The sequence below is a fragment of the Paenibacillus sp. FSL K6-1330 genome, assembly GCF_037976825.1.
Lineage (GTDB): Bacteria > Bacillota > Bacilli > Paenibacillales > Paenibacillaceae > Paenibacillus_AQ.
The window spans coordinates 1,674,216-1,731,886 of the sequence record NZ_CP150269.1; the positions used below are offsets into that span (position 1 = coordinate 1,674,216).

Below are 57,671 nucleotides of genomic sequence, written 5' to 3' on the forward strand. Positions count from 1 at the left end.
GGAGGAATTGAATTTTATGGTGATGAGAAAATGGACTTCACTTATATTGGCAGCTGTACTGGCAGCCGGATTGCTGGCAGGCTGCGGTAGTAAAAGCGGCGAAGGTGCAGCGGATAAGGGGGAGACGCCGCAAACCAATGTTAACGAGACCGGCATGCCGATTGTGAACGAGCCCCTTAACTTGACGTTCTTCACGGGCAAGTCGCCATCAAACGGGAGCAAATTCGAGGAAACGCTTGTATGGAAAACCTATCAAGAGATGTCGAATGTAAATGTGACCTGGAACCTCATTCCATTTGATACCCTTACAGAGAAGCGGAACCTAGCGCTGGCAGGTGGAGATTATCCGGATGTATTCTACTCCGCAAGGGTCAGCTCCGCAGAATTAACCCGTTATGGGGAGCAGGGAGTATTTATACCGCTGAATGATCTGATCGATCAATATGCACCGAATTTCAAAAAGCTGATGGAACAGTACCCTGATATTCGAAAAGGGCTGACGATGCCGGACGGCAATATTTATTCCCTGCCTTCTTTCTACGATCCTGCGCTGCTCTCCATGTTGATTGGTACACCGATATGGATTAATCAGGAGTGGCTGGATCAGCTCGGGATGAAGGAGCCGCAGACGACCGAAGAATTCTATGCGTATTTGAAGGCGGTCCAGAAAACCGATCTGAACGGTAACGGTAAGCATGATGAGATTCCATTCGCTTCAACAGGCATTACCGGAATCATCGATCACTTGAAAGGCTCTTGGGGACTTGGTACAAGTGGACTTGGCCATAAATTGGTAGACATAGATCCGGATACAGGGAAACTGCGCTTCACCAAAGCCTTGCCGGAGTATAAGGAAATGCTGCAGTTCGTAAACAAGCTGCACCAAGAGGGACTGCTCGATAAAGAGATCTTCACGATTGAGGGCGGCGCATTGAATGCGAAAGGGCAGGAGGGCCTGCTCGGTGCCACGATTGTGCCGAATCCGGAGATGGTGATGGGACGAAAAGAATACATCGGGCTCGGGGCGCTTAAGGGACCGCATGGAGATCAACTCTATTCTCATGTCAAAGTTCCGATGGTTCACGTAGGTGCATTTGCGATTACTGATAAGAACCCGAATCCGGAAGCAACGATCCGCTGGATGGATTATTTCTACGGGGATGAGGGAGCCCAGTTCTATTTCATGGGTAAAGAAGGCGAGACTTACACGAAGAACGCTGAGGGTCAACTGGAGTATGTGAAGGAGATTACGGAAAATCCAAATGGATTAACGCAGGATCAGGCGTTGGCCAAGTATTTCACTTGGCTCGGGGGCAGCTATCCGGGATTTGTGCGGGAGAGATGGTTCAAAGCCTCGGAGACACGACCTAACGCAATGGCCGCTGCTGAAAAAGCAGAGCCGTATGCCGTGAAGGAGATCCTGTACAATTTTAACTTTACATTGGAGGAAATGGACGTCATGACCTCGATCGGTAAAGATATCGAGGATTACGTGAAGGAAATGGAAGCGAAATTCGTGAATGGTTCGGCCTCGTTCAGCCAATGGGAAGAGTATGTAAATACACTCAACAAGATGGGGATGGACCGATATATGGAGGTTTACCAGGCTGCATTTGAACGCTACCAGGCGGAGTAATCGGAAGATATGACAATCGAAAGACGCGGTGCGGGGGGTTCCGTATCGCGTCTTTTGCTAATCCAAATAATTGGTGAAACAGGTTACATGATGAAGCGGCCCGTTCAAGGAAACATCCTTGCTTACGGACCGCTTCTGTTATGGTTTAATCGGATGAGGAACAGAGTTCTTCTACATGGATGGTACAGAACAGCAAGGCGGTTCTGCCGGGCTCCAGCACCTGCATGCCGGTGATTTCCGGATCCAGTTCCAGGTTGAAGGCATTGGTAGCACATGTGTAAGGCTCGGGGCATAGATAACCGCTCGCTCCATCGCCATTGTGCAGCACCCATTGCTTGAATGCGTCATCCGCACGGTATGTAACCCGGAGGCCTGCCGCCGAATCGGTTAATACGGTTTCATTCCGGTCTTCCGGCATGGCAAGGAACAGATCATCGAGCGGAAACTGACTGACGGAGATGCCATCCCGTAAGCCTCTGCTGCGGAAATCATGGGCGAGCTCGCCGGTCGGCAGCACGCGGTCATTAAGGACCCATCGTTTCCCGACAGGGGCCTGCAGCGTGCAGCGTTCCTGACCGTATTCATTTCCGAAGGGAAAGCGGAAGGTGGTATGATATCCCAGTCCCCATGGAAAAGAGCTTGTGCTTTTATTGCGAATTTCCGCGGTCTGCCTGAACGAGGCCCCATCAATGCTCATACGCAGAAGGATGGTGAACTCGTGGGGAAATTGCGACAGGATCGTTGGACGGCCTCTTGAAGAGAACACGGTTTCGATCACGGCCCGATTCCCTTTTGTCCAGCAGCGTCCGACTTCCCATGCCTGGTCATGAACAAGCCCGTGCGCATGATTATGATGCTGCGGCTCGTTGATCCGGAATTGATAGGGCCGGCCTTCAAAAGTAAACCTCCCGTTTTCGATCCGGTTGGGCGGAAATAAAACAGGAATGCCATATAACAAGGGTGTCCGCTCATATTCCGTCATGGAAGGCGGCATACGCAGCAATTCCGTGTCGGATGGTTTCCACCGCAGCGAGATGACGCTGCTCCCCCAGCCCGGAACCACCGTCATGGATAAGCGATCATTCTCGGCCCTAACTGCAGGCATGTCAAGAAATGTACATCGTTCAACTGCTGGGCATGTCTCCATGTCACACCTGCTCTACTTGTCCGCTTAAGACGGAGCGATGGATGGCATGCACCAGCTTGGTATTCAACAAACCGGCAGCTGCGCCGGATTCCGGCATCGTATCCAGGCGGATATGATCGACGAAGGAATGGAGCATATAATTGGGTGCTGCAGTATATTGGCCGTTGATCGGTGTACCGAGCGTATGGACATGACTGTACACGCTGCCGCCTTTACGGACCATTTGATCGGATAAATCGACATACAATGCCCCGTCTTCGCCGATGATCTCGACCTTGAAGTCGTAGATAAGCGGCATCGATTCGGGCAGCACCCAGCTGGTCGTAAATGTAGCGTGCGTGCCATCATCGAAGGACACGATCGTTTGCATGGAATCGTAGGTGTCGATCCCCATCGCGACTAATTTCTTCTTCGTGCCTACCGCGTAAACGCTCACCGGCAGAACCCCGCTTTTCAGCCATAAGGCAATATCCGTGGCATGAGGGAAAAGGAACCAGCCGGGTGTTGATTCCCCGGCCCATTTCAGCATTTTGGTGGGCACGTAGATGGTGTCATTTAAGCGGGTATTGATGGTCAGAATGTTGCCTATCTCACCATTTTGGACCGCTTCCTTAACTGCAACGAATGGAGAATTCCAGCGATTCTCGAATGCGACGAGGCACTTAATGCCCGCCTTCTCGACCTCGGCGTACATGTCCTCGGCTTCCTCGACGGAGGTGGAGAAGGGTTTTTCAACCATGATATGAATGCCTTGCCGTGCTGCAAGCATAACGGGCTCTTTATGCAGGAAATCCGGCGTGGCAATAACGATGGCGTCCAAAGCCTCGCTTGCCAGCATATCTTCAACCTGCAGATAACCGGGAACCCCGTATTTATCCATGCTGGCGTTTCGTGTTGTTTCATAAGCATCGCTGACCGCGGCCAACTCCGCATAGGGATTTTGGCTAAGGGTATCGGCGAACATATTCCCGCGAATCCCCATGCCTACGATTCCGATTTTTATCATTGTGAACCCTCCTCGAATGGTTAAATTATTTAACTGCTCCGGCTGTCATTCCACTGACCAGATGTTTCTGCAGCAGCCAGAACGCAATCACGATCGGAAGTGTGGTTATGACGGAGCCCGCCATGAGGTAATCCCAGTTGACGACATACTGTCCTTGAAAGCTGGCGATGCCGACCGACAGCGTCCATTTGTCGTAATCGCTGATGAACGTCTGTGCAAACATAAACTCGTTCCAGCTGGTTAAGAAGGAGAAGACGCCGGTTACCACGAGCCCGGGAAGCGTGAGCGGAAGCAGGATCCGGATAAAGGTTGTCCACCGGTTGGCCCCGTCTACGCTCGCAGCTTCGTCGATGGACTGGGATACGCTGTCAAAGTAGCCTTTTAGCATCCATGTACAGAACGGTACTGCAAACGTGGTATATGCGATGACGAGACCCAGATGGGAATTCAGCAGATTGTAATCCTTCATGATAAGGTACAGCGGAATAATGAGCAGTGAGCCGGGGAGCATCTGCGTCAACAAGATGATATATCCGAGCGACATCCGTCCCCGGAAGCCGAACCGGGACATCGCATAGCCGCCAAAAGCGGAGATGACAAGGGAGAACACCGTTGTTAGCAGCGAGACTAGCGCTGTATTACCGAACCATTTCATAAAGTTGGCGCTGTCATCCGCATTGAGATTCAGCATTCCCTTGTAACCATTCCAATTAAGTTCATGTGGCAGGTACGTCAGCGGCGTGCTGTAGATTTCGGCCTGAGGCTTCAACGAAGTCAAGATCATCCATAGAAAAGGAGACACGGCAAACAACGAAATAAAAACAGCGCATACATATACTAGAATCTTGTTTGGGCCTTTGCTCATGACATTTCACCAGCCTTCGTCGCTTTCATGTACATGACGGTGAACACAATGGAGATCGCCAGCAGGATCATCCCTGCAGCGGAGGCCAGACCGAAGTCAAACGATTTGAAGCCTGCCCTATAGATGAAGATGGTCAGTATTTCGGTTACCCGGCTCGGTCCGCCCCCGGTGAGGACGTATACGATGCCGAAATCCTTAATGGTCCAGATGATAAGCAGCAGGAACACGATGACGGATACGGGCTTCAACATCGGGAAGGTGATGCTGAGAAACTGGCGCCATTTCGAGGCACCGTCGATTTCCGCTGCTTCGTACAAGCTTTTGGATATGCTTTGCAAACCGGCCAGCAGCATGATGGCCGCGAACGGGAAGCCCTTCCATACATTGACGAACATGGCTGCCCAGAGCGCGGTGTCGGCTTCGCCGAGGAAAGCGACCGGATTGGCTAACAGGTTGAGCTTCAGCAGCAGATCATTGATCACGCCGAATTGGTAATCATACATCAGAATAAATACGAGACATGCAACGACTTCAGGTACGGCCCATGGGATGATCACCAGTGCTCTTACAAGCCCTCGGCCCTTGAAGGGAATATTCAGTAGGACGGCCGTACCGATTCCGAGCAGGAAACGCAGAGCCACCGTCACGATAATATATAGAAAGGTAATGCCTAACGATTTCAGGAAGTTCCCCGACTGGATCGCGGCTGTATAGTTGTCCAATCCTACAAAGGGATTACCTTCGGCAATCGGTTTGGCAACCTTCCAGTACTGCACGCTCATCAGCGCTGATTTCAGAATCGGATAGAGGAGCACGAGAGCAACGGTAATGACCAGCGGTGCAATAAATAAATATGCGGCTATATTTTTTTTGAAATGTCGTTTTTCCTCTAGCCATAAACGCTTTGCCCTCGATGGTCTTTTCAATGGCAAGGGAGTTTGCCTGCTTGTCACATCCGTTCGCGTTGGATTCATTCCCCTACCTCCTTATGATGTAAGTGCCGCCCGGCCATGAAGCCAGGCGGCTTCAAACGTTTGATCATCCGAATGTTTTTTAATGCATCGTGTCCTTCATTTGCTCAGCTGCACTGTCCAGCGCTGTCTTGGCGTCTTTCATGCCAACAAACATTTCCTGCGCGGCATTGATCAGGATTTGGGAGAGGGAGCCGAGTTCGGGAATTGGCGGGTCCATAACGGCCGGCGCATATACATTCTCCTGGAAATCGAAGAATTGGGCAGCCAGCGGATTCTCCGATTTGTATTCTTCGGATTCGGCATATTCCTTGCTGCTCGGAATCATGCCAGAGCCGGCGATAATCTGCTGCGCCTCTTGGGATGTCATCCATTCAAGGAACTCCCAAGCTTCATCAGGATGCTTGCTGTCTTTGGAAATCATCGATACGATCGGGTAATTGTGCGGGTTCGGTTTATAGGTTTGGCCTTCGTATACGACGGAAGGCTGCGGAATGAGCCCAAGGTCGTCCATTAAAGCTTCATCGCGTTCTTTGGTCATGCCGATAAACCAAGGGCCATCCATCATCATGCCGGCTTGCCCATTCCAGAACATCTCGCGGCTGACCTTCTTGTCGCGGGTTCCTGGAGGCGTTGCCTGCGGGTTCTTGATTAGATCCTGCCACCACTCCGCTGCCCAAACGTTCGGTGCCGAGTTGACATTAATCCGGTCGGCTTCGTAAGGGCCTGCCTCGCCGTCTGGGAAGTAAATTCCTCCTGATACCGGACGAGCGAGCAGCCTGTACCATTCCGAGGCGATAAAGGGATGCGTGCCGATGACGCTGGAGAACCCGTATTGCCCGTCTTTAACACCGCCAAGTTGAATGGCGGCTTCTTTGAAGTCGTCCATCGTTTGAATGGAGGCAGGATCAATTCCGGCCGCTTCGAACATCGATTTGCTGTAGAAAATGCCGGTTGATCCCCATGCGTAATTGGACAGCGCATAATAGGAGCCGTCGACCTTGCTCAGTTCCTGTCCGACAAGTTTGTCCTCAAGTCCGCTCGCTTGAATCTTTTTGTCGAGATTCACGAAAGTGCCGCCGCTCTGCAGCGCATTATAGGTGGCAATATTCTCAGGGTATACCTGAACGATGTCCCCCTGTGTACCTGCCAGAATCTCCGTGGTCAGTTTATCCCAGTAATTCTCGTAGTCTGTGCCGTGAACTTTGATGGTGACATTAGGGTGGGATTCATTGTATTTGGCAATGAGCGCATCGATTGCCTTCTTATGAGGTTCTTCCGCATACACCGACGTCTCGAACGAGATCGTAATTTGATCACCTTCGGACGGGTCGTTGCTTGCCGATGCCGGGTCTTTACCACCCGAGCATGCGCTTAATACGGTTGATAACGTAAGGGCTGCAGCGATAAGAGCCGTCCATCCCTTTTTCTTTCTGTTCTTGTCTACCATGCTAGTTCATCCCCTTCTGGCTTTTTAGTATTGTGGAAAGCGCGGTGAGGCGCCGTTCCTATGCCCTTAATAAAAACACCTGCTGCCAAGTCAGGACAACAAACACTTTTCGTAAAACAAACCGAAAGGTGAATACAGTGTTAGTGTAAACGTTACCGCGATGGCAATTTAAATAACACTGGAAATTGTATGTAATATTAATCACAAAAAACTTTTCTCTACGAGAAACTATTTTCTACTTTGCGGTGAAGGGCATCACTGCGCGGGTAGGAGCAACCGAGGCATAGACGGGAGAAGGCCGAGGGAGACTTTTATGTCCTCCTCGGCCTTCGTTTGATATCGGGGTCTGCGCCGTTTTATTTGCCTTTACGATAATCCATTGGGGGTATGCCGGTAATTTTTTTGAAAGTCCTGGCGAATGATATCGGGCTGCTGTAACCGACCCGTTCCGTAATTTCTTGTACAGACAATGCGCTTTCCGTAAGGAGTCGTTTCGCTTCCTGAATTCGCAAATCGATCAAAAAGTCCACAAATTTCAAGCCATACTCTTCCTTGAATAATCTGCTCAGATATTTGCCGCTGATCCCGAATTTGTCTTGCAAGTAGTCAAGGGATAGTTCCGCTTTCGTATAATGCTTTTCAATATAAGCCTTAACCTCTTGTACGAGGTTTCCCTGGCTTCGCAGATTCCGCTGCTTATCCAGCCGTTGGGCAAATTGCTCCAGAAGTTGGAGCACCATCTGCGTCCAATCTTCCGGCAGGTCGATTTCTTTCTGAACCCGGTCGAGTGCCGGCATCGTTTCCGTTTTCCAGAGCAGGTAATATTCGTCATTCATACTGGAAGCCGTCTTGTTCAAATGGTACGTCAGGTAATGCAGTACGCTGCTTGCGCCCCGTCGGGATATGCCTTCTTCCAGCATATTCTGAAAGAGCGCCTGCATCTGTGTCTTCCACTTGACTTCTTGCAGTTGGAAGGCGTCAACGATCCGGTCGACCTGTTGAAAATAATGAAAGCTGTGATCCTTCGACAAGGCATCGGACGAATAAGGAATGATCATGGCACTTCGGTTTACGGGCTTCGTTTGCAGCGCATCCAATGCCTCGTGATAGGAATCATGCAGATTATCCGGATGCTCAACCGGCTCCCCGATGCCGATGGATACGGTGAACGATAAGGCATCGGCAAATCGGCGCTGGCATTCTTCGGTGAAGGAGAGTGCCTCGAATCCCTGTTTCTCCGCTTGTGGCGATATGACCAAAATGCAAGCAAGCTGGTGCAAGGACACCCACAGAAGCTTTACCTCGCAGGCGTGATCCGACGCCGCTTCCAGGATGATCGTTTCAATGGCTTTTTGCTGGGAGCCATGCTGCTTCTGACCGTAGTTGGCGCTCCACTCTGAACGATGATCAATTTCCAAGACAAAAACCAATGGCTTGCCAAACAGCACAGGCAGGCCGTGCTTGGCTGCTTCCTTCTCCCATTCCTTCAGATCGAAAGAGCGCGTCCCTTCCAGCAGCTCGTACATGAAAAAATTTTGTTTAGCCTTCAAGTCCTCCTCGAACTGAAACTGGAACCTTTTATTCTGATCAATCATATTTTGCAATTTGGAATTGATGAACGTAAATTCGTTTTTATGGATTTCCTCCGGGACGTCATCCTTGGAGGATAGCTGCTGCAGCTGGTTGACCAGGCGCTGAATGGGTCTGTAATTTTGCAGCGTCACGTAGACGATCCAGGCAACCGAAACGGCACATAGAAGCAAACCGGCAATAAACCATATATTTGATAAGCTAATGATGAAATTGAAGGTATCCGCCCTTTGAACGCTGCTAACGATGCGCCAGCCCGTATACTCGGAATTCGCTTCTGACTGAAGGGCGCCGTTGTTGGTTACAGGCTTGCTTACAGAAGTCTTCGATTTTGCCATATCAAATAAGCTGTTCCCTTGGGAATCATACAGGCTTAGTATGCGGGATGACGGATCGTGCATTTGAAGAAGCATTCCCTGCAAGGCGTCAGCGCTTACATTAACGACGATTAGCCCATGATGCTTCGAGAAGATGGAAACGCTGCGCGTCAGTGAAACGACCGGCACTCCTTTGTCGGAGGGCAGCTCCTTGTATGATCTGATATCCGACCAATGGCTGTTGGGTGTTTCCAGCTTGGAGCGAATGAAGGCGTTATCGGCATATTGATCCAAGGGATAGCTCGTGCTTTCATTGAGGACTTGATTATGATCCGCTTGAACCATATAGATGGAATGAATCAGGGGGTTGGTCATTTTTAAATCGCGCAAAAGATTCATCACGTCCACCTGAAGGGGCAGATCCTTTTCCGTGCTTCTGGAGAAAAAGGATATGACCTTTCGATTACGCAGCATCTCGAGCGAAATTTTCTGATCCAGCGAAGACAACGACGTATCAATCATCAGCATCGCTTGTTGGGTTACGAAAGCATTGGAGCGCTCGGCATCCTTTCGGTTGCTCTCGCTCAATGATTGGGAAAAGACAAAAAATAAAAAGGCGGGGACGATCAGAAAGACAGGGATATACAGCATGAGCATCCGCGTAAACCAGTTACGATTCATGTTGGTTCCTCTTTCCTAGGCAAACATAAACGATTCACACGTTATGGCCTCGAATAGTCATGAATTGATCTTCGGCTGTTATTCTTGTGAAGTGTTTGTTACAAATAGCAATTCTTTATGTTAGTTTATCAGACATCATGTCGATTTGACTACAATATTGTCGGAAATGTGACAAAGAGGAAGACGCAGCAGATGGAGCCGAAGACGACATTCAGAGATATTCCCAAGGTCTTCGCGGTATGGCTTTTTAAGCAAGAGGCGGAGATATACTTCGAACAAGAAGATTGAATGGATGGTTGAGCGGTTGATTCAGGGCTTTCTGCTCATGTGGGCCATCTTGTTCCTACGTTGGTGTATATTGATAACCATAGCCACGATGAGGCATTTTGGAATCATTGATTAAAGGCGATGAGAAAGCGGGTAATTCTTCTGATAAGTGGAGTATCACAAAGCATATATGAAGGTAATTTCAAGGCGGCAGGTAGCTCGGACACAGCTGCCGCTTACAGAAGCCCGGCATGGCTGTCGCGGCTTTTTTTGCTGTGTAGCGTCCATTTTACACAAACCGTGACCTTTATTGAGGATGCGTTAACACTTCTTCCTTACACTTGAAATTAAATAAGGATAGAAGAGGGGATATGGAGTTGAAGCATAAAAGCATGAAAGTAGTCTCGCTGTTAATGGCGGCGGAAATCACGATGGCCTCTCTATTTTCGGCGGGCACCGTGATGGCTGAAGAGGGACAGGAGATACTCCGGACGGCAAGCATGGAGACAGCATCACAAGATGCAGCTGTCGCTGCCGTTCATTTCGGCATTACCGATAAAATTTTTCCGGATGCACATGCAGAAGAAGCATATACGGTAACCGTTGATGTGTATGGCGGACAAGCACCGTATACGTTCTCAGCGACGGGTCTACCGGTAGGTTTGGACATTAAGTCCGATACAGGATTCATTACAGGTACGCCTGCTGCTGGACAAGAGGGCGAATATACGGTTGAGGTAATGGTACAAGATAGTGCAGCCGTACCTGCAAAGGCTCAATCGACTGTGAAATTGCAAGTATTGGGGAAACGGCCTGATCCGGTGGCTGACAAGCTAGCCATGAAGATGATCGGGCATTATTCTGTAGGGACCTCCAATAAGGATGGCGGCGTTGCGGAAATTGTAAAATACAACAAGGATAACGGGAAGCTCTATCTGGTCAATGGTTCAACTCAGCCGGCTAGTCTCGAAATCGTGTCGCTTGGCGCTGATGGCAGCTTGCAAAAGGACAAGCAGATCAATGTGGAAGACTTGGCAAGCACGGGCGGTTTTCTGTATGGGGACCTGACCAGCGTGGATATCAACACCAAGACGAAGCAGGTGGTGGTCGTTGTTCAGGAGCAGGATCATGCAAAAGCCGGCAAGGTTCTGGTACTCGACTATGACGGCGGTTTGATCGGATCTTATGAAACCGGCATCCAGCCGGACATGGTTAAGTATACTTCCGATGGCCGTTATATCCTGACAGCGGATGAAGGCGAGCCTCGTACAGAGATTGCTTCTGATCCGGAAGGAAGCATTACGATTATCGATACCCTATCGGGCGAAGTAAGTTATCTGAAGTTTGATGACCCGTCCATCATTGACGATCAGGTACATATTCGCGGACCTGTGGAAGCGGACGGGCAAATTCGCAGCACCGGAAACAAGGACGATGCTGTTCATGATCTTGAGCCCGAGTACATCTCGTTGTCCGAAGATGAGGAGACGGCATACGTCGCCTTGCAGGAGAATAATGCGATCGCCGTGGTCGATATCGCCGCGAAGCGTGTTCAAGCGGTTAAGGGACTCGGGTATAAGGACTTCAATCAACCAGAGAATCAGCTTGACCTTCTGAAGGATGGACAAATCAAGTTTGAGAACGTTCCTTTTTACGGAATGTATATGCCTGACGGAATCGCGACCTACAGCGTGAATGGACAGCAGTACATTCTGTCCGCGAATGAAGGGGACGCAACAGGCTGGGATGAGCGAAGCAATGAAAGTAACATTGGCAAAATGAAACCTAATTTGGATCCGTTGTCTCCGGCAGCACAATTTCTGGCAGACAAAGGAACCACCTACGATAAGGTTGAAGTTGCCAGCGATATGGGCAATGAGGGACTGTACCTGTACGGAGGTCGTTCATTCTCCATATGGAATGCAGCCGATATGTCCCAGGTGTATGACAGCGGCAGTGATTTTGAGAAGATTACAGCCGAGCGTTTACCGAATCATTTCAATGCCAGCAATGACAAAACCGATCTGGACAGCCGCAGCTCCAAGAAAGGACCAGAGCCCGAATATGTAACGGTGGGTAAGGTAGGACAGAAGACGTTGGCTTTTGTCGGCTTGGAGCGCATTGGCGGGGTAATGACGTATGATGTGACGAACCCATCCGATCCGGCGTTTCTGAACTACATCAATACACGGGATTTTAACGGAGGGATTGCATCGGATTCCGGCCCGGAGGGACTGGACTTTATTCCGGCCGCAGACAGCAAGACAGGACGCCCGCTGCTGCTAGTTGCGAATGAGGTCAGCGGAACGGTGGCACTGCTGGAGCTTCAGGTGACCAAAATTACGTTGGATCACTCTTCGCTCACGCTGAATCCGGGCGGTTCCCCGGTACAATTGCAAGCGAGCGTTGATCCCGCTCAGGGCGGATCCAGCGAGCTGGCCTGGAGTTCCTCTGATGAAACGGTAGTTACCGTAGATCCGAACGGTCTGGTTGCACCGGTATCCGTAGGTGAAGCCGTGATCACCGTTCTGAGCAAGGACGGCTATGGATCAGCGGATGTACCGGTTAAGGTAACGGATGGTTCGCCGGAAGGAGAGCCATGGAAATTAACGGTTATGCATACGAACGATACGCATGCGCATCTGTCCGAAGTGGCCAGAAGGGCTGCACTGGTTAAGCAGGTCCGCAGCGAGGGCGGAAACAGCCTGCTGCTGGATGCAGGGGATGTATTCTCCGGCGATCTGTATTTTACCAAATGGTTTGGATTGGCCGATCTGGCCTTCATGAACTATATGGGTTATGACGCGATGACGTTCGGTAACCATGAATTCGATCAAGGCACCAAGACGCTAGCAGATTTCGTAAGCAAGGCACAATTCCCGCTCGTCAGCGCGAATGTGGATCTTAGTCAGGATGCTAACATTTCGCACCTGATCCGTAAGCCGGCGGTGATCGATACCGATCAGCCTAAGACGACGGCAAATAGCGGGGTATATCCATATGTGACATTGCTAGTTGACGGCCAGAAGGTCGGGGTATTCGGCTTAACCACTGAAGATACAGCCGAGACGTCCAGCCCGGGCAAAGATGTGGTATTCAACGAGGCGGTAACCTCAGCTCGTGCAACGGTGGAGGCGATGGAGCAGGAAGGACTCAACATCATCATCGGTCTGTCGCATCTGGGCTACGCCAAAGATCAGGCGCTTGCCGAAGCGGTTGAAGGCATCGACCTCATTGTTGGAGGCCATACCCACACGACGCTCAATGCACCGGAAGTGGTGACGGACAATGAACACGGTACACCAACCGTCATCGTGCAAGCGAATGAATGGGGGAAATACCTCGGCCGGGTCGACTTGCAATTTGACAAGGAAGGCAAGGTCCTCGTCGGAGAAGGCGAGCTCGGCGGCAAACTGATTCCGGTGGATAGCAATGTGGCAGAAGACAAGCAGGCCAAGGATATGCTGGCCCCTTATAATGCCGAATTAGAAGAGCTCATGAAGCAGGTAGTCGGTATAGCCGATGTTCTGCTGGACGGTAAGCGCGAGAATGTCCGCTCCAAGGAAACGAATCTCGGTAATCTAATTGCGGATGGCATGCTGGCAAAAGCCAAGGAGCTTAAGAACGCCGATATTGCCCTCACCAATGGAGGAGGTATTCGCGCCGCTATTGATGAAGGTGAAATCACGATGGGCGAGCTGCGCACGGTGATGCCTTTCGGAAACACGCTGTTTGTCATGGACGTCACAGGACAGCAGCTGAAGGACGGATTGGAAAACGGAATTAGCGGTGCGAAATTGGCCGATCTGCCGGGGAAATTCCCGCAAATCGCCGGGATGAAATTCAAATGGGATCCTAGCGCTCCGGCAGGAAATAAAGTGTACGATGTACAGATTATGAAGGGCGGAAGCTATAAACCCCTGGTATTGACCGAAACGTACCGGATGGCAACGAACAGTTTTGTGGCCAAAGGCGGGGACGGATATAAATCCTTTGCCGAAGCGATTGCCGAAGGGAAATATAACGAGGATCTGGGTTATCCGGATTATGAAATCTTCATGGAATACGTGACCAAGCTTGGCGGAAAGGTCTCGCCGAAGGTCGAGGGACGAATTACCGAGCAGAAGAAACCGGTGAATCCAGGTGACGGCTCCTCTCCGGGATCAGGTTCGGGATCAGGCGGTTCGGGAGGCGGTTCTGTAACACCGCCGACAACGCAGCCTAACCCTCCTTCCACGGGTGGAAATACATCATTGCCCAGCGTAATGACAGGTAAGGATCTGAATATAAGCGCTGCAGGTGGAGCAGTGGACCACATTACGGTGAAGGAAGAGGCGTGGAAGAAGGCAGTTGCCGGATTATCTGCGAACGGGCACCAGGAACTCATTATTCGGGCCCCTGAGTTGAACCGTGCCGCTGATCTATCTCTTTCGGCAGCTGGTCTGAAGCAGGCCATGGAACGGAATTCGAATACGACCCTGGTGCTGGAGACCGCACTTGGTGCGTTCCGTCTTCCGGTAACGGCTCTGCATTTGGATGAAGCTTTGAAGTCTGTACAAGGCTCCGGCAGCATCCAAGTGAAAATATCCATGACCCCGGTTGGTAGCAGCGTGGTGGATGCTATGACAAGCAAGGCAACTTCCATGGGCGCCGTGATGGCTGCGAATGGAGCACTTCAGTTTGGCGTAGCGGTTGGCGTGCCGGGCGCAGAGAAAGAAGTAAAGGATTTCGGGAAGCGTGTGGTCAGTCGCATCCTGCCGCTGCCGGCAGGAACAGCTCCGAATTCGGTCACTGCTGTAATCTATGACGCCGATGCAGGAACCTTCCGATTTGTACCGGCTGCAGCGACGACATGGAACGGTAAACCGGCCATCGAAGTGAAGCATGCCGGAAACGGCATTTATGCACTGCTGCAGTACAAGAAAACCTTTGCGGATCTAAACGGACACTGGGCGAAAGAGGAAATCGAATCTATGGCTTCCAAGCTTCTCGTGAACGGAGTTAACGCTAACTCGTACGCACCGGGCAAGGTAATCACGCGAGCAGAGTTTACGGCTATGCTGGTCCGTGCGATGGGACTTAGTCCAGTTATCGAGAGCGGAGCATTCAAGGATGTCCAGGATGCCTCCGCGTATGCTGGCGAGATCGGCGCAGCGTTGCGTTACGGCTTGATCGAAGGCGGCACAGATGGTGTTTTCTCACCAAATGCCGGCATGACCCGGGCAGAAATGGCTGTGATGATTACCCGGGCTATGGAAGCGGTAAGTCCGACAAGCCTGCCGAACCAGGGCGCGAATGCTGGTAATGAATTCAAAGATCAGGCATCCATCCCTGTCTGGGCGGCTGCCCATGTAGCCAGTATTACTGAGCAAGGCATCGTGCAGGGTGATAATCAGGGTAATTTCGGAGCGCTCGATTTGGTTACCCGTGCACAAGCAGCACTTGTTCTGAAGCGGACTTTGGCAGCATTGAAGTTCATGAACTAAGCGAAGCGGGAATACATTAGAAATTATAAGACCGTCCTTAAGGTTGATCAGAAACCTTTCGGGCGGTTTTTTATATCTAAGTCATTTGTGAGCGATTAAAGAGAAGTGTCCAGGCATCCGATAATTGAAGTAAGCGTTAAAATAACAATTGGATAAGGATGTGAGTTCATGCGCGTTGAGTCAGCATATACATACTGGAGTCCTGTGAAATCGAAGAAAGCCGAACCAGCCCAAGAAGGGTTTGAACAGCTGCTCCAGAAGAACAAGAAGGAAGAAGAGGCCAAGGGAAAGATGGTAACCGTTAGAGAAGGCGGCTATTTGCGTCAGTATATGGTTCGGCCGGATGGGAGCAAAATGCTATTAAGCGAGACGAAGCAGTTCGAGAGTGAAACCGCCGCCAGTTCAACAGATCTATCGATGTCGTTGCCTCGAGCAGGCGGAATGAGCCTCAATGCCAAGGAAGCTCTTGATCTGTTATGCCTTCAGGCTGGGGCAGTCGGTACCCGGTCCATCTTCAAGGTATTCGATATAACATAAAAGGGAAATGGCAAAAAATCATACTGGTAACAAATCGATACTTGCTGTATAATTCTCAGTAAGTCTTGGTTGAATGTGAGATTTTTCATTGTATTTAAGCCTAATTTCATTTATTTTGAAAATAGATGTATTTACATGAAAGGATTCATGTTATAATTCAATTCATCAACTAAGCTTATAGGGATTATCGGTTAATTAGTATGGATGCATGACAAAAATAAAACATGAATATGGATCTTCGGGGTAAGGTGAAATTCCTAACCGGCGGTGATGGTTCGTTCCGGCGTGAACGAAACTTTAGCCCGCGACTCGCTGCGTTCTGGCACGAACATGAATGCAGCGACTGACTTGGTGCAATTCCAAGGCCGACGGTAAAGTCCGGATGGGAGAAGATCAAAGATGAGTTTGCCGTAGATGGGAAATTTTCCATTCGACGCAGGCTTATTTGATCAGCCCCCGTATGCGTCGACACATGTCGATGGCGGGGGTTTTCTGCTAGTAAGACCTCCGTATTCAAGACAGGAGAGGGCAAGATGAGTAATATTAATACCGGGGTTAAAATGAAACCCTATGGTTCCGACGCACAGGCAAGTCGACGTTTTAAGGGAGGGTTCTGGCTTGTCGTTTTGGGAGCCGCTCTGTGGGGCGTAGACCCGTTATTCCGGGTCATTCTGCTCAAGAATCTGACTTCGGCTCAGATCGTTTTGCTTGAACACATCATTATATCCTTGATTGCAATCCCTGTATTGTGGAAGAACCGCGAGGAACTAAAAGGCCTTGGCTGGAATCATGTCGGCGCGCTGCTGTTTATATCCTGGGGCGGCTCGGCATTGGCTACCGTATTGTTTACGATGGGGCTGTCGAGCGGCAATCTGAATGCCGTCCTGCTGCTTCAGAAGCTTCAGCCGCTGTTTGCCATCATTTTGGCCAGCTTACTTCTGAAAGAGAAGCTTCCGCGCCATTTCGGGATACTGCTCATTATCGCTTTGGCGGGCACGTATTTACTGACCTTTGGCCTAACCCTTCCGATTGGCCATTGGAACGAGTTTATTCAAGTTGGCAGCCTCTTGTCCTTAGGTGCGGCAGCCCTGTGGGGCGGTTCAACGGTCATGGGGCGCCTGATGGTAGGCAAACTGAAATACGAGACGGTAACCTCGCTGCGTTTCGTGCTGGCACTGCCGCTCCTGACCGTCATTACATGGAGTGAGGGGGCAGCATGGAATATGCCGGCCTGGAATACCGGGGCCTTTGCCTTGGTATCGCTGAACCTGATCGGTCAGGCATTGCTGCCGGGTCTCCTGAGTTTGCTGGTTTATTATAAAGGGTTAACCACGACCAAAGCCTCCGTGGCAACACTTGCGGAATTGAGTTTTCCTATGGTGGGCGTGCTCATCAACTGGATCGTATTCCAGCAGATCGTGACAGGTCCTCAGCTTCTGGGATTCCTGCTGATCTGGATCGTACTGTTTATCATTTCCAGACAGCAATCCGAAGCTTCTCCACAATTACAATAATTTCATAAAAGTTTGCAAAAAAGCCGGTCCGAAATGGATCGGCTTTTTTGTCGTTACAAAGCTGTCCAATGGACCTGTCGCCCTTGCAAAGGGATCATTTTTTCGAAAGATGTGTAGGGTTTTTGGAATTATAGGTGTCTTATATAGTAACACCGGATCTATGGCTTGGTTCAACAAAACAGAAGGTTATAAAAGGGGGAGGGTCCATGGAGGATCGGACATTGCTGGATGGGCTTGCGAGGAAAGATCCGTTATGTTTTGAAACTTTGGTTGACCGCTATTCACGCTACATAGCCGCGGTGGTCGCTAAGGTGGCTGGTGGACGGTTTAATTCCTACGATGTGGAGGAAATCACCGGTGACGTGCTGGTCAAGCTGTGGACAGACGGGTCCACAATCATGCTGCGCGGAGATAGTCTCAAGCCTTATCTGGCCATCACCGCGCGTAATCATACCTTGAATGTTTTACGAAAAAGACAGCGGGTCATTGAATCCGAGTTGGAAGATGATGCCGTTTCTTGCCCCTCAGCGGAGGCATTGGCTATTCTCCGGCAGGAGAAGGAAACGATAAGCGGCATGGTACAGGGGATGGGCGAACCGGATCGCGAAATATTCATCCGCAGGTACTTTTATTTAGAGAAAGTCCGCGATATTGCAAGCCGGCTGAATATGCAGGAGAAAGCCGTCACCGCCCGGATCCGCCGGGCAAGGGACAAACTGCGCATACATTATGAAACCGAGAATCCGTAGGATTTCTATAAAGACCGTGTCTATAGGAGTGAAGCTTCAAATCGATTGCGAAAGGGGATGGATGCAAGTGAAGCGGCGAATTGTAGATATCATGGCCAATATCGACAATCAGGAGCTGGACAACCTCCTCCTTACGGAGGAAGAGGAACGCGAGTTGACGCAGCAGATCAGTATGGAACGGATTAAGAACCGGGCGATGAACCGTATTCAAGAGGAGGAAACGATGGTGTTTAAAAGCAGGAAAGTGAAAAAATATAAAGCCAGTATCGTTATCGCTGCCGCGATGATTATGATACTTAGCACGACCGCTTTTGCGAGCCAATACATGGATAGCTTGAAGCAGTTCTTCGGTCAATCCGCGTCGATTGCGGAAGACGAACTGTCACCTATACAAGGGACGGATACAGCATCCGGGGTAACCATGAATGTTGAAGAAGGGGTTTATGTCGGCAACAGCGGTTATTTGGTGGTCAGTTTCATGAAAGAGGACGGCATGCCATTCCCCGAGGGTGTTTCGATCCCCCTACTTGAACTGAAAACGGAGCAGAGTGTGAATTATATGGTGGGGCAGCAGCTTCTTGATGATAACAAAAAGCTTGTCGGCGTATTTGAGATGGATGCGATTAGTGACCTCGACGGGTTAAAGGCACGGATTACAGCCGATCGAATCACGGCAGCGGACGACACCCATACCGTCGAAGGGCCATGGGATGTTAAATTCACCATTTCTCCCGGCAAGCAAAGAGAGCAGAGCCTGAATCTGGCGATTGATGAGGGTAAGGAAGCACTGTCTCTCCAAACCATTAGTGTTTCATCCATCGGTGTAGCCATCGAAGGCAAGCGTACCGACGGTGAGCTGGATAAACTGCCGGACTATACGCCGGAGGTTAAGGTCATCGCCGCGGACGGATCGGAATTGAAGCTTCACGCCAGCTCGACAAGCACCACAAAGAGCGGATTTCAGTGGCTGTATAATCTGGACAGCAAGAATAACCTCGTATTTCTGGGGGATATGGACATCAAAAGCGTCAGCATTGACGGCAACGTGACGGAGCTGAAATAAATATAAAGTCGGCATGGGGAAACCTCAAGGGGCAGAAGCGAAGGCTTCTGCCCTTTATGCATGATGAATACCTAAGCAGGTATCGAGTTCGAAAACCGTGACGCAGCAGGCCGTAGCCTGAATGCTCACGTTTTTTTTTGCAGCTTGGGATCCGAATTTTACACATGAGAAAAAAATGTATTGAAATTGTAGAAAACGTCCATTAAAATGAAACTGACTACCATACTAGTTATACTAGTATGGTAAAAGTAACTCTCTACATAGGTGGGAGAAGCAGCAGGTTCACTTTGTCAGTCAAACGTTCAAGATACGGGAGTCTATTTTTTGAACATAATTGTAAGCGTTTAACATTGGAGGGGGGATCAATAGAGGTCGGATATTACCCATTATTCTGCCGTAACAGTAGCAGCTTGTTTATAACCGCAATAAATGAAAGCGATTTCATCACGAGTGTTGAATGGAGATGGATCATGAAATACGGCCGTATTCCATGAATGAAGAGGTATGAGAAGAGGCCATACGGAATGGAGTGAATAACGTCGATGGAGCCAAAAGTTGTAAATCATTCTTTGCCAGCAGTGAAAACAGCAAAGAAAACACCCAAACTTAAAACCGTCGCTGCCCTGGTCCGGAAGGATTGGCAGCTGTATTCCCTGTTGATTTTGCCGGTTATGTACCTGCTCATTTTTAAATACGGACCGATGATTGGCAACGTGATCGCTTTCAGGCGATTTATGCCCGGAGGCAGCATCTACGGGGAGAAATGGGTAGGACTCCACTATTTCAACATGTTTGTCCATGACCCTGCGTTCTGGAACGTGTTCAAGAACACCCTGCTTCTTGGTGCGTTGTCCCTGCTCTTTACGTTCCCGGTTCCCATCATCTTTGCACTGCTGCTGAATGAGGTGAAGAGCAAGCGATTCAAGAAATTCGTCCAGACGGCTTCTTATCTCCCGCACTTTTTGTCCATCGTCATCGTTGCCGGGATGATCCTGCAATTGACGTCGGTTAATGGCTCTGTTAACTCGCTTGTTGAGTTCTTTAATGGAGAACGAATCAATTTCATGCAGCGCGCCGAGTGGTTCCGGACGATCTATATCTCTTCGGAAATATGGCAGGGCATGGGCTGGGGCGCGATTCTGTATCTGGCCGCATTAACGACGATTGATGAATCCCTGTACGAGGCGGCGAGGATCGACGGGGCTAACCGCTGGAAGCAAACGCTGTTTGTCACGATTCCGGGTATCCTCCCGACAATTGTGACGCTGCTGATCCTGAATATGGGAGCGTTCCTCGCGGTAGGGTTCGAGAAAATATTGCTGCTGTACAATCCGGTCATCTATGAGACGGCCGACGTCATCTCGACTTACTTGTACCGGGTCGGTCTCGTATCAAACAACTTCAGTTATGCTACAGCCATCGGATTGTTCGAGTCCGTGATCGGACTTATATTGGTCTTCTCCGTGAATGCGATCTCGCGAAGACTGACGGATCGAAGCTTATGGTAAGGAGGGAGCGCCTATATGAAGGAATCAAGATCCTATAAGGCATTCAAAGTGTGCAATGCCATTATTCTGCTGTTCGTTGTCTTCATCACGCTCTACCCCTTCCTGAACGTGGTTGCTCAATCCTTCAGCAGCGAGTCGTACATCAACTCAGGGAAGGTGAACTTAATTCCCAGGGGCTTCAATATCGATACCTACAAAACCGTGACCAAAGACGCCATGTTCTGGACGAATTACAAAAACACCGTCGTTTACAGCGTGGTTGGCACTGCGATATCCATGTTCTTAACAACGATCTTTGCTTACGCCTTATCCAAGAAAAGGTTAGTAGGCCGCAAGTTTCTGACGATGTTTGCCGTGTTCACGATGTTCTTCAACGGAGGGCTGATCCCGAACTATGTGCTCATTAACAGCCTCGGCTTCAGCAACTCGATCTGGGCCATTGTAATCCCGGGAGCCATCAGCATCTACAACATGCTCATCATGAAATCCTTTTTTGAAAATATGCCGGAAGAGCTGGAGGAAGCCGCGGCCATTGACGGCCTGAACACCTATGGCATGCTGCTTCGGATCGTGCTGCCCTTAAGCAAAGCGGTGATCGCGACCATGGTCCTCTTCTATGCAGTCGGGCACTGGAACTCCTGGTTTCCGGCCTTTCTGTACCTGGATCAGAAGGAACTCTTCCCGGTCACGATTTATTTGCGGAACATGATAGCGGGCGCGACAGGCGTGACTTCCGCAGGCGCCACTTCTGCCGATAACTTGACGCAGATATCTGCCAATATCAAATCGGTGACCATGGTGCTGACCATTTTGCCGATATTGACGATTTACCCGTTCGTGCAGCGATATTTCGTAACCGGCATCATGCTTGGGTCCGTAAAGCAATAGGATTATCCATCCGATTGGCCATTATTGATATTTTGGGGGGAATAGGAAAATGAAAAAAAGTCCTCGTTCGTTTGCTGGCAAAGCTTTATTAATATCGTTGATTGTTGCGGTATTGGCGGCGTGTACCGATAAAACAGGCGGCAAAGAGGCCGAGAATCAAGATAAGGGCGCCATGGAAACTTACTCGGTAGGCGATACGTTTAAGGCGACGGAGCCCTTCGATTTGTCCATCCTTTACAGCGACCAGCCAGCTTATCCTTACAAGCAGGACTGGATGCTTTTTGCTAAACTAAAAGAAATGACAAACGTGACCTTGAAGCCGACGATCGTGCCGATGAGTGATTACAGTCAAAAGCGCAGTCTGCTGATCAGCTCCGGTGACGCTCCGTTGGTCATTCCGAAGACTTACCCCGGGGAGGAATCCGCGTTTGTGGCTTCCGGTGCAATTCTGCCGATTAGCGATTACATTGATCTGATGCCGAATTTCAAGGACAAGATCGAGAAATGGGATATGGAGAGCGAACTGGAGGGACTTCGCCAAGAGGACAAGAAATATTATGTGCTTCCGGGCTTGCATGAGGCGGTGTGGCCGGACTATACGCTGATCGTGCGTACGGATATTTTCGAAAAGCATAACATCGCGATTCCGACCACCTGGGATGAGCTGTATACGGCCATGAAGCAGCTGAAGCAGGATTACCCGGACGTTACGCCGTTCTCCGACCGCTTCAAATTCAACAGTACGCTGAACATCGCGGCTACGGGCTTTGGCACCAAAGGCGGATGGGGTTACGGCAGCGGACTTACGTATGAGGAAGACACGGATGAATTTGTGTATACGGCAGTAACGGATGAATATAAGGATATGCTGGCCTACTTCCACAAGCTGGTGGATGAAGGATTGCTGGACAAAGAGAGCTTTACCCAGGATGACGATCAGGCTGTGCAAAAGTTCGTGACCGGCAAATCCTTCATCATTAACGGCAACTCCCAGACCGTGGTCCAGCACCGTAATGATATGGACAAAACGCTGGGCGAAGGCAAGTATGCAATCAGCAAAATCACGGTTCCCGGCGGCCCGGCAGGCCAGCTGATGTCCGGCAGCCGACTCGAGAACGGAGTGATGATCTCTTCCAAGGTGAAAGAGAGTGAGCACTTTAAAGCCATCCTGCAGTTTATCGACTGGCTCTATTACAGCGATGAGGGACAGGAATTTACGAAGTGGGGCGTAGAAGGCGTGACGTATACCAAGGAAGGCGGCGTACGCAAGCTGATGGACGACATTAACTACAACGGACTGAATCCGAAGGGAACGAAGGATCTGCGGATCGAGCATGGCTTCTCGGGCGGGGTGTTTGCATACGGCGGTACAACCGAGCTGCTTCAATCCATGTTCAGCGAGGAAGAGCAGCAGTTCCAGAAGAGCATGAGCGAAACGAAAACCGTCGTGAAGCCGGAGCCGCCGATTCCGTACTCGGTCGAAGAACGCGAGCGAGTGACGCTTTTGAGCACGCCGCTGAAGGACTACACGGATCAGAACACACTGAAGTTCATTCTGGGGGACCGCGATCTCGCCGAGTACGACAAGTTCGTGAAGGAGCTGGATAGCCAGGGCGTGGGACAATACCTGGAGATTGCGAATAAGACTTATAAAAATTATAAAGAGCAACAATAACTAACGGATCAACAGGCTGTCGTTTCTTTTTGGAAAGGCAGCCTGTTTTCAACTTCGGACGGTTACGATGCTCCTGCAATGTTGACGACAAGGAGGTTGTTCTAATTTGAGTGTGACCGTTCAAGACGTAATCGACCGGTTAACAGAACCGGCGGGACAGGGACACTTTGAATCCACGGTGGACAGGGTTGTAGCTGGAAGCGCGGATGCCATCGTTCATGGCATTGCCGTCACGTTCGCCGCCTCGCATTCGGTTTTACAGAGAGCCATACAAGCGGGAGCAAACCTTGTGATTACCCATGAGGGGGTCTTTTACAGCCACCATGAGGATGGAGTGGAAGGGATGCAGGCAAGTGCTGTCCACCAGGATAAAATAGACCTGATCCAATCCGGCAATCTAACGATTTACCGGTTTCATGATGCGCCTCACAGGTACGTTCCCGACATGATTACGCAGGGATTGGTTCAGGCGCTGGACTGGGAACCATATATCGATAAGTACCTTCCGACAGCGGCCGTAGTCACACTGCCCGGAGAAATGACAGTTCAAGATGTTGTGGAAGATATAAAAAGAAAGCTGAATTTTCCGTATCTTCGTTATATCGGGAACCAAAGAGGAACATGCTCCAGAATCGGCATAACCGTTGGCTACCGGGGCGGCGGAACGCACGCCATTCCCCTTTGTGTGAATGAGCGGCTGGATCTTCTTATCGCCGGCGAAGGCCCGGAATGGGAGACGCCCGAATACATCGGCGATGCAGCGGCCCAAGGCCGAAACCCGTCCATGCTCCTGCTTGGCCATGCCGCCAGCGAGGAGCCCGGTATGGTCTGCGTGGCGGAGCGGCTGCGAGAGTTTTTTCCGAAGATTCCCGTACATGATATACCGTCCGTGCCCTTGATTCAGGTAATATAGAGGGAGGATAACGTAAGCAAAGAGAACATAGAGCATAGGAGAAAGAGGTAACGTATATATGTCAACAGAGCAAAAGATTAAAGGCTCTACCAGGGAATATTCATATCAGCTACTGAAGGACCGGATATTCCATCTGGAGCTGGAGCCGGGTACGAAAATCTCGGAAAAAGAAATTGCGGATGAATTGAACGTCAGCCGAACGCCGGTCCGGGAAGCGTTCATGAAACTTGCCGAGGAGGAACTGCTCGACATCATTCCGCAAAGCGGGACAATCGTATCCCGTATTAATCTCAGGCATGTTGAGGAAGGCCGGTTTATCCGGGAGAAGATCGAGAAGGAAATCGTGGCGCTCGCCTGTGAGTTTTTCCCCGAAGAGTTCCGTTTCCGTCTGGAAACCAATATTGCGCTTCAGGACGTATGCGCGGGCAACCATAATTTCTATAAGCTGTTTGAGCTGGACGAGGAGTTCCATCAAATTCTGTTTGAGGGTACGGGCAAAGAACGGACCTGGAAGATGCTGCAGCAATTGAATATTCATTTCAACCGTCTGCGGCTGCTTCGCCTGTCCAAGGATTCAAACTGGGAGCATATCATCTCGCAGCATAAGGAAATATATCAGCTGATCGTCAATAAACAAGCGGAGCAGGCCATGAAAGTGATGGAGCGTCATCTGCGTCTTGTCGTTGTGGAGCAGGATATTTTACGCGAGAAGTACCCGCATTATTTTATTTAACAAGCGATATCATTCATTAAAAAACAATGACCCGCAGGAGTGTCACTTGGGAGCAAGTGAGCTGCCTTGCGGGCCATTTTTCATTAGATCGATCTGCGGATGACACGGTCAAGCATTTGGGCCACGTGGGATGGACCTTGATCCAGATCCTGTTGATCCAGGGTTACCCAGGAATGCTGTTCATCCATATCGAGTGATCGCTGGAGCCAGCCAGAAACGCCTCTGCCTCTCCGGTCGACTTCGACCAGAACGGAAATGCCGTCCTGCTCCGGATAGAGGATCAATTCAAGCTCTGTGATATGGCCGGCATAGGAGGAGCCAGGATAAAATTCAATTTCTTGCACAAATGGAACACCCCGGCCTAATCTAGGATGATATTCGCATGTTGCTATTTTGAAGCTGAAGCCAAGGGCTTCCACGGCGTCAAACACAACGGATGCGTCCGCGTTCGGTTCAACGTCGATGAAATCACGATCCTTCGGATCGATGGCATTATCGATATCGAGTCCGGTATGGATCCATACCGGCTGCCGTGAAATAGTGAGCGGTGTTTCTAACGGCAGGGGAAAAGAGAATGGTATTTCCTGTTGATCGCCAGGCTTCAACGTGAGGCGGCTGGAGACATTGATTTTGGCAAGGGTATAGGATTCTATGTATTTCTTGTCGTCGCTTTCCTTGGTATATTCCGTCATCACTTTCAAGTAAATGCGGTCGACTGTCTGCTCTACGTTCCCTCCCTTAATGTGAATAATGCCGCGTACCTCTTCACCCGGATAATAAGAGGATTTCTCGAGATGCGTATCGATCTGGGCTGCTCCAATTCCTACACTGGCTAGCATTTTGTTGAAAAACGACATAAAAGATACCTCCATATGAGAATGTATGATAATGGAATTATACGCCGGGGGATCACCTCTGGTTTCCGAATTGCAAAAATATTTTTTTTGCGGTTTTACGCGGTGAAGATGTTGACGCCAAGGAAGCAGAAGAACACCGATGAAATCGGGAAAAAGAACACGGCCCGTTAGCATTCGCAGGTTCGGCATGGTATATTGGACACGATACCATTAAGGATGGAGAAATCAAGGCATGAGTGAACAACGACGTTCTGGACAAGGAACCAAAAACAACAAATCAACGGCATACGGGAATAAGCCGGGTGAGCGGACTGCAGCGAACCAAGCTGGGGCCAAGCCGGCTTTTAAGCGTGAACATAGGAAGAACAAGGATTCGTTATTGTCTTCATCGTATTCGAAGGCGAAACCATCCGATAAACATAAGCAAGAAGTACGCGGGCCAAGGCCTTCATCTGGACGTGAGCACGCAGATGAGCTGCAAGCCGGTGACATTATAGTCGTTACGATCAAACGGCTTGGGATCAACGGCGAAGGAGTCGGCTATTACCGCCGCAAGGCAGTGTTTATTGACGGAGCGATCACGAACGAAGTCGTCAAAGCCGAGGTAAAAGAGGTCCAGCCTAAATTTATTAAGGCACAGCTGGTAGAAGTAGAGAAGCGTTCGCCTCACCGTATTGAGCCTCCTTGCCCGGTGTTTGGTATTTGTGGCGGATGCCAAATTCAGCATATCTCTTATGAGGGACAGTTGCATGCCAAGACGGATATCGTGCGTGAAGCATTCAGCCGATACGCAGGACGTGACGACGTGAAGTTTAAGCCGATTCTTGGCATGGAGCACCCATGGGATTACCGGAATAAAGCACAGCTGCAGCTGAAACGGAAGGGCCATGAAGTGATCGCAGGGCTCTATGAAGCGGACAGCCATACGATTGTGGACATTAGCGGCTGCCCGATTCAGCACCCGAAGGTGAATGAAGCGGTGGAGAAGGTCAAATCCGTCCTCGAAGAATTGCGGATTCCGCTGCACAAAGAGAATGGAAACAAGGACGGCGTACGGACGATTGTGGTTCGCCACGGCTTCCAATCCGGGGAGATTCAGGTGACACTGGTCACGGCCGGAAGCAAGCTGCCAAGGCAGGACGATCTCGTTCGTCTGCTGCGCCTTACCATTCCGGAGGTGAGCGGGATTTCACTCAATATCAATCCGAAGAAAACCTCGCTCATCTTCGGAGACCGGACGATCTCGCTGTGGGGAGCCGAGAGCATGCAGGAATCGCTGAGCGACCTGCAATTCTCGCTGTCGCCCAGAGCGTTCTTTCAGCTGAATCCGCAGCAGACGGTCAAGCTGTATGAGTCGGTCCGGGGGGCAGCCGGATTGACGGGGAAGGAAACCGTCATCGACGCCTACTGCGGAACCGGTACGATCGGGCTGTGGCTTGCGCCTTATGCCCAGGAGGTGCGCGGGATCGAGGCGATCCCTGAAGCCGTCGAGGATGCCAAGGCCAATGCGCAGCGAAATGGACGTGCTAACGCGAGCTTTCACGTCGGCCAGGCAGAGGAACTGCTGCCGCGCTGGGTCAAGGAGGGCATGAAGCCGGACGTCATCATTGCCGACCCACCGCGCACCGGCCTGGACCCGCGCTTCTTGGAGACAGTGCTCCGCACCAAGCCGAAGCGGTTTGTGTACGTTTCTTGCAATCCTTCAACCCTGGCGAAAGATTGCAAGGTTCTGCTGGAGGGCGGCTATGAAATCGAATGGGCGCAGCCGGTCGATATGTTCCCGCAGACAAGCCATGTGGAAGCGGTAACGTTGTTGGTGAGGAAAGAATAGATGAGATGTGATAGTGTTGCTCAAAGTTATACGGCGTGGTAGGTATCGCACATAATTGTATGAGGGGGAGTCTAACTTGGCAAAGGAATTGTCAACAGAACAACGTGAAGAACTACTCACAACATTGAAAGCCCGTTATGAGAAAAACATGAATCGCCATATAGGCCTGGAATGGGCTGACGTACAAACAAAGCTTAAAGCAAATCCTGAAAAGCTATGGTCACTCCATGAGATGGAAATAACCGGCGGAGAGCCGGATGTTGTAGGTCATGACAACAAGACGGGCGAATACATTTTTTATGATTGTTCAGCTGAGAGTCCAAAAGGCCGCCGAAGTATTTGTTACGACCGTGAAGCGCTGGAATCAAGAAAAGAACACAAACCGAAGAATAGTGCTGTTGAAATGGCAACCGCCATGGGCATAGAGTTGCTATCGGAAGAACAATACCGGGAATTGCAAAAACTTGGAAATTTCGATTTGAAAACATCGAGCTGGGTGGTAACACCTGCCAGTATTAGAAAACTAGGCGGAGCCATTTTTTGTGATCGCCGCTACGACACTGTCTTTGTGTACCACAATGGAGCGGAATCATACTATGCTGCCAGGGGATTCCGTGGCTCGCTAAGAGTCTGAATTTTGAAGGGGTTTTCGATAAATGTACGGCAGGACAAAAAGATGAGATGTTTTGATGGAACTACACAGAGGGGCGGAAAGCTCCTCTTTTTCGTATAATCATAACCACTCGGAATTCCTTCCTGTAATGGACCCCCCATACCACCGCTGTCGACAACCCCCCTTTTCTATGATATGGTAGCAAGTAATTAGGCATTTCGTTCCCATGGGACGAGGTGCCTTCTCGCATATATAAAAGCGTTTTACATTAAATGTCTATCTGGAGGTGATGCAATGGTGCTCCTACTTTCCCCGCTACGGGGGGAGAAATCCGTAGTTCATTATGGATGATTGATGGTGAGTACACCCAAAATAACGATAATCTGAGGAGTGTTGTTGAGATGAGAGTAAATTTACGAGCAGAAACGCGCGCCGCGATGAACAAAACCGGACTTAAGCAGCTTCGTCTTTCGGGGCGAATTCCGGCAATTGTATTTGGCACAGGGGAAGAGAATATGATGATTCAACTGTCCGCCAAAGAATTTGGCAAATGGGCAAGGAACGGCAAAGGAGGAATCCTTGAGCTTTGTTTTGACGATCGGGAGCCGCTTCCGGTTTTGCTGGAGTCGGTTCAGCGTGATCCAATCACTCGTGAATACATCCATGTCGACTTTTTACGTATTAATATAAATGAAGTTGTGCGCACGAGAGTGAATCTCGATTACATCGGTACCGCCAAGGGAGCCAAACTTGGAGGAGTCGTCCAAATACAAAGCACGTTCATCGAGATTGAGTCCTTCCCGGACCGTATTCCTGCCACCATTCCTGTTGAAATCAGCGAACTGGAGATTGGGCATTCTTTACATGTCGGGGACCTTAAACTGCCTGACGGCGTCGTGCTCATCTCTTCGGCAAACGAACTGCTCGTGTCAGTGGTGACACCGAAAGTCCAGTCGGAAGAACCGGAGGCTATGTAACTTCTGCTGCCGGCGATTACTTCCCGATATTCCATCGGGAAGTAATCGCCGTTTTTTTGCTTAAAACCTTGAACAGAATCCGGAACTTTCCATCAAGAGAGACTAGGCTTGGCCGTCATTATTATTGTACACTCAAGTCATGTGGAGTGCGGCCTGCCGCCTTACCCGGCAGTTGCATACTAAGCCAATGAAGGAAGTGTCGAACCATGAATGTGGAATCCGTAATGTCGGAGCTTGAAGCACTCGGCAAGGAACGGCTCAAGAAAATGTACCTGTCCAATGGGGCGCATGAACCGCTCTTTGGCGTAGCAACAGGCGCCATGAAGCCGATTGCCAAGAAAATCAAAATCAATCAGCCTTTGGCTGAGCAGCTTTACGCCACCGGAAACTATGACGCGATGTACTTTGCCGGCATCATTGCAGACCCTAAAGCGATGACGGCAGCGGATTATGATCGTTGGATGGATGCGGCCTATTTTTATATGCTGTCCGATTATGTGGTTGCCGTAACGTTGGCAGAGGCGGATATCGCGCAGGACGTTGCTGATCAATGGATCGCAAGCGGCGAAGAGCTTAGAATGTCGGCGGGGTGGAGCTGTTACTGCTGGCTGCTCGGAAGCAGACCCGATCGTGAGTTCCCGGAAAGTAAAATCTCGGCCATGCTCGAACTGGTGGAAAAGACCATCCATGAGTCTCCGGACCGAACGAAATCCGCGATGAATAATTTCATGTACACTGTAGCCGTATCTTATTTGCCGCTCCATGATAAGGCGGTTGAGACCGCAAAGGCCGTAGGACCGGTAGAGATGAAGCGGGGCGATAAGAGCAAGATCCTGAGCGCTTCCGAAAATATTAGAAAAGAAGTCGAGAGAGGGAAGCTTGGTTTCAAACGCAAGTATGTGAGATGTTAAACCATTCGTTCGTTTTATTTGGCGAGGCAAGCGGGATTCTGACGGAACGTTTCGATTGGTGTGCGATACAGGCGATAAACGGCTGGAAATGAATGCTGATCTCGTTTATGAAACCTATTAACCTGTGAAAGGGACGTTATTCCATGAAAGAGGATAAAATCATTTACGGGTCGATTGACGAATATATTTCAAGCTGCACTCCCGAAGTTCAAAGCATTCTCCAGACATTAAGACAAGTGATCAAGGAGATGGCCCCGGAAGCGAAGGGAAAAATCAGCTATCAGATGCCGACCTTCGACTATCACGGAAATTTGGTGCATTTTGCGGCATTTAAGAAGCATATCGGTTTTTACCCGGCCCCTAGCGGTATTGAGGCGTTCCAAGATGAGTTAAAGGAATATCATAAGTCCAAAGGCACCTTGCAATTTCCCATCGATAAGCCTTTGCCCTATGACCTGATACGCCGAATCGTTCAATATCGGGTCGAGCAAAACCTGCAAAAGGCAAACAGCAAATCAAAAGGGAAGAAGTCGGTGGAGAGCTGAGATGGAAGATCAGAGAAGGCGGTTTTACTGCCTTCTTTTAAAGTTCCTTTTTCAAATAGTAATGCGTATGCCGTCCGGCATTCTCGATCTTGCCATATACCTCATAACCCTGCTTGATGTAAAAATCTAAGGCTTGAAAGCTAAGTGTATCCAACTTTGCGAACTCGCATTGCTTCTCTATCGCTATTTTTTCCACCTCGTTCAACAGCTTGGCTCCGTACCCCGATTTACGGTATGGTTCATCCACAAATAAGTAGTGGATCTCCAGCCAGTTCCAGCATATTTCCCCCATAATCCCACCCAAAATCTGACCGTCCGCATTCCTCAACAATAAATTGATTTCCTGATACCGGCCTTTTAAGTCGTCTGGGAAGTGCTTGAGATTATACGCAATCATTTGGTTTCTTACGTAATTGTTATCGGCACTGTTTGATTCTACAGTTTCATTCGTAAAATAGATTTCCATATCGGTTTGCTCCTTCTAGTATGCCAGTTGACTGATATTCATTAGAATTCGGAACCATTGAACCCTATCTTCCTCAACATACCATACCCAGCGCATGGACCGACGGTAAAAAATCTTTTTAAAAGAATGTACCCGTGAGGCAGGGGAATGCCTATGCTATACTGTGGTTGTTATTTTATCCGTTTCATCTAAGGGAGGATTGTCCTAACATGTGTTGCATCGCATTCATACGTATTCGTTAATGAAGGTACAGAACATCTAAATCCATCCATTTTCATGTAAAAATGCGAAGGATTATTTGTGCTGTGCCTTTTTCATTACTATACGAATGAATGAGGTGCTTTTTTGTGTCCAAAAATAATAAAAATCATCGGGAAAAGCTGAAGAAACCGTCTAACTTTTCCGCGCAGCATTTATTAGTCAGCAAACGGCTGATTCATGATATGATCGATTTGGCCCAGATCCGATCCACCGATACCGTTCTCGATATCGGAGCAGGGACAGGGGCATTAACCTTTCCGCTGGCAGAGAAGGCGGCACATGTGCTCGCGATCGAGACCGATCCGGCGTTTGTGGATAAACTGTTCAGCAAGATAAAAGATGGAAGCAACATTCGAGTCAAGCAGTCTGATTTCCTGGAGGTTCCTCTTCCGAAAAGTCCGTTTGCCGTCGTGGCGAATATTCCGTATTCGATCACCACGCCGATCATGGCGAGGCTGCTGGATCATCCCGGCGTGCCGCTGCAGCGAGCCGTGCTGCTTGTGGAAAAGGGTGCAGCCAAACGTTTTACGGCAGTTCCTGTTCAAGATCCGCGTATCTTAAGCTGGAGGATGCATTACGACATTCGGCTCGTGCGAACCATATCGCCTCAACATTTTGCGCCGCCTCCCAAAGTGGATTCCGCTATTCTAGCTATCAACCGGAGGAAGAAGCCGCTCATTGCCACGCAGCATCAGCCGAAGTTTACAGCGCTGGCAGCCTACGGATTGCGGGACTCGAGGCTGCCGTTATTCGTGGCCATAGCGGGCGTATTCACACCTCCCCAGATTACGAAGCTGGTCCGATTGCTGGGGGTGAATCGAGAGCTCCCCATCAGTAGGCTGAACGAAGAGCAGTGGGGAACTGTATTCCATACGATGCTCCAGCATGTGCCGTCAAGTCGTTGGCCCAAACTTTCTACAAGCTCCAAAGGCAAATCCAAGAAAAGAAAATAACATTCGATGGAGATCTCCGTCGTTTCTAATACGATCACTTTTAAAATATTCGCTGAATTTGCTTGACCCTGACACTAGTGTCAGGGTTTACAATGAAATCGAATCGTTCATCTAGGAGGCGTAGAAGCATGAAAATCGGAGAACTTGCAGCCCGTACCGGAGTCAGCATCCGTTCGCTTCGATACTACGAACAGCAAGGACTGCTTATGCCGGTTCGCAACGAGAACGGATACCGGGAGTATTCGAGCCTCGCAGAAGAACAGGTGCGTACTATCCAGTTGTATTTGAATCTGGGGTTGTCCACCGAGCAGATCGCTGGTTTCCTGCATTGCGTCTTGAAAAATAAAGAGGCGTTTTGCGCGGAGGTGTTCCCGATTTTCCGTCAAAAAATTGCCGAGATCGAGGCGCAAATTCACCAGCTGAATCATATCAAGATGAATCTGGAGGAACGCATGCAATCGATTCTGGATGAACGAGAATCGGAAGAAGCGGAGGAATGCAAATGAGTTTATCACAAATAGATGCAGCCAGCTTTCAAAGCGCGATTAAACAGAATGGAGTCACTCTTGTTGAATTTGGAGCCAAGTGGTGCCCGCCGTGCAAAGTGCTGCTTCCCATCCTGGATGAGCTGAGTCAGGAAGAAGCGGGTCGCCTGGATGTCTATCAGGTGGATTGTGACGAATCCCCGGAGCTTGCCGCTCAATTCGGCATTATGTCCATGCCGACGGTGATTGTGTTTCATAACGGAGAACCGGCAGACAAACTTATTGGACTTCGGCCTAAGAGTGTGTATCAAGCGGCGATAGGCCGTTATGTATCCTAGAATTGAATAATCGATGAATGAGCGAAAACGCCTCTGATGTTTGATGACACAGAGGCGTTTTCTATTGATGTAGAGGGCATTATTCGCCGTGTATCGAATTCTTATATAGCAACCGTAACAAGCTGCTGAAGCTGTTTGGGATCATCTGATGATAGGATTTTTTGTGAATAAATATATGCCTGGCAAGGCGCAGAAGCGAAAATTATTAAGGAGGTGCTTTAATTGACAACAGAGATCTTTTTCTCAACGAACTCCATCGGTCATGTAACGGATGAGCAGCTTCAAGCTATGCTGAACAGACACCATCTAGGGAACCTCATTTCAGCTGAGAAAACGTCTGAGGGAGTAGGAAATCAGACGTTGTTCATTAACTCGAGCCAAGGAAGCTATGTATTAAAGGGAAATCCTCTTTATGCAGGGCAGTTGGTTGAAGAGAAATTTTATACGGACTATTTGCAAGAGTATACATCACTGCCTTTATCGGCCCCATATCTGTTGGATGAATCCATCGATATATTCGGCTGGAGCTACGCGATCATGCCTCGTCTTCAAGGCGTACATATGAATGATCCACAACTTAGAGCAAGGCTTGATGCAGCCGATCGAATAGATATTGCCTCTTCAGCAGCTAACATTTTAAATGAAATGCACGGCTGGAAAGTGGATCAGTATGGCGAGCTCGACCCGAAAACGCAAAGGATTCGCCCGTTTGAGGGATCTTATAAAGAGTGGCTCTACCAGCGAATTCGGTTTTGGTTGGAGGATGCCAAACAATATTCCCAGATCACTCCAACCGATACGGAATGGGTAGAAGGGGTACTGCGTGACTCGGCGGATGAGTTCGATAAGCATGGCTCACCTACTTTTGTTATGGGGGATTTTAAGGCGGAAAATATGCTGGTAGCGTATGATACGGATTGTCAGGAGTGGCGAATCAGCGGCATTTTTGATTTTACAACCGGATATTTTGGGGATGGAACAGCGGATTTGCCTAAGATGGTGATTATGTACTGGGATTTCGAGGAACAGGAAGTAGCGCGGCATTTTATACAGATGTACTTACAGGGCTCTGCAAATAAGGAAGGCTTTGTTGATCGATTTAGGGTGCATATGCTCCATCAGCGTATATTGGATTGGGGATGTGCCAAAGCGATGGGTGCAGTCACTTGGGATCCGCAGCTAACCTTTTCCGAATGGGCAAAAAATTATGTTTATGCCATGGACTACTTGAGATAGTGGGATTGCATCATGTACTGAGTAAAATAACTTGAACGATTTTGTCAGGTCTCGGATAAAGGACAGAGTAGTCTTTACAGACTTAAGCTCTGTTCTTTTTTAGATATCAGAAAGTATAAACTTCGAAGCATGGCCTACCTGATATCGCAAGAAAAACAACATCTAAACGCGGTCTGTCTTCTTTGAGAGTACGTCGATAGACGTTTGTCTTATATGCTTGTGGAATTCCGGATTGACCTTCACATGATGTGATGGTTTACAATGCGGTTAACCGAATGAGAAGGAGCTGCTGCGTGTGCATATTAGTGAATTGTCACGTAAAAGGCAACCGCGGAATTGGAAAAGAGATTGCAAGACAGCTTGCTGCCAATGGACTTCATGTGGTCATTACATCCCGGGACGAAGAGAAGGGGAGGCTGGCTGTTCAAGAATTGCTTGCAGATGGGCTCCTTGTGAAGCTGTACGTGGCGGATGTCCATGAAATCAACGATGTGGCACGGATGATGGAGCGAATACAGTCAGATTACGGCCGCCTGGACGTGCTGGTGAACAATGCCGGGGTGATTTTAGACCGGGGGGTTTCTGTGCTGGATGTAGAGGAGTCGGTGATGCGCGCAACGCTGGAAACGAATTTTTTTGGTGTTTTGCGTATGACGCAGGCAGCGATTCCTATGATGAAGCTGCATCATTACGGGCGCATCGTAAACATCTCTTCCGGTCTTGGAGCCTTCGAAGTGATGCAGGGAGGATACGGTTTAAAAGGGTCATCCTCTGCTTACCGCATCTCCAAAACGATGCTGAATGCATTAACCTGCCTCTTTTCGCAGGAAGTAGCCGATACCGGCATAAAGGTAAACGCGGTTTGCCCGGGTCGGGTTCAGACCGATATGGGCGGTGCAGATGCTCCGTTAACCGTTGCCGAAGGGGCAAATACAGCTGTATGGCTGGCGACGTTGGAGGATGATGGAGCGAGCGGGGAGTATTTTCGTGAACGAGAGCGAATCGCTTGGTAATGTGGTGGGATTTTCACTATGCAGGGGATGACGTCTCTTGTTTGATTTACCGATATGACGCTGCTAATGATTAGCAGTATAAAAATACTCTGAAAAAGCCCCATTTCGAAGATGCTGATGTATAATAATCGGTATCAGGAGGTGCAGGGTATGAGTGATATCAACATTTTTGGCCATCAGGCTTTGTTTGAACATGTCTACAAAAGTGCTCCAATTGGCATTGCCCTGGTTACGATAGAAGGAAATTGGATCAGCGTAAATCCTGCGGCTTGCAAAATGTTTGGCTTCACGGAAGAAGAATTGATGTCACAGCCGGCAACCGATTATATTTATTCTGATTGCATTAATAATAAAGATAAATTGTATCAGTCTTTGGACGAGTCGTCCTCAACTATTGCGGTGGAAAAACAATTCGTACATAGAGACGGCCATGGCATCTGGGCATCGATGCATGTTTCTCTGGTTCGTGACGAAAAGGATCAAACCCCTTTATTTTTCATTTCGCAAATTGTTGATATTACCCAGAGCAAGATAGCCGAGCGAAAGCTCCAAGAGAGTATTGAACGCTACACTTCGCTGAAGAAGTATAACCATGATGCGATCATCTCCTTCAATCTGGAGGGGAGGATCATTAACGGGAACCAGATGGCAGAGCAACTGACTGGTTATAAGATTCCGGAATTAATTGGAACCAAGATCTCGAATTTGATTGGTGAACGTAACCTTACCCGCGTACTTTCTGCTTCAGCTGATTATGTTGCTGTCGAGAAGGGCATTAACGTCATCCATCACAAAGACGGACATACGGTTGAAGTGCTCGCTACACTGGCACCCATTGTCATTCATAACAAGAATGTGGGTTTTTACATCATTGCCAAGGACATGACGGAGCAGAAGAGGCTCATCATCGAGAAGGAAGCAGCCGAGAAGACAAATAAAGCCAAGAGCGAGTTTCTGGCGATGATGAGCCATGAGATCCGTACGCCGATGAATGGTGTTATCGGGATGACGGACCTGATACTTGAGACGGAGCTTGATGAGGAGCAGCGGGAGTACGTACAGATCATTAAGAAAAGCGGGACAACCCTTCTGAACATCATCAATGATATTTTAGACTTTTCAAAAATCGAATCGGGCAGAACAGAGCTGGTGGAGGAAACATTTAACCTAAGAACGGCTTTGTCCGAGACATTGAACCTGATTCTTCCGAAGGCGCTGGAGAAAAATATTGAGGTGACCACTTCTGTAGCTTCTGACGTGCCGAATCAAGTGTATGGGGATGTGACGAAGCTGAGGCAGGTCTTAATGAATCTGCTTAGTAATGCCATTAAATTTACACCTAATGGCGCCGTCTCCATCTCTGTGCAGTGTGTCGAGAACCAAGGGAACTCGGCCCTTATCCAATTCTCCGTTATGGATACAGGCATAGGTGTATCGAGTGAGAAGGTTGCGCAGCTATTTGAACCCTTTTATCAAGTGGACCATTATATGACCCGCAAGGTGGAAGGGACGGGACTGGGGCTTGCGATCTGTAAAAAACTCGTTCAGTTGATGGGCGGAGATATCTGGTATGAGAAGAATCAGAACCAGCCGGGGTCTGTCTTTACGTTTACGGTTGATTTTTCGTTTGAGTCGAATGCTGGCAATAAACAGGAGAATGAGGCCGTTCACGAGAATCACTCCTTAGGAAACGATCTGAAAATTTTAATTGCCGAGGATAATGAGGTGAATCAGTTAGTCCTCAAGAAAATGATTGAGAAGCTGGGATACAATTCGACCACCGTCCAGAATGGACTCGAGGCGGTTGAAGCCCTCGAGCGTTACTCGTATGACATCGTGTTCATGGACATTCAGATGCCCTTCATGGATGGAACGGAAGCGGTCCGCGCCATAAAAGAATCGGCAACATCCGAAAAAGAGCCTTATATCGTGGCCGTCACGGCCCATGCGATCAAAGGCGATCGCGAGAAATATTTAGGGATGGGCATGGACGAGTATGTAAGCAAGCCTGTCAGCATGAATGTTATTTCGGCCATTATTGATAAGTTTCTGGCTGAGCGAAATATGTCTCAAGCCTAAACAGATGAAAGCTCAAGTGATGTCGCTTGAGCTTTTGTTCATTCCACTGCTGAATAATTAGGAATCAAATAGTATTATGCAGCTGCCCATCTGCCGTCGCAGGACGTAGGGGTGGTGAGTGCAATACGGCCTGCGGGAAGGTTCCCGACAGGCCGTTAATGATATATGTGTCCTAAGAGGCGTTACCGGTTACGCTGCTTCCGCTCTTTGTAAGATTGTAGGTGATGACCTCACCGCTCCAAAAATGGAACTTGAGAATCACATCTCCGTCTCCGACCTCATTAAAAAAGGTAGGCTTTAAACTATCATATTTTCCCATTTGGAAGTACCCGGATAATTCGTCATAAAATCATGTAGAAATTAGTTATGAGATGCAGGTGGTTACAGAAGAGGGCTTGATGGGTGGAAGGGGATAAAAAAAGCTGTTCCTCCTGTCATATTTGACAGGAGGAACAGCTCTTATGTTATAGAATGTTATTCTACCTTCGACTAAGGCTTTTTAATTAAAACAAGCGTTTTGGATGCTTCGGATAAAGGTGTTACGGATTGAGCACTCGAAGCGATTTTCTTATCTTTGGACAGTACGGACAAGACATAAACGGCGTATTCCGTATTGTCTTGTATGTCTTTTCCGAAGGCATCTTTAGCAGGGATATCAATCAGAGTCGAGATATCTTTGCCATCGGGTTTTATTGTTGCGTTCTTATCCTCTTTCGCAGCGGCTGCCGTTGCAGCTTTAAGATCGAAGTTCTTGATGTTGTCTTTCTCTACAAACAACAGGCGGTATGCCGTAATGTTGCGCTCATCGATCGCCTTCTTGAAATCGACTTGAAGCTTCCCGCTTGCATCCAGCTTGGCTGTAACGCCCGTTGTCCGGGTCGGGTTCGGGATTTCGAACTCCGAAGAAGAATTGGAGATGCTGTTGTTGGTAGAAACAGTGCCATCAGCTACAGCAAGGATGTAAACCCTATATTTAGTACCAGTTACGATAGCTGCACCGTTGACGTCCGCTAAACCTGCGGACAATTTGTGCTCGATTCTGTTAGGAGATGGCGATACCTTCGTATACAATTGTTCCTTGGTGACTTTGTTGGCGTCGTCCAGTCCGAAACTTTGGTTGCTCGGTACGACCATGATTCGATATTCTTTAACACTTCCTGAGGAAGGATTAAATTTGACAACAATGTCGCTGCTGTTGCCGTTGGTGCTTTCAATCCCGGCATACACGTCCGAAGGAACCGTTACAGCGCTACCCGTAAGCTTAATCGGTGCAGATGGTGCCGACAGGGCATTGCTTATTGAACCATTGTTGCTTACGGACAATACGAATACTTGATAATCCACCATATTGCGAATTGTCTCATTGTTAACATCTCTTGTTCCAGATCTCAGAACGTCCTCAAAATTGGAGCCGATCGGTACTCTGTCGAAGTAAGATACATTGTTAGCTTGAGCTACATTAAAGTTACCAGCGTTAGCTTGTTTCACGACCATGATCCGGTATTCCTTAATGTTGGTTTCATTTGCAGCCTTGGTAAACGATACTTTCAAGTCGCTTGCGTTATTATTATCGCTCACATCAGCTGCCGTAACGTTCGTAGCCTTACCAACTTCAGTCACGCCTTGTATTGTTACGTCACGAGAGACGGATGAAAGTGCTTTGCCGTAATTCGAGTAGCCTACCGACAAGACATACACCCGGTAGCTTGAACCTCTTTGAATGAGATCCCCATCAGAATCCTTGGTCGTGTTGGTCAAATCTCGAGTGATAGTTCTGCCGGTTTTGTTAACCGTGGTATAATTCCCGTTGTCATAAGCTTGGGACACAGTCAGGCTCTTGGAGGACTTCACAACGAGAATCCGATAATAGTCGATGAAGTTTTCACCATTTGCTGGATTGAAGGAGACTCTTAGGTCGCTTCCGTTACCATTATTGCCGACAATGGACAAGGTTGGCGTGGAAACAGGGTTTACATTGCCCTGATTGTTGTTTCCAAGCGTAATCGATGAGTAATTGGATAATGCATTGTTATTGCCCGAATATCCTACGGACAGGACATATACACGATAGCTGACACCATTTCGAATCAGCTCTCCATCGATATCACGGCTGTTGGAATTCAGGGTTTGAGTAATGTAGTTGCTGCTGTTGTTCTTATTGATTTGAGTGTAATAATTGCTGTTGTTTAAGTTATTGGCTCTATTCAGATCAAAATAACTATCAGATGATTTTACAACGAATACCTGGTAATAGCTGATGTTAGAACGATCAGACGGCTGGGTGAATGACACCTGCAGATCGCGTCCGTCATTGTAGTTGTTCACGTCAGTGACGGACAGATTGGTAACTGCGCCCAGATTGGTGCTGGAACTCAAGATGATGGAGCTCGATGGAGCGGACAGCACGTTGTTATTGGAGTTATTGTAGTCCACGGCCATGACGAATACGCGATAGTACACACCGTTGCGAATCGTTGCTCCGTCTACGTCTCTAGCACCCGACGCCAGCGTCAAGTTGTTGATGTTATTCCCGGTTTTGTTGACTTGGGTGTAGTTGTAGCTGGACACAGCATTGGCTTTGCTCAAGTTGAAGCTGCTGTAATTGCTGTCCTTTACGACAAACACGCGATAAGAGTGAATGTTGGATTCGTTGGATACCTTGTTAAAGCTTACCCGAAGGTCGCGGCCATCACCATAATCGCTGATATCCGTCACTTGCGTAATGGATGGAACCGTTGCGGTTCCCATGTTGAGCGTGATGGAAGACGAACCTGAAGACAGGTTGCTTGCAAGCACACTCTCGTTGCTGCTGACAGATAGGACAAACACAGTGTAAGCGACACCGCTGCGGATGAGCTCGTTTGAAGTATCGCGAGCAGAAGAACTCAGCGTCGTGGACAGCGTTGTATTCGTCGTACTGGTTTTGCTCACCGTCGTATAATTCTGGCTTGGGACGGATTTGGCTGCCGCCAGATTAAAGTTGGCAATATCCTTCGTTTTTACCGCAAATACGCGATAGTTGGTTACATTGTTCTCGTTCTGGGCACGTGTGAAGCTGACCTGCAGATCACGGCCATCGCCGTAGTCGCTCACATCGCTTGCCTTCACGTTGGTTGCTCCGTTCACCGAATTGGTGTTGGTCAGCGTCAACGACGGAGAAGCCGAGGAAAGGGCATATGTGCCGCCTGTGTTGCTAACTGCCAATACGTAAGCTTTATAAGACTGGTTATCGCGGATAAGATCATTATCCACATCCCTTGAACCCGACGTGAGGGTCAGAGTCTGATCCGAGCCGGACGGGTATACCGTTGTGTAAGCTGCGGAGGACACGCGCTGTGCCTCTGATTGGTTTAACGTCTTGGACTGCTTCACAATCATCACGCGGTAATGCGAAATTAATGATTCGGTCGACGATTTGGAGAAGCTGACCTGCAGATCGCGGCCGTCGCCGGCGTTGCCGATGTCCCGAAGGGTCACATAATTCACCGGTACGATACCAGTATTATTTCCACCGCCGCCTGAATTGTTCGTTGTTTTGACGGTGACCGTTTTCGTTTTGGAATTCCAGCCGATTTTTTGGCCGAGGGCTTCACTTACGAAGCGCACTGGAACCATGGTATTTCCTTTTAAGTTTTTCGCCGGAACATCCAGCGCTACCGTCTTGTTATTGATGGTGGCCGTCTTGGAGTTAATTTTTAGAATGACGGTTGTGCCATTCTTGGTGGCTGTGACGGTTTTCGTTTTTTGATTCCACTTGACCGATGCATCCAAGGCTTCGAAGATGGATCTCATCGGAAGCATGACGCGTCCTTGGATCATGATAGGTGCTTGAGGCGTATACAGCTTGACTCCGTCAATCAAGACGCTGATGTTCACTGCCGCCTGTGCCTGCGATTGGAATGTCATGGGGATTAACAGTATAGCTGCTAGCAAGGCAGTCCATATTCTTTTCACACACTCAACCTCCTGAAATTTAGCTTTGTTATTATTTTCCTCTACAATATGACGCATTGGCCTTGAATAAAGTTTCAACTATAACATCGGCAATGCAAAAATATTTTTTAGTATCTGATCATAAAGAAGGGAAGAAACAGCAGAAGTTTGCTGTTTCTTCCCTTTATTGAAAGCAGTGTCCTGCAGGAATGGATAAGATGCCGGGATCGTTCGTTTTGATATTTCGGATGCAGGATGGGCATATGGGGTTGATGGGAATTGGAATCAAAGTCCGAAGGGGGGCACCCAGCCACCGGGGATGGATAAAAATCATCGAGTACTTCCAGTCGGCGGGATTCTCGGGATGGCAGGCGTGAGGGAGCAGCGGCGGATAGGTTCAATATAAGGAAGGTGTTATGTTTGTTCAAAGATCGTGTTGTTTTTATATAACTTTACAGAAATATAACTGTGTAGTAATATAATGAACATGTTGAACGATAACCTTTTTGAAGTATTGGCAGAACCGAACCGCAGGATGATATTGGACCACCTGCGCGTAAAAGAGTACACGGTGGGCGAGATGGTAGATCTCGTGCAGCTCAGTCAACCCGGCGTATCAAAGCATTTGCGCATCTTGAGGGAGGCTGGTCTAGTCTCTCTGCGGAAAGAGGCTCAAAGGCATGTGTACAGCCTGAATGCCAAGCCTCTGGAGGAAATCCATGACTGGCTGGAGCCTTATCGTCAATTCTGGACGAACAAGCTGGATGATCTGGAGAGACTGCTGGATGAGGATGAAGCTCCTTGAACATCGGAATGTAATTTGATTGAAAGAACCCATGTTGAATAATACATTCTTGAGGAGGATGAAAAATGCTGGCAGTTGTACAGCAAGACGAGTTCGGAACGACCGTCCGATTTGAACGCCGCCTGAAGCATTCAGTGGAGAAGGTGTGGTCCTATCTGACGGATAATGACAAGCTGACTCAATGGTTCTCGGAGCTTAAAGTGGAAGATTTGCGCCAAGGCGGCAGAATTACATTTGATATGCAGGACGGAACGTTCGAAGAATTTGAAATTACGGACTATCGGGAGTTATCGGTATTGGAGTATACGTGGGGAGAGGACCGGGTGCGTTTTGAGCTGCATCCCGAGGCCGAAGGCTGTCGTCTGGTATTGATCGAGATGATAACGAAAATTACGGATCATACACCGAAGGATATTGCCGGTTGGGACGTATGTCTGGACGTCATTGGGGCTCTCCTGGATGGCAGGACGCTGGAGTCGCGCAAAGAGGCCTGGTCCGTAAAATATGAGCAATACGTTCAAGTATTTGAACAATTGCCCCGCGTATAATAATCTGCTCCTTCCTAGCATGTAAACAAGCCGGGTCGGAGCTTTTTATTGGAAGATGGATGAATTGCATTTATAATCGGATAAGGGATATATTCCCATATGGAAATCGCCGGGGTGGAGGGGTTAAAATGCCGGATTACACGGTACACATCATGCAGCTTAGAGAAGATAACTATTATAACGGGCTTAAGCTGGGTCGCAGCCTGCGAAATCAACCGATATTAAAAACTTTTGAAGCAGCCACCAAACCGGAGATCGATACGGAACAGTTGAAGAGCATCTATAACGAGTTTGCCCCGCAGCTGCTATCGGAGCTTGAAGGACTGGCGGAAGGCTTGGAAATGCCGTTTCCCAAAGCCGCCGCTCTCCTAGGGGGATACGATGTTCCAAAAATCGCGGCCATGGGCTGTTCGGCGATGATTACCCCTTCGTATTACGTAAGAAATTACGATTTTACGCCTGCGTTTTACGATGGTTATTTTACCGCGGCTCAACCCGAACAAGGTTTGGCGACCGTAGGTTATAATTTGCAGGCCATAGGTCGGCATGACGGGGTTAATGAAAAGGGACTTGCCGCCGGGCTGCACTTTGTGAGCTTTGACGGATACCGGACGGGCCTGTCGCCATGGGTCGGCGTTCGGATGATATTGGAATCATGCGCTACCGTAGAAGAAGTGTCTTATATGCTGCGCCATATTCCCCATGCGGCTTGCTATAACTTTTCAATAGGAGATGCACGAGGGAACATGGCCGTTGTCGAAGCAAGTCCGGATCAAGTCATTACCCGTGCGGGCGGGGAGGCGGCAATCGCCTGCGTTAACCATTACGAAGCGTTGACGGGTAAGAACAGGCCTTCCATCGAGCATTCCCTTGGGCGTAAACGTTACATCGATGGCCTGAATGCCACACAGTTGACCCAAATCGAAGCATTCGGTTTGTTTAAGGAGCGAGAGTCCCCGTTGTTTTTTACGGATTACGACGATTTGTTCGGAACGCTGCATACCTTTTCGTACGCCTTCGAAGAAGGAAGAGTCATGACTTCGCTTGCTCAGGGCAGTGCGCTTGATTTTTCGTTCAGGGATTGGGTCGAGGGCAAGGATATCCCGGCAGCGGAGTTGACCGGACATATCGATTGACTTTAAATCCATCAGAGAAGCGCTTCTTCGCAGGTGAAGAAGCGCTTTTTTTTGTGCTGCTCGGGCTATTTCGAATTTGGAACATTCTGTGACATTGCCATCGCGGGGGCTGCTGCGTTTTCTTTGGCCGATTTGTTTATGCTACACTGGATTAAAGGACGATCTCACTGAATGAACGTTATAACAAGGAATCTAACAACGGAAAATGCACTGATACGAGGCATAGCACAATGATTGCGGCAGATGTCGAAGGACGTATCAATACACGGTGAACAGCCCTACGGCAAGATCTCCGGTTAAGCCTCCATTTGGGTTACATAAGTTTACATAACGATTCAAGCCGATATTGCAACCATGAGTTGGGAGTGGAGTAACATGGCTTTTGTGAGCATGAAGGATGAATATAAGCGCTACCGGATGGGAGAGACCACCATTGTAGCCAATGATGGAATCAACCTGGAGATCGAAAAAGGCGAGTTTGCGATCATTGTCGGTCCCAGCGGCGCAGGCAAATCCACGGTGCTGAATATATTGGGCGGCATGGATACCGCGGATGAGGGACAAGTGCTGGTGGATGGAACGGATATTGCCAGGTTTAACAGCAAGGAGTTGACCGGCTATCGGCGCAATGACGTCGGATTTGTGTTTCAATTTTATAACCTGGTTCCCAATCTGACGACCAAAGAAAATGTGGAACTGGCTTCGCAGATTTCTCCCCGGGCTTTGGACGCCGAACAAGTACTACGGGATGTCGGCCTTGGTAATCGTCTGAACAATTTTCCGGCACAGCTGTCCGGCGGGGAACAGCAGCGGGTAGCGATTGCCAGAGCACTCGCCAAGCAGCCGAAGCTGCTTCTCTGCGATGAACCCACGGGTGCGCTTGATTACCATACCGGAAAGCAGGTGCTGAAGCTGCTCCAAGACACCTGCCGCCATACCGGAACGACGGTTATCGTCATTACGCATAATTCTGCCCTGACGCCGATGGCGGATCGGGTCATCGAGATCAACAATGCCAAGGTTCGGAATATGATTTTGAATCCGACCCCCGTTTCTGTAGACAACATCGAGTGGTAGGGAGATACATATCATGAAGAAAAGAGCGCTGTGGACTGATATTTTCCGGGAAATATCGCGGACAAAAGCTCGGTTTCTGTCCATTTTTGCCATTATTATGCTCGGCGTCGGTTTTTTTGCGGGGATCAAAGCCACGGGTCCAGATATGCTGGACACCGCGGATCACTACTATAGCGATTTAAAGCTGATGGATCTTAAGGTTCAGTCCACCTTGGGTCTCGAACAAAGCGATATCGAGAAGCTGAAGTTGGTTGCCGGAGTGGATGAGGTTCAACCTGGCTATAGTACAGACGTATTCCTCGGTGACAGCGGGCGGATCGCGAAGGTCCTCTCCTATGACCCAGGAAATAATCTGAATCAATATGTGCTTACAGAAGGCCGAATGCCGGAGGCCACAGGGGAAATCGTCATCGACGCAGGAGACCGCGGAAATGAATTTAAACTGGGGGATCAGATTACCTTTACCAATCCGAATCAGGAAGTCAACCTCAAGAAAAAGTTTGACCACCTAACTTACACGGTTGTGGGAAGGGCGAAGAGTCCGCTGTTCATCAGCAGCATGAGCCGGGGAACGAGCGGCATCGGCAAGGGGACAGCGGATGTGTTCGCCGTTATACCGGAGAAGGACTTTAAACTATCTGTATATACGGAAGCCTACCTGACCTTTCAAGACACAGCTGAATCAGCTCCCTATACGCCTGAGTATGACGAGAAGATCAAACGGCACAAAGAAGCGGTAGAACTGGCACTGGAGACCATGCCGCAGGAGCGGCTGACAGAGATTCGTGTCAACGGTCAGAAGAAGCTGGATGAGGCCATGGACAAAATCGAGGATGCCAAGAAACAGCTGGCCGATGCGGAGCAGAAGTTAAATGATGCGAAGGTCAAGCTGAATGAAGGCGAGCAATCCTACCGCGATGGCGTCAACAAGCTTCAAACCGAGCTGGACCAGGGGCAAGCCAAGCTGGATTCCGCGGCCAAAAAGCTTGCCCAAGGCAGAGCGGAGCTGAAGCGGAATCGGCAGCAGTTGGAGCAAGGACAATCCCAGCTTAAGATGGGTCAAAGTCAACTGGATCAACAAAAGTCGGAGCTGGCACCGAAGCTGGCACAAGGACAGCAATTAGCGAAGGCGCTGCAGCAAATCTCCGGTTTAGATCCGGAGGGCATACCGGAAGAGCAGAGGAAAGAACTGCTCTCGGCGGCTCAGGCGGCCGATCCGAAACTAGGAGCAGCTACTGCGGGTTTCATGGGAGGCGCATTGGATGGCGCTGCTTTGCAAAAGGCTGCTTCTGCGTTCCAGAGCGGTTTAAACGAAGCTTCCCTGCAACTGGATAACGCTCAGCAGAAGCTGCATGCAAGCCGAGCAGAGCTGAAAGAAGGACAAGCCAAACTTCGGGAAGCTGAGCGTCAGCTTGTGCAGGGTGAAGCTTCGTTGAAGCAAGGAACGGAGGAGCTTGCTGCGGCTAAACAGGCAGGGGAAGCCAAGCTCGCGGATGCGAAAGCGGAGCTTAGCGAAGGGCAGGAGGAGTACCAGGAGGGCCTAAAGAAATTTAATGAAGAAAAAGTAAAAGCTGAACGGGAAATCGCGGATGGCGAGAAGGAAGTGGCTGAGGGACAGAAGGAGCTGGATCAGCTCGAGCTGCCCAAAGTCTACGTTATGGACCGCAGCGTCAATCCGGGGTATACCGAGTACAGCGATAATGCAGACCGCTTATCTTCCATTGCAACGGCATTCCCGGTGTTCTTTTTCCTGATCGCCGCCCTCGTCAGCCTGACAACGATGACTCGGATGGTTGAGGAGCAGCGGCTGCAGATCGGAACCTTGAAAGCACTTGGATACAGCAACCGGGATGTGATGAAAAAATTTCTGGTCTATTCGACGCTGGCCAGTGTTGCGGCCTCAGCAGCCGGACTGGCTATCGGCTTCACCTTGTTTCCTGCGATTATCTATGATGCTTACGGCGCTTTATATAATCTGCCGGATGTGCGAACCCGTTTTTATCTCAGCTACAGCATTATCTCGATTGTCGTGGCTGTGCTCTGTACGACCATGACAGCTTATGTGGCAACACGAGTGGAACTTCGAAGCAACGCTTCGGTCCTGATGCGTCCAAGAGCGCCTAAGAACGGATCCCGCATATGGCTGGAGCGAGTGCCTTGGATGTGGAACCGACTCGGTTTTATTGGAAAAGTAACCGCCCGCAATCTGTTCCGCTACAAGCAGCGGATGTTTATGACTGTCTGCGGCGTTGCCGGTTGCACGGCTCTGATTCTGACCGGTTTCGGTCTCAAGGATTCCATCGGGGATATCGCGCCGCTGCAATACGGAAAGATCATGCAGCATCAAGCGACGGTTGTATTTCAAGACGATAACGGCGATAGCAGCATGCTGGAGGATTATAACAAGCGCATTGCGGATACGCCGGAGATTACGGGGATTTTGAATGTGACCCAAGAGGCGATGACCGCGACCGCCCCCGGGGTGAACGCCCAGGATGTGAGTTTGTTCGTGCCGCAATCGCCGGAGGAGATCGATTCCTTTATCGTCCTGAAATCCCGTGGGCAAGAGAAGACACTGTCACTGACGGATGACGGTGCGATCATTACCGAGAAGCTCGCCAAGCTGTTTGATCTCAAGATCGGCAGTACTTTCACCGTCCAGAACAGCGACAACGATCCTTATGAGATACGTGTAGCCGGGATAACGGAGAACTATGCCTTGCATTACGTCTATATGACGCCGCTGTATTACAAAGAGATTTTTGATGCAGCGCCGGAAGTGAACAGTCAATTGCTGACGTATGACAACAACAATCACGATCCGGAGTGGGAGGACCAGCTTGGAGAAACGTTAACCGCAAGCCAGCGGGTGGCGATGGTCAGCTTCACGAGTGGAGTAAGCAATGCCTTTAGTGATACGATGGACAGCATGAACGTCGTGGTGGTTGTCCTGATTGTATCTGCAGCAGCGCTCGCGTTTGTCGTCCTGTACAATCTGACGAATATTAACGTATCTGAGCGGATACGGGAGCTGTCAACGATCAAGGTGCTTGGCTTCTATGATAAGGAAGTAACCATGTACATTTATCGCGAAAATATGATTCTGACCGTGCTGGGGATCATAGCGGGCAGTCTGGGAGGCGTGTTCCTGCACCGGTTCGTTCTCCTGACCGCGGAAGTGGACGCGATGATGTTCAGTCCCGCCATCCATGGAATCAGTTACGGCTATGCGGCACTGCTGACACTGTTGTTCTCGGCCATTGTCATGGCCTCCATGCATTACAAACTGAAGCGGATTGATATGATTGAAGCGCTGAAATCAGTGGAATAGATATATGTTTCAACAAGAGAGCCCTATTCGAGAGGAGACAATCCTGAAGAATAGGCTCTCTTTTTCATCTCCGGTGTACAGCTCCCTACACATGTCAACCATTGCGTTTTGAAATGTGAATTCCTGTGATATTTTTAATCAGCCGGTAAGTTATAGGAGAAAATATATTATAATAGACATATCCAGCTCTTGTACGAACTAATATTGCTACTACATGAAGACCAGTGGGTAATTGATGATAGAACATGATAAAGGTCTTCAGCCTCGGAGGAATGCATATGGGAATGGTCTTCTCGATCTTGAAAAAGTACCGCGTAGCAGCGATTGCGGCACTGGTCATGATGCTGATTGAGCTCACCGTTGAGCTGATTCAGCCGCTGCTCATCTCTAAAATCATTGACGACGGCATTCAGAAACAGGATTTGTCCGTCGTATGGATGTGGGGAGCCGTTTTAACTGGAAGCGCTATTATTGCCTTTATAGCGGGGATATCCAGCTCTTTTTTTGCGGCGCATACGAGTCAGGGACTCGGCTATGATCTGCGTGATCAGCTGTATGAAAAGGTGCAGTCCTTCTCCTATTCGATTTTTAACCGGTTTGCTACCTCATCATTGATTACCAGACTTACGGGTGACGTCACCCAGATTCAGGATACGGTGTTCATGGGTTTACGGTTTATGACGCGTGTTCCGCTAGTTGTGCTGGGAAGCATTATCATGGCATTGGTCGTGAATGTGAAGCTGGGCATGCTGCTTGTCCTTACTGTGCCGTTGTTGTTTATTTTTATCGCTTGGATTATGAAGCGGGCAGCGGATGCGTTCCGCAATGTACAGCAGCGACTGGATGCGGTAAACGGCGTCATCCAGGAGAATTTGACCGGGATTCGGTTGATTCGCGTATTCGTGCGCATGGGTCACGAGATTGAACGCTTTGCCCGTACCTCGGGCAAGCTGATGAGCACCACCGTCTCGACCTTGCGGTTAACGGAGACAACGATGCCGTTTATACTTCTCATTATGAATGCCGGGATTATGGCGGTCCTGTGGTTTGGCCGCAAAGACATCGCGTCCGGCAGTGCCAGCGTCGGCGAAGTGGTTGCGGTAGTCAATTATTCCCTCCGCTGTATTGGCGCCATGTCCGCCCTGTCTTGGGTTGTCGTTGCCTTCTCCCGGGGACGCGCTTCCGCCCAGCGGACGCAGGAAGTGTTAAAGACCGAAGAGGATGCAGCAAGCGCGGGCAAGGATAAAAATAAAAAGGTTGAAATTCAAGGGGGCGTGAAGTTCGAGCAAGTGAGCTTCAGCTACCCGGGCAGCGACATCGACGTGCTGACGGATATTTCCTTTGAAGCGAGGCCCGGAGAGCGGATCGCGATTATGGGAGCAACAGGTTCCGGCAAATCTTCGTTAGTACAGCTGATTCCACGGCTTTACGAGGAAGAGAAGGGGACCGTGCTCGTAGACGGAATGGATGCCGGATCGATCGATGAGGTGAATCTGCGCAGCAGCATCGGTTATGTGCCGCAGGAAGTGCTGCTCTTCTCCGGTACGGTCCGGGAGAACATTGCCTGGGGACGCGAGGATGCTTCCATGGAGGAAATTAAAGAAGCGGCGCGCAGAGCCCAAATCCATGATACCATCGAGCATTTGCCTAAGGGCTATGACACGATGCTGGGCCAGCGGGGAGTCAACTTGTCCGGCGGGCAGAAGCAGCGCTTGTCCATTGCACGAGCACTTGTACGAAAGCCCGCCATCCTTATTCTGGACGACAGCACCAGCGCCCTTGACGTCCGTACGGAAGGTGCCCTGCTGGATGCCCTGAAGGATTTGTCCTGCACGACGTTTTTGATCACGCAGAAGATCAGCTCGACCACTTCGGCTGATTTGATTCTGCTGCTGGATGATGGGCGTTTGATTGGAAAAGGGAACCACGACGCTTTGATGGAAAGTTCCGCTCTTTATCGACGCATCTATGAATCCCAATACGGAGAGGAGGCGCAGCAGCATGCTCAAGGCATTCACTGAACCGTTTCGTCATCCAAGACCGAAGATCGATCTTGGCAACAATAAGGATGGCGGCAAGGGCGGTAAGCCAAAAGCCAAGGCCAAAAACTGGTCGGCTACCCTCTCCAGAATATGGGCTTATCTTGCCCGCCGCAAAGGGAAGCTCGCACTTGTACTGCTGATGGTGATGTTCAGTTCGGGCCTGGCGCTGCTCGGTCCCTATCTGCTCGGCGTCGGGGTGGACAAATTTCTGGATGATGTGCGTAATCCGGACAGCTCCATCGACTCGGCCTGGTTGTATTTTCTCGTTGGCCTGGCCGCCGTCTATGTCCTTCAGGCTTTAACCACCTGGCTGCACAACGTCTGGATGATCGGCATCGCTCAAGAAACGGTGTACCGGATGCGGATGGATCTGTTCACGCATCTGCACAGGCTCCCGATACCGTTCTATGGCAAGCGCCAACAGGGTGAGATCATGAGCCGTCTGACGAACGATATCGAGAACGTGAGCTCAACGCTGAACAGCTCAGCCATTCAAATCTTCTCGAGCGCGCTGACCTTAATCGGTACATTATCCGTCATGTTATGGCTTAGCCCGCTGCTTACGCTACTGACCTTCCTGGTTGTGCCGCTGATGATGATGGGGATGCGCTGGATCACCCGACGGACAGGCCCCTTGTTCAAAGAGCGTCAACGCAACCTGGGGGATCTGAACGGGTATATTGAAGAAACGCTGTCAGGACAGCGGATCATTAAGGCTTTTTCCCAGGAAGAACGGGTTGTCCGCGAATTCGATGAGCGCAATCAACGGATTCGCCTTTCGGGCTTCTGGGCGCAGAGCATCTCAGGCTTTATTCCGAAACTGATGAACGGGCTCAACAACTTGAGCTTTGCGATCGTAGCGGGAATTGGCGGCATCATGGCGATCCAGGGACATATTACGATCGGCGTCATCATTATATTTGAGAGTTACGCGCGACAGTTTACGAGACCGCTGAACGATCTGGCGAACCAATGGAATACGCTGCTGTCAGCCATCGCGGGTGCGGAACGCGTATTCGAAGTGCTGGATGAAGAGGTTGAAGCGAAGGATGAAGGGGCTGCTGTCACGCTGAAAAGCGTGGAGGGTGCGGTGAAGTTCGACAACGTATCGTTTTCTTATGAAAAAGACGGAGACACGCTGGAAGGAATCAGCTTTGAAGCGAAACCCGGCGAGATGATTGCGCTGGTCGGTCCGACCGGTGCAGGGAAAACCACCTTAATTCAGCTTCTATCCCGGTTCTACGATCCGGACAGTGGAAGCATAACCCTCGACGGGCGGGATATTTCTTCGATTCGCAGGGAGAGCCTGCGCTCGCAGATGGCTTTTGTGCTGCAGGATTCCTTCCTTTTCCAGGGCACGATCCGTGAGAATATCCGCTTCGGACGGCTGGATGCCACCGATGAGGAAGTGGAAGAAGCCGCGAAGCTGGCCAATGCCCACTCGTTTATCGTGCGGATGAAGGACGGTTATGACAAGAAACTCAAGCCTGACGGCAGCGGCATCAGCCAAGGCCAGAAGCAGTTGCTTGCGATCGCGAGGGCGATTCTGGCCAACCCTTCCATGCTGGTGCTGGATGAAGCGACAAGCAGCATCGATACGGTAACGGAGATCAAGATCCAGGAAGGATTGCAGCGGTTAATGAAGGGAAGGACGAGCTTCGTGATTGCCCATCGTCTAAATACGATCCGCTCGGCGGACCGCATCCTGGTGCTGAAGGATGGGCACCTGCTGGAACAAGGCTCTCATGATGAACTGCTGAAGCAGGGAGGGTTCTACAGCGACCTGTATTACGGCCAGTTGAAACGAGCGGCTATGTAATATTGCACCAGTGCCAAGGTAGAGGAGTGTACCATCAACGTCCAGCATCACTTGCAGCCGCGGTTTCCGCAATGAGGTTACCCGGCATAGACTATGGTTGTCTGTTGAGGACATCATGCCATATTGGAACATGCATTAAAATAGAATCAAAACCACCGGAGAGGCTTGAAGAAGCCTATTGTTACTCCGGTGGTTTTTCTATTGACCTGGTTAATCTGTTGTTCTCTCCTTACTTAGAAACTGGGGTTTGAACCTGCAGCTTACGCTGTCCCGCTCTGCCAAATTGCAGCATAAACAGCAGGAGAACTCCAGCTTGTAAGGCAAACAGGACGATATAGATGTTGCTGTAGGTGGAGGCTCCCTGGAACAGATTCAGCGGATTCCAGGAACTTCCGGCGCCAAGATCGACGGCTTTGCCGTATACCCCTGTGGCGATCGCACCTGACAGGAAGTTGAGCAGAGAGAACAATCCCATACCGACGCCGGTTTGTTCTTTGGGCAGCAACAAGGAAATCGTCTTGGAGAGCGAGATTTGCATAAACATTTGCCCCACATTGCCGAAGATCAGAAACAGCGCAATGAGGAATGGCGATATGCCCGCGAAGGTGGACAACAGAGCGAAACAGACCAGAAGCAGGGTGGACGCTATATAGAATAGATAACGTGTTCCCTTGGTATCCGCGAGCTTGCCGCCTCTTCCGCCAAGCATGGCCGTGACGATGGCTCCCGGCACCATGACAAATCCGATCCACCCCGGAGCCAAACCGTTAATATTCGCCAACAGCTGTGGAGTTAGAAAGGGCAGGGCGTAACCGACACTCACGATGAATATGGCGAGCATTAGTCCGACTGAGTAGCTTTTGTTGCTGAATAAACGGGGCTGAACAAAAGGCTCTTTAGCCGATCGAATGCGCAGGAGGAATAACAGGAACAGCATGAAGCTGCCTAAACCATATATCCAGCTTCCCTGTGTCACCGCAAGGAGCAGCAGCGCAACCGTCCCTGCCAGAAGACCGCCACCGAGCCAATCGATCCGTCCCCCCTGGCCTTGTTCATTGCCCAAATATTTGCGGTACAAGGGCAAGGTGACGAGGATCAACACCGGGATGAAGAAGAGCCATCTCCAGTGGAACACACTGACGATCAAAGCCGAGACCACCGGCCCAATTGCGCTTCCGATCGCGAGTCCGGTAGCGGTTATGCCAAGCGCGCGGCCCCGGCTTTCTGCCGGGAAGTAACGGACGGGTATGATCATGGCTGTTGCCGGAATGACGGCTGCCCCCGCAGCCTGAAGTATCCGGCCCAGCAGGACCATCCAGTAGGCTTGTGCCGATAAGCCTGTAATGGAACCGACAAAGAAGAGGAGCAAACCGAAGGTGAGCAGATTTTTGAGTTTATAGGTGTCAGCCAATTTTCCGTATATGACAGAGCCTATGGCATATATCAGCATGTAAATCGAAGATACCCAACTGACTTGGGCAAAGGAAAGCTGGAATTGCTTGCTGATTTCCGGAAGTACGATATTAAACATGGTTGCGCTCATCGATGAGAGAATCATTGTAAAAGCCAGAATGCGTATTAATTTTTCAGCCGATGGTGGTTGTTGCTGATGTTCGTTCATGTTATTTCCCCCTTTCCTTTGGTTACGATTTATTCTACAATCGATAGTTAATAAATAAAAATATATATTATGACATGCATTCATATACTTTAGGTTATCAATAAAGGAGGAAGATACCGTGGAACTGCTTCAGCTGCATTATTTTCAGACGGTGGCTAGAATGGAGCATATGACCAAAGCTGCAAAGGAACTTCGAATTGCCCAGCCTGCGCTCAGCAAGACGATTGCCCGGTTGGAGGAAGATTTGGGAGTACAACTGTTTGATCGGCAGAATCGCCAAATCAAGCTCAATTCATTCGGAAAGGCTTTTTTGAAAAGCGTAGATACGGCACTTTCGGCCATTGAGGAAGGCAAGAGAGAGGTGTCGGATTTGGCAGGTATGGAGAGGGGAAGCATACGTATTGCAACGACGGCGCTAAGCCGGCTGTCCAGAGCACTGGGTGCTTTCCGCACACGGTATCCTGAAGTGAATTTCCGCATTGTCCAGATTGCGCCCGACGCGATGATGGAGATGGTTCAGATGTTGGAGAACGGAGAGGTCGATTTATGCTTTACCGCAGCAGCATTGGATGAAGACAACATTCGGGAGATCCCGGTCCTCCATGCCGAGGTGTTCTTGGCGGTGCCTCACGGTCATCGATTGGCGGGACGGACCAGCATAACCCTTCAGGAGGTAGCGGGGGAAGCGTTCATCGAATACAAAGCAGGCCACCCGTTTCGAAAAATGAACGAGGAGTTCTGCCGTTTGGCCGGGATTAGCCGGAATGTCGTCTGTGAAGTGGATGAACCTGCAGCTTTGGCCAGCCTCGTATCCGCCGGACTTGGGGCGGCATTTGTACCCGGTTGCAAAGGGGATGAACAGCCGTCCTTCGCGATGGTGCGCATCGAGAAGCCTTCCTGCTACCGCACCTTCACCGTAGCTTGGCTGGAGCGGCGATATCTGTCTAAGGCAGCCAGGGAGTTCCAGTCCTTCCTGATAGAGTATTTCGGCGAGTTTCAGGGGCCGATGAAGCATAGGGACGTGATCTGACAACGTGTACCAGCGTATATGATGATGACGTCGGAGCAATTTCATACTCCAACAACGAAGTCTTCAAACTCCCTTGGTGGTTTCTTTCGAAACTGGCCTGGGAGGAGAAGGCTTCTTTTGTACTATCAGGTTAGCCAGAATCTTCTGGTTGACCTTTTTGTATGCCGAATCCCTTCACAATTTACCTTCCGAAAAAAGCCTTGCCTGAAATGGAACGTTCTGGTATGCTATTGTCCTTCTCTCATTTTCGCCTTGTCTGAAGTGGATGGGTCTGCCATCTAAAATGCTTATCGGAGGTGCTTCATGCTTTATTTTACATTGGCTTCCAAAGCCTATGCCCGCAATTTGCAGTACCGCGGCGCACACATGGTGCACAATATCGCCAGCGCGATGTTCGGCTTCATGTATGCCTGTATCTGGATCGGTCTCGGTGCGGACTACGCGCTCGGAGATTACGGAACGCAGGGAATGGTCGGTTATATCGCCTTTACGCAAGCTGCGCTCTGGGTTTCCAGTTTCGTCACGAATGGCCTCGGCATTCCCCAAGCCGTGCGAACCGGCCATATTTCTCTGGATTTGATGCGTCCCGTTCACTTGTTCAGTCATTTGATGGCCAAGGAATGGGGGCAAATCGCCTACCAATTCGTTTATAAATCGATCCCGATCTACCTGGTGTATTACTTTGCCTTCTCGCTGCATTTACCCGGAAAAGCATCTACCTTCCTCTATGTTGCCATTGCGCTTGCAGGTGCCGCCTACTTATCGATCTGCATCAACTATCTCATCGGCGCATCCGCATTATGGACAACGGAATCGTCTTGGTTGTATTGGGGCAACCATGCGATGATCAATCTGCTTGCAGGCTTCTTCATTCCGATTGAATGGCTGCCAGGCTGGCTTCAGACGCTGGCATGGTGGTCGCCGTATCCTTATCTGCTCTATGTGCCGACTCGAATTTATCTGGGTTTTGATGACGTTTCCTATCTATGGGGTACGCTCCTATGGTGCGTGCTGCTCACGCTGGCTAGCCTTCTGGCAACAGACTTCCTGAGACGGAAAGTGGAGGTGCAAGGAGGATGACCACAAGATCCTGGCTATCTCTGTATGCGCTGCTGATCCGTACCAGCATCAAAAGCCGCATGCAGTACAAATTTAATTTTATCCTGGCTTCGTTTCTCGCCGCCTTGATTCAGATTTCCGAATTCCTTATGGTCGCTATCGTGCTCTACAAGTTTGGGGCCATACAGGGATGGTCCATGCATGAAATCGGGTATTTGTTTGCCGTGATGACCTTATCGAAGACGCTCTACCGGACGTTTGCGGATGAAGTGCACCATCTTGAACACTACCTGGTTAACGGTGAGCTTGATCAGTTGCTGACCCGTCCCATGCCGGTACTGCTGGCGCTCATGCCGCAGAAATTCCGGATTATGCTGGGGGAAGTGCTGCAGGGCGGTTTTCTGCTCTGGTGGTCGCTGCATGGCATGATGGCGGCAGGGCAAGTTGGATGGAGCGCGGTGCCGCAATCGCTTTATATTATCGTCACGGGGGCCGTCATCCTGTTCTCAATCGGACTCGCTACCGCAACGTTCGGTTTTTGGACGACCCGTATCACCGAGCTTCAAAATATTACGGAGGACGCTGCCCGGACAGCAGCCCAGTATCCGCTCACGCTGTATCCCAAATGGATGTCGTCGATCCTGCTGATCGTGGTTCCGGTCGGTTTAGTTAATTACATCCCGTCATTATACATACTGCGGGGCGAGCTCGGAGCCTGGGTGCTGCCTGCGTTGGCTGGAGCGGCTCTATTATGCCTTTTCTTAAGTCTGAAATTCTGGCAATTTGGTTTGACCAAATATCAAAGTACAGGGAGCTAAAGGAGGAACGCGTCAATGATTGAAGTCCACAACATTCGCAAGGAGTTCAAAACGCCGGTTGTGAAGGAGGGGCGCTTCTCCGGTGTGCGAACCCTGTTTACGCGAGAATACCGGACGAAGGAAGCCGTGAAGGGAATCAGCTTTCAAGTGGAGCAGGGGGAATTCGTCGGTTACATCGGACCAAATGGGGCCGGGAAATCCACAACCATCAAAATGCTGACCGGCATTCTCCACCCGACCTCGGGTCATGTATCCATCGGAGGCATGAATCCGCACAAGGAACGGCGCAGCGTCGTGAACAATCTGGGCGTCGTATTCGGTCAACGGAGCCAGCTGTGGTGGGATTTGCCGGTGAAGGATTCCTACGATATTTTGGCTAAAATGTACAGCGTGGATCAGACGGACAAGGAGCGCAGGCTCGGTCAGTTTGCTGAACTGCTGGATTTACAGGCGTTCTGGGAAACGCCTGTGCGTAAGCTGTCGCTCGGGCAGCGCATGCGCGCCGACCTCGCCGCTGCGATGCTGCATGATCCTGACGTGCTGTTCCTGGATGAGCCGACGATCGGGCTGGACGTGAACGCCAAGCGGAATATCCGCCATTTTCTCAAGCTGATTAACCAACAATTCGGCAAAACCATACTGCTCACGACGCATGACATGGATGATATCGAACAGCTGTGCAATCGGGTGATGGTCATTAATAACGGCGAGCTGTCTTATGATGGAACGGTACAGTCTTTACGCGACACCATCGGGCTGCCTACCGTGATCACCGTCACTTTCCGCGGTCCTTTTGTTATTCCCGATCAATCTTTACGCGAAGGCGATCTTTCCGTCCCAATTCGGGTGACAAGCACGCTGGACAATACCGTCACCATTGAGGTGAACCGC

General features: G+C 49.7%; 43 protein-coding genes, 1 pseudogene and 1 riboswitch (1 of these 45 only partly in view). Of the genes and pseudogenes, 33 read left to right on the forward strand and 11 right to left on the reverse strand.

Annotation, left to right across the window (positions count from 1 at the left end):
* Positions 1 to 16 precede the first annotated feature (16 nt).
* Positions 17 to 1,636, forward strand: a complete 1,620-nt coding sequence (locus NYE54_RS07255) for an extracellular solute-binding protein (RefSeq protein WP_339271148.1) — start codon at positions 17 to 19, stop codon at positions 1,634 to 1,636.
* 145 nt (positions 1,637 to 1,781) lie between these two features.
* Here NYE54_RS07255 and NYE54_RS07260 read toward each other — a convergent pair whose 3' ends face one another.
* From NYE54_RS07260 to NYE54_RS07285, 6 genes are all read right to left on the reverse strand, one after another.
* Positions 1,782 to 2,783: an aldose 1-epimerase gene (locus NYE54_RS07260; protein ID WP_339271149.1), complete on the reverse strand. Its 1,002-nt coding sequence runs from the start codon at positions 2,781 to 2,783 to the stop codon at positions 1,782 to 1,784.
* A gap of 1 nt (position 2,784) precedes the next feature.
* Complete coding sequence (locus NYE54_RS07265) at positions 2,785 to 3,789, reverse strand: Gfo/Idh/MocA family oxidoreductase (RefSeq protein ID WP_339271151.1); 1,005 nt, start codon at positions 3,787 to 3,789, stop codon at positions 2,785 to 2,787.
* Between the two features lie 25 nt (positions 3,790 to 3,814).
* Positions 3,815 to 4,654, reverse strand: a complete 840-nt coding sequence (locus tag NYE54_RS07270) for a carbohydrate ABC transporter permease (RefSeq protein ID WP_339271153.1) — start codon at positions 4,652 to 4,654, stop codon at positions 3,815 to 3,817.
* The gene (locus NYE54_RS07275; RefSeq protein WP_179090637.1) at positions 4,651 to 5,628 is read right to left on the reverse strand and encodes a sugar ABC transporter permease; all 978 of its coding nucleotides are present in this window, start codon (positions 5,626 to 5,628) and stop codon (positions 4,651 to 4,653) included. The genes NYE54_RS07270 and NYE54_RS07275 overlap by 4 nt, the downstream gene beginning before the upstream one ends.
* A 79-nt stretch (positions 5,629 to 5,707) precedes the next feature.
* On the reverse strand, positions 5,708 to 7,075 hold the full coding sequence (locus NYE54_RS07280) for an extracellular solute-binding protein (protein ID WP_339271155.1): 1,368 nt from the start codon (positions 7,073 to 7,075) through the stop codon (positions 5,708 to 5,710).
* Between the two features lie 356 nt (positions 7,076 to 7,431).
* Positions 7,432 to 9,663, reverse strand: coding sequence for a helix-turn-helix domain-containing protein (locus NYE54_RS07285; protein ID WP_339271157.1), 2,232 nt, complete (start codon positions 9,661 to 9,663; stop codon positions 7,432 to 7,434).
* Between the two features lie 638 nt (positions 9,664 to 10,301).
* On the opposite strand from NYE54_RS07285, the gene NYE54_RS07290 reads away from it, so the two are divergent.
* From NYE54_RS07290 to NYE54_RS07335, 10 genes are all read left to right on the forward strand, one after another.
* Positions 10,302 to 15,416 carry a choice-of-anchor I family protein gene (locus NYE54_RS07290; RefSeq protein ID WP_339271159.1) on the forward strand — a complete coding sequence of 1,705 codons (5,115 nt, stop codon included), beginning with the start codon at positions 10,302 to 10,304 and terminating at the stop codon, positions 15,414 to 15,416.
* A gap of 168 nt (positions 15,417 to 15,584) precedes the next feature.
* Positions 15,585 to 15,953, forward strand: a complete 369-nt coding sequence (locus NYE54_RS07295) for a hypothetical protein (RefSeq protein ID WP_339271161.1) — start codon at positions 15,585 to 15,587, stop codon at positions 15,951 to 15,953.
* Positions 15,954 to 16,183: 230 nt separating this feature from the next.
* A riboswitch (FMN riboswitch) is annotated at positions 16,184 to 16,351 on the forward strand.
* Between the two features lie 135 nt (positions 16,352 to 16,486).
* The gene (locus tag NYE54_RS07300) at positions 16,487 to 17,467 is read left to right on the forward strand and encodes a DMT family transporter (RefSeq protein WP_339271162.1); all 981 of its coding nucleotides are present in this window, start codon (positions 16,487 to 16,489) and stop codon (positions 17,465 to 17,467) included.
* A 206-nt stretch (positions 17,468 to 17,673) separates the two neighbouring features.
* Positions 17,674 to 18,216 carry a sigma-70 family RNA polymerase sigma factor gene (locus tag NYE54_RS07305; protein ID WP_215159809.1) on the forward strand — a complete coding sequence of 181 codons (543 nt, stop codon included), beginning with the start codon at positions 17,674 to 17,676 and terminating at the stop codon, positions 18,214 to 18,216.
* A 61-nt stretch (positions 18,217 to 18,277) separates the two neighbouring features.
* Entirely contained in the window at positions 18,278 to 19,279 is a 1,002-nt protein-coding gene (locus NYE54_RS07310) for a hypothetical protein (RefSeq protein WP_339273418.1), read from the forward strand.
* A 542-nt stretch (positions 19,280 to 19,821) separates the two neighbouring features.
* Complete coding sequence (locus tag NYE54_RS07315; RefSeq protein WP_076322943.1) at positions 19,822 to 20,787, forward strand: ABC transporter permease subunit; 966 nt, start codon at positions 19,822 to 19,824, stop codon at positions 20,785 to 20,787.
* Positions 20,788 to 20,802: 15 nt separating this feature from the next.
* Positions 20,803 to 21,675 (forward strand): carbohydrate ABC transporter permease, encoded by an 873-nt coding sequence (locus NYE54_RS07320; protein ID WP_215159807.1) that lies wholly within the window; start codon positions 20,803 to 20,805, stop codon positions 21,673 to 21,675.
* A gap of 49 nt (positions 21,676 to 21,724) precedes the next feature.
* A complete protein-coding gene (locus NYE54_RS07325; RefSeq protein ID WP_339271165.1) occupies positions 21,725 to 23,350 on the forward strand; it encodes an extracellular solute-binding protein in 1,626 nt (541 codons plus the stop codon).
* A 106-nt stretch (positions 23,351 to 23,456) separates the two neighbouring features.
* Positions 23,457 to 24,263 carry a Nif3-like dinuclear metal center hexameric protein gene (locus NYE54_RS07330; RefSeq protein WP_339271167.1) on the forward strand — a complete coding sequence of 269 codons (807 nt, stop codon included), beginning with the start codon at positions 23,457 to 23,459 and terminating at the stop codon, positions 24,261 to 24,263.
* A gap of 58 nt (positions 24,264 to 24,321) precedes the next feature.
* Complete coding sequence (locus NYE54_RS07335; protein ID WP_339271169.1) at positions 24,322 to 24,996, forward strand: GntR family transcriptional regulator; 675 nt, start codon at positions 24,322 to 24,324, stop codon at positions 24,994 to 24,996.
* 83 nt (positions 24,997 to 25,079) lie between these two features.
* Here the strand turns inward: NYE54_RS07335 and NYE54_RS07340 are convergent, their stop codons facing one another.
* Entirely contained in the window at positions 25,080 to 25,853 is a 774-nt protein-coding gene (locus NYE54_RS07340) for a sporulation protein (protein ID WP_215159799.1), read from the reverse strand.
* A gap of 232 nt (positions 25,854 to 26,085) precedes the next feature.
* Here NYE54_RS07340 and rlmD point away from each other — a divergent pair, with 232 nt between their 5' ends.
* From rlmD to NYE54_RS07365, 5 genes are all read left to right on the forward strand, one after another.
* Complete coding sequence (gene rlmD, locus NYE54_RS07345) at positions 26,086 to 27,684, forward strand: 23S rRNA (uracil(1939)-C(5))-methyltransferase RlmD (protein ID WP_339271171.1); 1,599 nt, start codon at positions 26,086 to 26,088, stop codon at positions 27,682 to 27,684.
* Between the two features lie 76 nt (positions 27,685 to 27,760).
* The gene (locus NYE54_RS07350) at positions 27,761 to 28,318 is read left to right on the forward strand and encodes a DUF4256 domain-containing protein (protein WP_339271172.1); all 558 of its coding nucleotides are present in this window, start codon (positions 27,761 to 27,763) and stop codon (positions 28,316 to 28,318) included.
* 380 nt (positions 28,319 to 28,698) lie between these two features.
* Positions 28,699 to 29,274 (forward strand): 50S ribosomal protein L25, encoded by a 576-nt coding sequence (locus tag NYE54_RS07355; protein ID WP_339271174.1) that lies wholly within the window; start codon positions 28,699 to 28,701, stop codon positions 29,272 to 29,274.
* Between the two features lie 206 nt (positions 29,275 to 29,480).
* Entirely contained in the window at positions 29,481 to 30,185 is a 705-nt protein-coding gene (locus tag NYE54_RS07360; protein WP_339271176.1) for a DNA alkylation repair protein, read from the forward strand.
* 143 nt (positions 30,186 to 30,328) lie between these two features.
* A complete protein-coding gene (locus tag NYE54_RS07365) occupies positions 30,329 to 30,730 on the forward strand; it encodes a DUF1801 domain-containing protein (RefSeq protein WP_339271178.1) in 402 nt (133 codons plus the stop codon).
* 37 nt (positions 30,731 to 30,767) lie between these two features.
* Here the strand turns inward: NYE54_RS07365 and NYE54_RS07370 are convergent, their stop codons facing one another.
* Entirely contained in the window at positions 30,768 to 31,196 is a 429-nt protein-coding gene (locus tag NYE54_RS07370; protein ID WP_339271180.1) for a GNAT family N-acetyltransferase, read from the reverse strand.
* A 347-nt stretch (positions 31,197 to 31,543) separates the two neighbouring features.
* Here NYE54_RS07370 and erm point away from each other — a divergent pair, with 347 nt between their 5' ends.
* From erm to NYE54_RS07400, 6 genes are all read left to right on the forward strand, one after another.
* A complete protein-coding gene (gene erm, locus NYE54_RS07375; RefSeq protein WP_339271182.1) occupies positions 31,544 to 32,410 on the forward strand; it encodes a 23S ribosomal RNA methyltransferase Erm in 867 nt (288 codons plus the stop codon).
* 128 nt (positions 32,411 to 32,538) lie between these two features.
* Entirely contained in the window at positions 32,539 to 32,916 is a 378-nt protein-coding gene (locus NYE54_RS07380; RefSeq protein ID WP_076322957.1) for a MerR family transcriptional regulator, read from the forward strand.
* Positions 32,913 to 33,233 carry a thioredoxin family protein gene (locus NYE54_RS07385; protein ID WP_339271185.1) on the forward strand — a complete coding sequence of 107 codons (321 nt, stop codon included), beginning with the start codon at positions 32,913 to 32,915 and terminating at the stop codon, positions 33,231 to 33,233. The genes NYE54_RS07380 and NYE54_RS07385 overlap by 4 nt, the downstream gene beginning before the upstream one ends.
* Positions 33,234 to 33,455: 222 nt before the next feature.
* Positions 33,456 to 34,469, forward strand: coding sequence for an aminoglycoside phosphotransferase family protein (locus NYE54_RS07390; protein WP_339271187.1), 1,014 nt, complete (start codon positions 33,456 to 33,458; stop codon positions 34,467 to 34,469).
* Between the two features lie 293 nt (positions 34,470 to 34,762).
* Positions 34,763 to 35,482, forward strand: a complete 720-nt coding sequence (locus NYE54_RS07395) for an SDR family NAD(P)-dependent oxidoreductase (RefSeq protein WP_339271189.1) — start codon at positions 34,763 to 34,765, stop codon at positions 35,480 to 35,482.
* A 150-nt stretch (positions 35,483 to 35,632) separates the two neighbouring features.
* Positions 35,633 to 37,561, forward strand: coding sequence for a PAS domain S-box protein (locus NYE54_RS07400; protein WP_339271191.1), 1,929 nt, complete (start codon positions 35,633 to 35,635; stop codon positions 37,559 to 37,561).
* Between the two features lie 172 nt (positions 37,562 to 37,733).
* Here NYE54_RS07400 and NYE54_RS07405 read toward each other — a convergent pair.
* Both NYE54_RS07405 and NYE54_RS07410 read right to left on the reverse strand, forming a co-directional pair.
* A pseudogene (locus NYE54_RS07405) lies at positions 37,734 to 37,862 on the reverse strand (hypothetical protein); the annotation flags it as partial.
* Between the two features lie 188 nt (positions 37,863 to 38,050).
* A complete protein-coding gene (locus NYE54_RS07410) occupies positions 38,051 to 41,515 on the reverse strand; it encodes a copper amine oxidase N-terminal domain-containing protein (RefSeq protein ID WP_339271193.1) in 3,465 nt (1,154 codons plus the stop codon).
* A gap of 460 nt (positions 41,516 to 41,975) precedes the next feature.
* Between NYE54_RS07410 and NYE54_RS07415 the strand changes: the two genes are divergently transcribed.
* The 7 genes from NYE54_RS07415 to NYE54_RS07445 all read left to right on the forward strand — a co-directional run bounded on the left by NYE54_RS07415 (position 41,976) and on the right by NYE54_RS07445 (position 52,252).
* On the forward strand, positions 41,976 to 42,299 hold the full coding sequence (locus NYE54_RS07415) for a metalloregulator ArsR/SmtB family transcription factor (RefSeq protein ID WP_339271195.1): 324 nt from the start codon (positions 41,976 to 41,978) through the stop codon (positions 42,297 to 42,299).
* A 65-nt stretch (positions 42,300 to 42,364) separates the two neighbouring features.
* Complete coding sequence (locus NYE54_RS07420) at positions 42,365 to 42,847, forward strand: SRPBCC family protein (protein ID WP_339271197.1); 483 nt, start codon at positions 42,365 to 42,367, stop codon at positions 42,845 to 42,847.
* A 128-nt stretch (positions 42,848 to 42,975) separates the two neighbouring features.
* On the forward strand, positions 42,976 to 43,983 hold the full coding sequence (locus NYE54_RS07425) for a C45 family peptidase (RefSeq protein WP_339271199.1): 1,008 nt from the start codon (positions 42,976 to 42,978) through the stop codon (positions 43,981 to 43,983).
* Positions 43,984 to 44,358: 375 nt separating this feature from the next.
* On the forward strand, positions 44,359 to 45,060 hold the full coding sequence (locus NYE54_RS07430; protein ID WP_339271201.1) for an ABC transporter ATP-binding protein: 702 nt from the start codon (positions 44,359 to 44,361) through the stop codon (positions 45,058 to 45,060).
* A 13-nt stretch (positions 45,061 to 45,073) separates the two neighbouring features.
* Positions 45,074 to 48,391 (forward strand): FtsX-like permease family protein, encoded by a 3,318-nt coding sequence (locus NYE54_RS07435; RefSeq protein ID WP_339271203.1) that lies wholly within the window; start codon positions 45,074 to 45,076, stop codon positions 48,389 to 48,391.
* Between the two features lie 278 nt (positions 48,392 to 48,669).
* Positions 48,670 to 50,412: an ABC transporter ATP-binding protein gene (locus tag NYE54_RS07440; protein ID WP_339271205.1), complete on the forward strand. Its 1,743-nt coding sequence runs from the start codon at positions 48,670 to 48,672 to the stop codon at positions 50,410 to 50,412.
* Complete coding sequence (locus NYE54_RS07445) at positions 50,393 to 52,252, forward strand: ABC transporter ATP-binding protein (protein WP_339271207.1); 1,860 nt, start codon at positions 50,393 to 50,395, stop codon at positions 52,250 to 52,252. Before NYE54_RS07440 ends, NYE54_RS07445 begins: the two co-directional genes overlap by 20 nt.
* 229 nt (positions 52,253 to 52,481) lie before the next feature.
* Here NYE54_RS07445 and NYE54_RS07450 read toward each other — a convergent pair whose 3' ends face one another.
* Positions 52,482 to 53,873, reverse strand: a complete 1,392-nt coding sequence (locus NYE54_RS07450) for an MFS transporter (RefSeq protein WP_339271209.1) — start codon at positions 53,871 to 53,873, stop codon at positions 52,482 to 52,484.
* Positions 53,874 to 53,991: 118 nt separating this feature from the next.
* Between NYE54_RS07450 and NYE54_RS07455 the strand changes: the two genes are divergently transcribed.
* The 4 genes from NYE54_RS07455 to NYE54_RS07470 form a co-directional block, all read left to right on the forward strand.
* Positions 53,992 to 54,903, forward strand: a complete 912-nt coding sequence (locus tag NYE54_RS07455; protein WP_339271211.1) for a LysR family transcriptional regulator — start codon at positions 53,992 to 53,994, stop codon at positions 54,901 to 54,903.
* Positions 54,904 to 55,206: 303 nt separating this feature from the next.
* Complete coding sequence (locus NYE54_RS07460; protein ID WP_339271212.1) at positions 55,207 to 55,983, forward strand: ABC-2 family transporter protein; 777 nt, start codon at positions 55,207 to 55,209, stop codon at positions 55,981 to 55,983.
* Positions 55,980 to 56,780, forward strand: a complete 801-nt coding sequence (locus NYE54_RS07465; RefSeq protein WP_339271214.1) for an ABC-2 family transporter protein — start codon at positions 55,980 to 55,982, stop codon at positions 56,778 to 56,780. The genes NYE54_RS07460 and NYE54_RS07465 overlap by 4 nt, the downstream gene beginning before the upstream one ends.
* A gap of 15 nt (positions 56,781 to 56,795) precedes the next feature.
* A protein-coding gene (locus tag NYE54_RS07470) for an ATP-binding cassette domain-containing protein (protein ID WP_339271216.1) crosses the window boundary here: on the forward strand, positions 56,796 to 57,671 show its 5' portion. It continues 111 nt past the right edge of the window; the window shows 876 of its 987 coding nt (coding positions 1-876); the start codon lies at positions 56,796 to 56,798; the stop codon falls past the right edge of the window.

What these genes read in the sequence shown, in the direction of transcription:
- NYE54_RS07365 (WP_339271178.1), top strand. Translation starts at nt 30,329, where the DNA reads ATGAAAGAGGATAAAATCATTTACGGGTCGATTGACGAATATATTTCA.
- NYE54_RS07445 (WP_339271207.1), top strand. Translation starts at nt 50,393, where the DNA reads ATGCTCAAGGCATTCACTGAACCGTTTCGTCATCCAAGACCGAAGATC.
- NYE54_RS07355 (WP_339271174.1), top strand. Translation starts at nt 28,699, where the DNA reads ATGAGAGTAAATTTACGAGCAGAAACGCGCGCCGCGATGAACAAAACC.
- NYE54_RS07335 (WP_339271169.1), top strand. Translation starts at nt 24,322, where the DNA reads ATGTCAACAGAGCAAAAGATTAAAGGCTCTACCAGGGAATATTCATAT.
- NYE54_RS07425 (WP_339271199.1), top strand. Translation starts at nt 42,976, where the DNA reads ATGCCGGATTACACGGTACACATCATGCAGCTTAGAGAAGATAACTAT.
- NYE54_RS07340 (WP_215159799.1), bottom strand. Translation starts at nt 25,853, where the DNA reads ATGTCGTTTTTCAACAAAATGCTAGCCAGTGTAGGAATTGGAGCAGCC.
- NYE54_RS07360 (WP_339271176.1), top strand. Translation starts at nt 29,481, where the DNA reads ATGAATGTGGAATCCGTAATGTCGGAGCTTGAAGCACTCGGCAAGGAA.
- NYE54_RS07440 (WP_339271205.1), top strand. Translation starts at nt 48,670, where the DNA reads ATGGGAATGGTCTTCTCGATCTTGAAAAAGTACCGCGTAGCAGCGATT.
- NYE54_RS07430 (WP_339271201.1), top strand. Translation starts at nt 44,359, where the DNA reads ATGGCTTTTGTGAGCATGAAGGATGAATATAAGCGCTACCGGATGGGA.
- NYE54_RS07305 (WP_215159809.1), top strand. Translation starts at nt 17,674, where the DNA reads ATGGAGGATCGGACATTGCTGGATGGGCTTGCGAGGAAAGATCCGTTA.
- NYE54_RS07380 (WP_076322957.1), top strand. Translation starts at nt 32,539, where the DNA reads ATGAAAATCGGAGAACTTGCAGCCCGTACCGGAGTCAGCATCCGTTCG.
- NYE54_RS07290 (WP_339271159.1), top strand. Translation starts at nt 10,302, where the DNA reads ATGGAGTTGAAGCATAAAAGCATGAAAGTAGTCTCGCTGTTAATGGCG.
- NYE54_RS07315 (WP_076322943.1), top strand. Translation starts at nt 19,822, where the DNA reads ATGGAGCCAAAAGTTGTAAATCATTCTTTGCCAGCAGTGAAAACAGCA.
- NYE54_RS07270 (WP_339271153.1), bottom strand. Translation starts at nt 4,654, where the DNA reads ATGAGCAAAGGCCCAAACAAGATTCTAGTATATGTATGCGCTGTTTTT.
- NYE54_RS07420 (WP_339271197.1), top strand. Translation starts at nt 42,365, where the DNA reads ATGCTGGCAGTTGTACAGCAAGACGAGTTCGGAACGACCGTCCGATTT.
- NYE54_RS07400 (WP_339271191.1), top strand. Translation starts at nt 35,633, where the DNA reads ATGAGTGATATCAACATTTTTGGCCATCAGGCTTTGTTTGAACATGTC.
- NYE54_RS07465 (WP_339271214.1), top strand. Translation starts at nt 55,980, where the DNA reads ATGACCACAAGATCCTGGCTATCTCTGTATGCGCTGCTGATCCGTACC.
- NYE54_RS07310 (WP_339273418.1), top strand. Translation starts at nt 18,278, where the DNA reads ATGCAAGTGAAGCGGCGAATTGTAGATATCATGGCCAATATCGACAAT.
- NYE54_RS07435 (WP_339271203.1), top strand. Translation starts at nt 45,074, where the DNA reads ATGAAGAAAAGAGCGCTGTGGACTGATATTTTCCGGGAAATATCGCGG.
- NYE54_RS07275 (WP_179090637.1), bottom strand. Translation starts at nt 5,628, where the DNA reads ATGAATCCAACGCGAACGGATGTGACAAGCAGGCAAACTCCCTTGCCA.
- NYE54_RS07320 (WP_215159807.1), top strand. Translation starts at nt 20,803, where the DNA reads ATGAAGGAATCAAGATCCTATAAGGCATTCAAAGTGTGCAATGCCATT.
- NYE54_RS07325 (WP_339271165.1), top strand. Translation starts at nt 21,725, where the DNA reads ATGAAAAAAAGTCCTCGTTCGTTTGCTGGCAAAGCTTTATTAATATCG.
- NYE54_RS07285 (WP_339271157.1), bottom strand. Translation starts at nt 9,663, where the DNA reads ATGAATCGTAACTGGTTTACGCGGATGCTCATGCTGTATATCCCTGTC.
- NYE54_RS07265 (WP_339271151.1), bottom strand. Translation starts at nt 3,789, where the DNA reads ATGATAAAAATCGGAATCGTAGGCATGGGGATTCGCGGGAATATGTTC.
- NYE54_RS07300 (WP_339271162.1), top strand. Translation starts at nt 16,487, where the DNA reads ATGAGTAATATTAATACCGGGGTTAAAATGAAACCCTATGGTTCCGAC.
- NYE54_RS07280 (WP_339271155.1), bottom strand. Translation starts at nt 7,075, where the DNA reads ATGGTAGACAAGAACAGAAAGAAAAAGGGATGGACGGCTCTTATCGCT.
- NYE54_RS07295 (WP_339271161.1), top strand. Translation starts at nt 15,585, where the DNA reads ATGCGCGTTGAGTCAGCATATACATACTGGAGTCCTGTGAAATCGAAG.
- rlmD (WP_339271171.1), top strand. Translation starts at nt 26,086, where the DNA reads ATGAGTGAACAACGACGTTCTGGACAAGGAACCAAAAACAACAAATCA.
- NYE54_RS07450 (WP_339271209.1), bottom strand. Translation starts at nt 53,873, where the DNA reads ATGAACGAACATCAGCAACAACCACCATCGGCTGAAAAATTAATACGC.
- NYE54_RS07370 (WP_339271180.1), bottom strand. Translation starts at nt 31,196, where the DNA reads ATGGAAATCTATTTTACGAATGAAACTGTAGAATCAAACAGTGCCGAT.
- NYE54_RS07415 (WP_339271195.1), top strand. Translation starts at nt 41,976, where the DNA reads ATGAACATGTTGAACGATAACCTTTTTGAAGTATTGGCAGAACCGAAC.
- NYE54_RS07385 (WP_339271185.1), top strand. Translation starts at nt 32,913, where the DNA reads ATGAGTTTATCACAAATAGATGCAGCCAGCTTTCAAAGCGCGATTAAA.
- NYE54_RS07260 (WP_339271149.1), bottom strand. Translation starts at nt 2,783, where the DNA reads ATGGAGACATGCCCAGCAGTTGAACGATGTACATTTCTTGACATGCCT.
- NYE54_RS07255 (WP_339271148.1), top strand. Translation starts at nt 17, where the DNA reads ATGGTGATGAGAAAATGGACTTCACTTATATTGGCAGCTGTACTGGCA.
- NYE54_RS07460 (WP_339271212.1), top strand. Translation starts at nt 55,207, where the DNA reads ATGCTTTATTTTACATTGGCTTCCAAAGCCTATGCCCGCAATTTGCAG.